This window comes from Salinicoccus jeotgali, from assembly GCF_055379195.1.
Genome location: NZ_AP043830.1, coordinates 573,202 through 629,744 on the forward strand (window position 1 = coordinate 573,202; position 56,543 = coordinate 629,744).

General features: G+C 45.9%; 63 protein-coding genes and 1 pseudogene (2 of these 64 only partly in view). 35 read left to right on the plus strand and 29 right to left on the minus strand.

From position 1 onward, the window contains the following. Positions 1-1,228, minus strand: partial view of an MFS transporter gene (locus tag ACZ43I_RS02900; RefSeq protein ID WP_344703470.1) — the 5' portion only. It extends 77 nt beyond the left edge of the window; 1,228 of the gene's 1,305 nt are visible here — the first part of the coding sequence; its start codon is at positions 1,226-1,228; its stop codon lies off the left edge, out of view. Positions 1,229-1,290: 62 nt separating this feature from the next. Between ACZ43I_RS02900 and ACZ43I_RS02905 the strand changes: the two genes are divergently transcribed. From ACZ43I_RS02905 to ACZ43I_RS02935, 7 genes are all read left to right on the plus strand, one after another. After that, complete coding sequence (locus tag ACZ43I_RS02905; protein WP_344703472.1) at positions 1,291-2,790, plus strand: UDP-N-acetylmuramoyl-L-alanyl-D-glutamate--2,6-diaminopimelate ligase; 1,500 nt, start codon at positions 1,291-1,293, stop codon at positions 2,788-2,790. Beyond that, complete coding sequence (locus ACZ43I_RS02910) at positions 2,765-3,004, plus strand: YueH family protein (protein WP_344703474.1); 240 nt, start codon at positions 2,765-2,767, stop codon at positions 3,002-3,004. The genes ACZ43I_RS02905 and ACZ43I_RS02910 overlap by 26 nt, the downstream gene beginning before the upstream one ends. A 10-nt stretch (positions 3,005-3,014) precedes the next feature. After that, the gene (locus ACZ43I_RS02915) at positions 3,015-4,571 is read left to right on the plus strand and encodes a peptide chain release factor 3 (RefSeq protein WP_344703476.1); all 1,557 of its coding nucleotides are present in this window, start codon (positions 3,015-3,017) and stop codon (positions 4,569-4,571) included. Positions 4,572-4,811: 240 nt separating this feature from the next. Next, a complete protein-coding gene (locus ACZ43I_RS02920) occupies positions 4,812-5,609 on the plus strand; it encodes a TerC family protein (protein ID WP_344703478.1) in 798 nt (265 codons plus the stop codon). A 42-nt stretch (positions 5,610-5,651) separates the two neighbouring features. Continuing rightward, positions 5,652-7,322: a S1C family serine protease gene (locus ACZ43I_RS02925; RefSeq protein WP_344703482.1), complete on the plus strand. Its 1,671-nt coding sequence runs from the start codon at positions 5,652-5,654 to the stop codon at positions 7,320-7,322. Positions 7,323-7,481: 159 nt separating this feature from the next. After that, positions 7,482-8,837 (plus strand): TrkH family potassium uptake protein, encoded by a 1,356-nt coding sequence (locus ACZ43I_RS02930; RefSeq protein ID WP_344703484.1) that lies wholly within the window; start codon positions 7,482-7,484, stop codon positions 8,835-8,837. 29 nt (positions 8,838-8,866) lie between these two features. After that, on the plus strand, positions 8,867-9,721 hold the full coding sequence (locus tag ACZ43I_RS02935) for a bifunctional UDP-sugar hydrolase/5'-nucleotidase (RefSeq protein WP_344703485.1): 855 nt from the start codon (positions 8,867-8,869) through the stop codon (positions 9,719-9,721). 318 nt (positions 9,722-10,039) lie between these two features. On the opposite strand, the gene ACZ43I_RS02940 is transcribed toward ACZ43I_RS02935, so the two are convergent. From ACZ43I_RS02940 to ACZ43I_RS02955, 4 genes are all read right to left on the minus strand, one after another. Then, positions 10,040-10,216: a YkvS family protein gene (locus tag ACZ43I_RS02940; RefSeq protein WP_344703521.1), complete on the minus strand. Its 177-nt coding sequence runs from the start codon at positions 10,214-10,216 to the stop codon at positions 10,040-10,042. A 102-nt stretch (positions 10,217-10,318) separates the two neighbouring features. Then, positions 10,319-10,750, minus strand: coding sequence for a spore coat protein (locus ACZ43I_RS02945; protein WP_344703487.1), 432 nt, complete (start codon positions 10,748-10,750; stop codon positions 10,319-10,321). A gap of 38 nt (positions 10,751-10,788) precedes the next feature. Next, positions 10,789-10,995 carry a spore coat protein gene (locus tag ACZ43I_RS02950; protein ID WP_344703489.1) on the minus strand — a complete coding sequence of 69 codons (207 nt, stop codon included), beginning with the start codon at positions 10,993-10,995 and terminating at the stop codon, positions 10,789-10,791. 82 nt (positions 10,996-11,077) lie between these two features. Next, positions 11,078-11,551 (minus strand): sigma-70 family RNA polymerase sigma factor, encoded by a 474-nt coding sequence (locus tag ACZ43I_RS02955; protein WP_344703491.1) that lies wholly within the window; start codon positions 11,549-11,551, stop codon positions 11,078-11,080. A 208-nt stretch (positions 11,552-11,759) separates the two neighbouring features. On the opposite strand from ACZ43I_RS02955, the gene ACZ43I_RS02960 reads away from it, so the two are divergent. The 3 genes from ACZ43I_RS02960 to ACZ43I_RS02970 all read left to right on the plus strand — a co-directional run bounded on the left by ACZ43I_RS02960 (position 11,760) and on the right by ACZ43I_RS02970 (position 14,510). Then, on the plus strand, positions 11,760-12,260 hold the full coding sequence (locus ACZ43I_RS02960; protein WP_344703494.1) for a competence protein ComK: 501 nt from the start codon (positions 11,760-11,762) through the stop codon (positions 12,258-12,260). A 33-nt stretch (positions 12,261-12,293) separates the two neighbouring features. Further along, a complete protein-coding gene (locus ACZ43I_RS02965; RefSeq protein ID WP_344703496.1) occupies positions 12,294-13,805 on the plus strand; it encodes a hypothetical protein in 1,512 nt (503 codons plus the stop codon). A 273-nt stretch (positions 13,806-14,078) separates the two neighbouring features. Then, positions 14,079-14,510 (plus strand): MarR family winged helix-turn-helix transcriptional regulator, encoded by a 432-nt coding sequence (locus ACZ43I_RS02970; protein WP_344703498.1) that lies wholly within the window; start codon positions 14,079-14,081, stop codon positions 14,508-14,510. A 90-nt stretch (positions 14,511-14,600) separates the two neighbouring features. Here ACZ43I_RS02970 and ACZ43I_RS02975 read toward each other — a convergent pair whose 3' ends face one another. The 3 genes from ACZ43I_RS02975 to ACZ43I_RS02985 are packed head-to-tail and all read right to left on the minus strand — an operon-like array spanning position 14,601 to position 16,884. Beyond that, a complete protein-coding gene (locus ACZ43I_RS02975; RefSeq protein WP_344703500.1) occupies positions 14,601-15,023 on the minus strand; it encodes a GNAT family N-acetyltransferase in 423 nt (140 codons plus the stop codon). Positions 15,024-15,034: 11 nt separating this feature from the next. Next, positions 15,035-15,508 carry a DUF2538 family protein gene (locus ACZ43I_RS02980; RefSeq protein WP_464761742.1) on the minus strand — a complete coding sequence of 158 codons (474 nt, stop codon included), beginning with the start codon at positions 15,506-15,508 and terminating at the stop codon, positions 15,035-15,037. A 5-nt stretch (positions 15,509-15,513) separates the two neighbouring features. Beyond that, positions 15,514-16,884 carry an LCP family protein gene (locus ACZ43I_RS02985; protein WP_344703504.1) on the minus strand — a complete coding sequence of 457 codons (1,371 nt, stop codon included), beginning with the start codon at positions 16,882-16,884 and terminating at the stop codon, positions 15,514-15,516. Positions 16,885-17,142: 258 nt separating this feature from the next. Between ACZ43I_RS02985 and ACZ43I_RS02990 the strand changes: the two genes are divergently transcribed. Then, positions 17,143-18,195: an acyltransferase family protein gene (locus tag ACZ43I_RS02990; RefSeq protein WP_344703506.1), complete on the plus strand. Its 1,053-nt coding sequence runs from the start codon at positions 17,143-17,145 to the stop codon at positions 18,193-18,195. A 246-nt stretch (positions 18,196-18,441) separates the two neighbouring features. On the opposite strand, the gene ACZ43I_RS02995 is transcribed toward ACZ43I_RS02990, so the two are convergent. Genes ACZ43I_RS02995 through ACZ43I_RS03015 form a run of 5 tightly spaced genes read right to left on the minus strand, consistent with a single transcriptional unit; the run spans position 18,442 to position 22,313 of the window. Next, on the minus strand, positions 18,442-19,206 hold the full coding sequence (locus tag ACZ43I_RS02995) for a WecB/TagA/CpsF family glycosyltransferase (protein WP_344703508.1): 765 nt from the start codon (positions 19,204-19,206) through the stop codon (positions 18,442-18,444). A gap of 8 nt (positions 19,207-19,214) precedes the next feature. Beyond that, complete coding sequence (gene tagH, locus ACZ43I_RS03000) at positions 19,215-20,549, minus strand: teichoic acids export ABC transporter ATP-binding subunit TagH (protein WP_344703510.1); 1,335 nt, start codon at positions 20,547-20,549, stop codon at positions 19,215-19,217. Positions 20,550-20,560: 11 nt separating this feature from the next. Continuing rightward, positions 20,561-21,382, minus strand: a complete 822-nt coding sequence (locus tag ACZ43I_RS03005) for an ABC transporter permease (protein WP_344703512.1) — start codon at positions 21,380-21,382, stop codon at positions 20,561-20,563. A gap of 45 nt (positions 21,383-21,427) precedes the next feature. Continuing rightward, positions 21,428-21,835, minus strand: a complete 408-nt coding sequence (locus tag ACZ43I_RS03010) for a CDP-glycerol glycerophosphotransferase family protein (RefSeq protein ID WP_464761743.1) — start codon at positions 21,833-21,835, stop codon at positions 21,428-21,430. Then, a complete protein-coding gene (locus ACZ43I_RS03015) occupies positions 21,801-22,313 on the minus strand; it encodes a CDP-glycerol glycerophosphotransferase family protein (protein WP_464761744.1) in 513 nt (170 codons plus the stop codon). The genes ACZ43I_RS03010 and ACZ43I_RS03015 overlap by 35 nt, the downstream gene beginning before the upstream one ends. 119 nt (positions 22,314-22,432) lie before the next feature. Between ACZ43I_RS03015 and ACZ43I_RS03020 the strand changes: the two genes are divergently transcribed. The 3 genes from ACZ43I_RS03020 (at position 22,433) to ACZ43I_RS03030 (ending at position 25,067) form a co-directional block, all read left to right on the plus strand. Then, positions 22,433-23,392, plus strand: a complete 960-nt coding sequence (locus tag ACZ43I_RS03020; protein ID WP_380710055.1) for an IS30 family transposase — start codon at positions 22,433-22,435, stop codon at positions 23,390-23,392. Positions 23,393-23,512: 120 nt separating this feature from the next. Beyond that, positions 23,513-23,908, plus strand: coding sequence for a glycerol-3-phosphate cytidylyltransferase (gene tagD, locus ACZ43I_RS03025; protein WP_344703516.1), 396 nt, complete (start codon positions 23,513-23,515; stop codon positions 23,906-23,908). Further along, positions 23,883-25,067 carry a CDP-glycerol glycerophosphotransferase family protein gene (locus tag ACZ43I_RS03030; RefSeq protein ID WP_344703518.1) on the plus strand — a complete coding sequence of 395 codons (1,185 nt, stop codon included), beginning with the start codon at positions 23,883-23,885 and terminating at the stop codon, positions 25,065-25,067. Before tagD ends, ACZ43I_RS03030 begins: the two co-directional genes overlap by 26 nt. Before the next feature lie 17 nt (positions 25,068-25,084). Here the strand turns inward: ACZ43I_RS03030 and ACZ43I_RS03035 are convergent, their stop codons facing one another. Both ACZ43I_RS03035 and ACZ43I_RS03040 read right to left on the minus strand, forming a co-directional pair. Then, positions 25,085-26,179, minus strand: coding sequence for an acyltransferase family protein (locus ACZ43I_RS03035; RefSeq protein WP_425568398.1), 1,095 nt, complete (start codon positions 26,177-26,179; stop codon positions 25,085-25,087). A gap of 114 nt (positions 26,180-26,293) precedes the next feature. After that, the gene (locus tag ACZ43I_RS03040) at positions 26,294-28,333 is read right to left on the minus strand and encodes a CDP-glycerol glycerophosphotransferase family protein (protein ID WP_344703520.1); all 2,040 of its coding nucleotides are present in this window, start codon (positions 28,331-28,333) and stop codon (positions 26,294-26,296) included. Between the two features lie 177 nt (positions 28,334-28,510). Here ACZ43I_RS03040 and ACZ43I_RS03045 point away from each other — a divergent pair, with 177 nt between their 5' ends. Further along, positions 28,511-29,470: an IS30 family transposase gene (locus ACZ43I_RS03045; protein WP_380710055.1), complete on the plus strand. Its 960-nt coding sequence runs from the start codon at positions 28,511-28,513 to the stop codon at positions 29,468-29,470. Here the strand turns inward: ACZ43I_RS03045 and ACZ43I_RS03050 are convergent. The 4 genes from ACZ43I_RS03050 to ACZ43I_RS03065 form a co-directional block, all read right to left on the minus strand. Beyond that, a complete protein-coding gene (locus ACZ43I_RS03050; protein ID WP_344703965.1) occupies positions 29,434-30,036 on the minus strand; it encodes a hypothetical protein in 603 nt (200 codons plus the stop codon). The two genes, ACZ43I_RS03045 and ACZ43I_RS03050, sit on opposite strands and share 37 nt — an antisense overlap. A gap of 126 nt (positions 30,037-30,162) precedes the next feature. Continuing rightward, positions 30,163-30,639, minus strand: coding sequence for a pyrimidine dimer DNA glycosylase/endonuclease V (locus ACZ43I_RS03055; RefSeq protein ID WP_344703963.1), 477 nt, complete (start codon positions 30,637-30,639; stop codon positions 30,163-30,165). Further along, complete coding sequence (locus ACZ43I_RS03060) at positions 30,639-31,079, minus strand: YtoQ family protein (RefSeq protein ID WP_344703962.1); 441 nt, start codon at positions 31,077-31,079, stop codon at positions 30,639-30,641. Before ACZ43I_RS03060 ends, ACZ43I_RS03055 begins: the two co-directional genes overlap by 1 nt. A gap of 66 nt (positions 31,080-31,145) precedes the next feature. Next, a complete protein-coding gene (locus tag ACZ43I_RS03065) occupies positions 31,146-31,769 on the minus strand; it encodes a flavodoxin family protein (RefSeq protein WP_344703960.1) in 624 nt (207 codons plus the stop codon). 162 nt (positions 31,770-31,931) lie between these two features. Between ACZ43I_RS03065 and ACZ43I_RS03070 the strand changes: the two genes are divergently transcribed. Further along, on the plus strand, positions 31,932-32,294 hold the full coding sequence (locus ACZ43I_RS03070; protein ID WP_344703958.1) for a type II toxin-antitoxin system RelE/ParE family toxin: 363 nt from the start codon (positions 31,932-31,934) through the stop codon (positions 32,292-32,294). A 1-nt stretch (position 32,295) separates the two neighbouring features. Next, a complete protein-coding gene (locus ACZ43I_RS03075) occupies positions 32,296-32,604 on the plus strand; it encodes a helix-turn-helix transcriptional regulator (RefSeq protein ID WP_344703957.1) in 309 nt (102 codons plus the stop codon). Positions 32,605-32,704: 100 nt separating this feature from the next. Here the strand turns inward: ACZ43I_RS03075 and ACZ43I_RS03080 are convergent, their stop codons facing one another. Further along, on the minus strand, positions 32,705-33,775 hold the full coding sequence (locus ACZ43I_RS03080; RefSeq protein WP_344703956.1) for a YkvI family membrane protein: 1,071 nt from the start codon (positions 33,773-33,775) through the stop codon (positions 32,705-32,707). 259 nt (positions 33,776-34,034) lie between these two features. On the opposite strand from ACZ43I_RS03080, the gene ACZ43I_RS03085 reads away from it, so the two are divergent. The 3 genes and pseudogenes from ACZ43I_RS03085 to ACZ43I_RS03095 all read left to right on the plus strand — a co-directional run. Beyond that, complete coding sequence (locus ACZ43I_RS03085; RefSeq protein ID WP_344703955.1) at positions 34,035-34,721, plus strand: YveK family protein; 687 nt, start codon at positions 34,035-34,037, stop codon at positions 34,719-34,721. A gap of 2 nt (positions 34,722-34,723) precedes the next feature. Continuing rightward, on the plus strand, positions 34,724-35,401 hold the full coding sequence (locus ACZ43I_RS03090) for a CpsD/CapB family tyrosine-protein kinase (RefSeq protein ID WP_344703954.1): 678 nt from the start codon (positions 34,724-34,726) through the stop codon (positions 35,399-35,401). Then, positions 35,284-36,120 (plus strand): annotated as a pseudogene (locus ACZ43I_RS03095) (aconitate hydratase); the annotation flags it as partial. The gene ACZ43I_RS03090 and the pseudogene ACZ43I_RS03095, both read left to right, overlap by 118 nt. Before the next feature lie 88 nt (positions 36,121-36,208). Here the strand turns inward: ACZ43I_RS03095 and ACZ43I_RS03100 are convergent. Beyond that, positions 36,209-37,522, minus strand: coding sequence for a S8 family peptidase (locus tag ACZ43I_RS03100; protein ID WP_344703952.1), 1,314 nt, complete (start codon positions 37,520-37,522; stop codon positions 36,209-36,211). Between the two features lie 211 nt (positions 37,523-37,733). Here ACZ43I_RS03100 and ACZ43I_RS03105 point away from each other — a divergent pair, with 211 nt between their 5' ends. Then, a complete protein-coding gene (locus ACZ43I_RS03105) occupies positions 37,734-38,159 on the plus strand; it encodes a CBS domain-containing protein (protein ID WP_344703950.1) in 426 nt (141 codons plus the stop codon). Positions 38,160-38,213: 54 nt separating this feature from the next. On the opposite strand, the gene ACZ43I_RS03110 is transcribed toward ACZ43I_RS03105, so the two are convergent. Beyond that, positions 38,214-38,723 carry a hypothetical protein gene (locus tag ACZ43I_RS03110; RefSeq protein WP_344703948.1) on the minus strand — a complete coding sequence of 170 codons (510 nt, stop codon included), beginning with the start codon at positions 38,721-38,723 and terminating at the stop codon, positions 38,214-38,216. Positions 38,724-38,842: 119 nt separating this feature from the next. On the opposite strand from ACZ43I_RS03110, the gene ACZ43I_RS03115 reads away from it, so the two are divergent. The 3 genes from ACZ43I_RS03115 (at position 38,843) to ACZ43I_RS03125 (ending at position 40,765) form a co-directional block, all read left to right on the plus strand. Beyond that, entirely contained in the window at positions 38,843-39,787 is a 945-nt protein-coding gene (locus ACZ43I_RS03115) for a nucleoside hydrolase (RefSeq protein WP_344703946.1), read from the plus strand. A 36-nt stretch (positions 39,788-39,823) separates the two neighbouring features. Beyond that, complete coding sequence (locus ACZ43I_RS03120; protein WP_344703944.1) at positions 39,824-40,087, plus strand: hypothetical protein; 264 nt, start codon at positions 39,824-39,826, stop codon at positions 40,085-40,087. A gap of 216 nt (positions 40,088-40,303) precedes the next feature. Beyond that, entirely contained in the window at positions 40,304-40,765 is a 462-nt protein-coding gene (locus tag ACZ43I_RS03125; RefSeq protein WP_344703942.1) for a hypothetical protein, read from the plus strand. Positions 40,766-40,794: 29 nt separating this feature from the next. Here ACZ43I_RS03125 and ACZ43I_RS03130 read toward each other — a convergent pair whose 3' ends face one another. Beyond that, positions 40,795-41,103: a monooxygenase gene (locus tag ACZ43I_RS03130; protein WP_344703940.1), complete on the minus strand. Its 309-nt coding sequence runs from the start codon at positions 41,101-41,103 to the stop codon at positions 40,795-40,797. A gap of 69 nt (positions 41,104-41,172) precedes the next feature. Continuing rightward, a complete protein-coding gene (locus ACZ43I_RS03135; RefSeq protein ID WP_344703938.1) occupies positions 41,173-41,424 on the minus strand; it encodes a hypothetical protein in 252 nt (83 codons plus the stop codon). Positions 41,425-41,647: 223 nt separating this feature from the next. Between ACZ43I_RS03135 and ACZ43I_RS03140 the strand changes: the two genes are divergently transcribed. From ACZ43I_RS03140 to ACZ43I_RS03165, 6 genes are all read left to right on the plus strand, one after another. Beyond that, positions 41,648-42,079: an RDD family protein gene (locus tag ACZ43I_RS03140; RefSeq protein WP_344703936.1), complete on the plus strand. Its 432-nt coding sequence runs from the start codon at positions 41,648-41,650 to the stop codon at positions 42,077-42,079. Positions 42,080-42,200: 121 nt separating this feature from the next. After that, complete coding sequence (locus ACZ43I_RS03145) at positions 42,201-43,079, plus strand: LysR family transcriptional regulator (protein ID WP_344703934.1); 879 nt, start codon at positions 42,201-42,203, stop codon at positions 43,077-43,079. Positions 43,080-43,197: 118 nt separating this feature from the next. After that, complete coding sequence (locus ACZ43I_RS03150) at positions 43,198-43,731, plus strand: acyl-CoA thioesterase (RefSeq protein ID WP_344703932.1); 534 nt, start codon at positions 43,198-43,200, stop codon at positions 43,729-43,731. Further along, positions 43,731-44,093, plus strand: a complete 363-nt coding sequence (locus ACZ43I_RS03155) for a hypothetical protein (RefSeq protein WP_344703930.1) — start codon at positions 43,731-43,733, stop codon at positions 44,091-44,093. Before ACZ43I_RS03150 ends, ACZ43I_RS03155 begins: the two co-directional genes overlap by 1 nt. A 188-nt stretch (positions 44,094-44,281) precedes the next feature. Further along, positions 44,282-44,794, plus strand: a complete 513-nt coding sequence (locus ACZ43I_RS03160; RefSeq protein WP_344703928.1) for a hypothetical protein — start codon at positions 44,282-44,284, stop codon at positions 44,792-44,794. An 86-nt stretch (positions 44,795-44,880) separates the two neighbouring features. Then, positions 44,881-45,399: a hypothetical protein gene (locus tag ACZ43I_RS03165; RefSeq protein ID WP_344703926.1), complete on the plus strand. Its 519-nt coding sequence runs from the start codon at positions 44,881-44,883 to the stop codon at positions 45,397-45,399. Positions 45,400-45,436: 37 nt separating this feature from the next. Here the strand turns inward: ACZ43I_RS03165 and ACZ43I_RS03170 are convergent, their stop codons facing one another. Then, on the minus strand, positions 45,437-46,306 hold the full coding sequence (locus ACZ43I_RS03170) for a YsnF/AvaK domain-containing protein (protein ID WP_344703924.1): 870 nt from the start codon (positions 46,304-46,306) through the stop codon (positions 45,437-45,439). Positions 46,307-46,471: 165 nt separating this feature from the next. Between ACZ43I_RS03170 and ACZ43I_RS03175 the strand changes: the two genes are divergently transcribed. From ACZ43I_RS03175 to ACZ43I_RS03195, 5 genes are all read left to right on the plus strand, one after another. Then, positions 46,472-48,091, plus strand: coding sequence for a glycosyltransferase (locus ACZ43I_RS03175; protein WP_344703922.1), 1,620 nt, complete (start codon positions 46,472-46,474; stop codon positions 48,089-48,091). Next, positions 48,078-50,213, plus strand: a complete 2,136-nt coding sequence (locus ACZ43I_RS03180) for a bifunctional glycosyltransferase/CDP-glycerol:glycerophosphate glycerophosphotransferase (protein WP_344703920.1) — start codon at positions 48,078-48,080, stop codon at positions 50,211-50,213. The genes ACZ43I_RS03175 and ACZ43I_RS03180 overlap by 14 nt, the downstream gene beginning before the upstream one ends. 234 nt (positions 50,214-50,447) lie before the next feature. Beyond that, positions 50,448-50,699: a GlsB/YeaQ/YmgE family stress response membrane protein gene (locus ACZ43I_RS03185; RefSeq protein WP_344703918.1), complete on the plus strand. Its 252-nt coding sequence runs from the start codon at positions 50,448-50,450 to the stop codon at positions 50,697-50,699. A 120-nt stretch (positions 50,700-50,819) separates the two neighbouring features. Next, positions 50,820-51,512: a copper homeostasis protein CutC gene (locus tag ACZ43I_RS03190; RefSeq protein WP_344703916.1), complete on the plus strand. Its 693-nt coding sequence runs from the start codon at positions 50,820-50,822 to the stop codon at positions 51,510-51,512. A 254-nt stretch (positions 51,513-51,766) separates the two neighbouring features. Continuing rightward, positions 51,767-53,647: a glycosyltransferase family 2 protein gene (locus tag ACZ43I_RS03195; protein WP_344703914.1), complete on the plus strand. Its 1,881-nt coding sequence runs from the start codon at positions 51,767-51,769 to the stop codon at positions 53,645-53,647. A gap of 93 nt (positions 53,648-53,740) precedes the next feature. Here the strand turns inward: ACZ43I_RS03195 and ACZ43I_RS03200 are convergent, their stop codons facing one another. From ACZ43I_RS03200 to ACZ43I_RS03215, 4 genes are all read right to left on the minus strand, one after another. Next, a complete protein-coding gene (locus ACZ43I_RS03200) occupies positions 53,741-54,913 on the minus strand; it encodes an NAD(P)/FAD-dependent oxidoreductase (protein WP_344703912.1) in 1,173 nt (390 codons plus the stop codon). After that, positions 54,906-55,238 carry a (2Fe-2S)-binding protein gene (locus ACZ43I_RS03205; protein WP_344703910.1) on the minus strand — a complete coding sequence of 111 codons (333 nt, stop codon included), beginning with the start codon at positions 55,236-55,238 and terminating at the stop codon, positions 54,906-54,908. The genes ACZ43I_RS03200 and ACZ43I_RS03205 overlap by 8 nt, the downstream gene beginning before the upstream one ends. Beyond that, entirely contained in the window at positions 55,235-55,501 is a 267-nt protein-coding gene (locus tag ACZ43I_RS03210) for a (2Fe-2S)-binding protein (protein WP_344703909.1), read from the minus strand. The genes ACZ43I_RS03205 and ACZ43I_RS03210 overlap by 4 nt, the downstream gene beginning before the upstream one ends. Positions 55,502-55,592: 91 nt before the next feature. Then, positions 55,593-56,543, minus strand: partial view of a sigma-54 interaction domain-containing protein gene (locus ACZ43I_RS03215; RefSeq protein ID WP_344703908.1) — the 3' portion only. Its footprint extends 414 nt past the window's final position; the window shows 951 of its 1,365 coding nt (coding positions 415-1,365); the start codon falls outside the window, past its right edge — the gene reads right to left on this strand; the stop codon is at positions 55,593-55,595.

Below are 56,543 nucleotides of genomic sequence, written 5' to 3' on the forward strand. Positions count from 1 at the left end.
TGGCCGTAAGTGTAGCAGTCACCGTGCCGAATATATCCGCAGTCAGGCCACCAAGGACCGGGCCGATCATTGCGCCGATTCCTTGGATGGAACTGATTACACCCCAGGACTCTTCCTTACTGCCTGCACCGATGCTGCCGGCGAGATACTTATTCCATGCAGGTAGCATGATGCCGTAGGAAAGCCCGATGAAGCTTGCGATGATGAAGATCAGCCACACCGTTTCAAGTGTGCTGAACCAGATGACGCCCGTTGCATAGATGAAGAAACCGCTGACGATGACCGTGCGGGTGAATCGCTCTGTATGGGCATCGAGTGCCCGGCTCAACACTGTCATTGAAAATCCGACGAGACCGAACACGATCAGGATAAAGAACGTGTATTCAAAATAGTTCAATTCAAGCAACGAGGTGATGTATGTCGGCAGAACCGGCAGCAGCATGCCGACACCGAGCCCCTGGAGCATGATGCCGGGCATGTTTTTCATATGGTGGCGCAGGATTTCCCACGTCTCACCAAGTGGCAGCCGGCGCTTGCGGCGGCTCGCGGTGGCCTCTCCATGAGTTTCCACTTTATAGTCGCCCGGCAGGATCAGGAAGATGATGAAGTTCAGGGCGAAGACGATTACCATCGCAACGACCGCAGCAGCATCGAATATGCCGATCAGGAAGTTCATGATGACCATGCCAGCACCGAGGCCAGAGAGCCAGGAAAAGAAGATGAGGCCCATTTCCCGGCCGCGATTTTCATCCTGCACATTCGACAATGCGATGATCCAGATCGGACAGACACTGATGCCGAGCAGACATGCTGCGATCAGGAGTGAATAGAAGCTTTGGTCGAACATGACGAGCGCCATGGCCCCGACGCCGACCATATAACTCAAAAACATCGTCCACCAGGCACCGATTTTACGCATGATAAAACCAAGCCAGATGTTGGTCACGGCATCGAATACATAATGCATCGTGATGACGATGGACGACAGGCTGAGTGAAATGATGCCGATCGTCGGCAGGGCCGGTAGGTAGCTGAGTATGAACATGCCCCGGACGACTTCCGTCAGGCACAGTATGAAAGCGAGTTTCCAGAATCGTTTCTTTTTAGTATTGGTTGTCATTACGTCACCTTTTATAACGCCGTCATCTCCTCTACGGGCATGAAGACGTTGTATTTTATGGTTGTCATCATTGTTCAGATGATACGGAACGGTTTGCCCTTCTGTCAATTCCCACTATTAAAGAGCATTCTTCTATTGTATAATATAAAAGTTGAAAGGTGGCAGGAAAAATGAATTCGAAGACATTGATTTCCCTACTGAAAATTAAAAAAATATACGGGGAATTTCCAGAAACGGTGGCGCACATCTCCATGGATTCCCGTGAAGTGGATGGAAATGCCATATTCGTAGCGGTGCGGGGCCATCAGGTCGATGGCTTCGATTTCATTCCGCAGGCTGTGGAATCAGGGTGCCGCTTCATCGTAACAGACCGTTATACCGATTTGCCAGAAAATGTCGGGCTCCTCGTCGTCAGAGATCCCGTCAAAGTGGCTTCCCTATTCTCGGAATACATCTACAGCTTCCCACATGAAACCCAGACGATGATAGGGGTGACGGGGACGAACGGTAAAACCACCGTGGCTACGATGATCCATAATCTAAGCCGTGCACTCGGCAAGAACAGCGCATACCTCGGGACCAACGGTTTCGTTGTGAACGATGACCGCTATGCCAGCACCAATACGACGCCTGAGACGACCCGGCTCCATAAAAGGATCAGGGAAGCAAGCGAGCGGGATTCCGAAGTCTTCACGATGGAAGTATCGTCGCATGCCCTGGGCCTCGGTCGGACGTTCGGCATCGACTACGACATCGCAATCTTCACCAACCTGACCCAAGATCACCTCGATTTTCATAATACAATGGATGAATACGGCTATACGAAGGGATTGCTGTTCTCCCAGATGGGCCAGAACGTCAGAGACCCGAAATACGCCATCCTCAATGAGGACGACCCCTGGTCGGCGCGCTACCGCGCGATGACGCCGCATGAGGTCATCACCTATGGAATGACCGACTCGGCAGACTTCTACCCGTCCGACATCGCGGGCACGCTTGAAGGTTTCACCTTTACATTGAATACCCCAGAAGGGCAGTATCATGTCGAATCGCCCTTCATCGGCCATTTCAATATACAAAACCTGATGTGTGCCATCATCAGCGAATGGCTGCAGGGCTATAAGCTGCCGCGCATCATCGGCGCAGTCAAGGATATGGCTCCTGTAGAAGGGCGGCTCGAGGTACTCGACCGCACGCTGCCGATCGACATCATCATCGATTTCGCCCACACGCCAGATGCTCTCAATAAAATCATCGATACAATCGAACCGTTCGTCACCGGCAGATTGATCTTCCTGGTCGGCATGACCGGCGAACGCGATCTGTCGAAAGCCAAAGAGATGGGCCATATATCGACGCGGGCGGACGTGGCGATATTCACACCCGACAATCCCGCCAACGATGACCCTGCCATGCTGGTCGCAGCACTCGCTGAAGGGGCGGAGCACGACAATTACCATACCTTCCTGGACCGAACTGAAGGCATCGAGTATGCAATAGCGCTTGCGGAACCCGGGGACACGGTGGTGCTTGCCTGTAAAGGCCGTGAGCCATACCAGATCATGGAAGATTACGTGAAGGTTCCCCACCGCGACGATCTGATCGCGCTGGACTGTGCCTACCGCAAATACAGGAGGGATGAGTATGTTTCAGACGACATCATCGATTGAGGGGCAAAGCATGCCTGTCTTCATCCAGGAGGCCCACTCGCGCGGAACATTCATCATCAGCCTCCCGGACATCCACTTCAGCATCGAATACCCGCAGTCATTGACTAGTGAAGAACAGATCGAAACACTTGTCCTGCATCTGTTCAGCATGATGGACGAAAATCAGGCTGAAGCAGTCGCCAGGGACATTGTACACGCAATTTCGCGAAAGTAAGGAGACAATTATGGATTTTACTCAAGAAATAGAAAAAAGGAAGACATTCGCCATCATCTCGCACCCGGATGCTGGTAAGACGACGCTCACCGAGAAGCTGCTCCTGTTTGGCGGTGCCATCCGCAGTGCAGGTACCGTCAAAGGTAAAAAAAGCGGCAAATTCGCCACCTCCGACTGGATGAAGGTCGAGCAGGAGCGGGGCATCAGTGTCACCAGTTCCGTCATGCAGTTCGACTTCGACGGCTATAAGATCAACATATTGGATACCCCAGGCCACGAAGATTTCTCGGAGGATACGTATCGTACACTGATGGCGGTCGACTCGGCCGTCATGGTCATCGATGCAGCGAAAGGCATCGAACCCCAGACATTGAAGCTGTTCAAAGTCTGTAAGATGCGCGGCATTCCGATCTTCACGTTCATCAACAAACTCGACCGAGTCGGCAAGGAGCCGTTTGAACTGCTTGAAGAGATCGAATCGACGCTCGACATCGAAACTTATCCGATGACGTGGCCGGTCGGCATGGGGCCGTCCTTCTTCGGCATCATCAACCGCAAAGACCGTTCGATCAACCCTTACCGGGAAGATGACAAGATCCAGCTGGATGAAGACTATGCACCGGTCGGCGGGCACGCCATCGAAGCAGATGAAGCGTTCCAGACGGCGATCGAGGAGTTTATGCTTGTTGAAGAAGCGGGCGATGACTTCGACGACGAAAAGATTGCCCGCGGTGATCTGACGCCGGTATTCTTCGGTTCCGCGCTGTCGACGTTCGGCATCGAGGAGTTCCTTGATACGTACGTCGACTATGCACCGATGCCGACGCCACGCCAGACTAAGGAAGAGTCGCTTGTATCACCGAAGAATGAAGACTTCAGCGGTTTCATCTTCAAGATTCAAGCCAATATGGACCCCCGCCACCGCGACCGCCTTGCATTCATGCGGGTCGTCTCAGGGAAATTCACGCGTGGCATGGAAGCTAAATTGGCACGGACCGGGCGCAAGGTGAAAGTCGCGCGCGCTACGATGTTCATGGCGGATGATACCGAAACGGTCAATGAAGCCTATCCGGGCGACATCATCGGCCTCTATGATACAGGGACGTTCCAGATCGGAGATACGCTATACGCCGGCCAGAAGGTCGATTTCGAAGACCTGCCACAGTTTACGCCTGAACTCTTCATGAAGGTATCGGCAAAGAACGTCATGAAGCAAAAGCACTTCTACAAAGGAATCGAGCAGCTTGTGCAGGAAGGTGCAATCCAGTACTACAAGACGATGCATACGAACCAGCCGATACTCGGCGCGGTCGGACAGCTGCAGTTCGAGGTGTTCGAGCACCGCATGAAAAATGAGTACAATACAGACGTCATCATGGAACCGATCGGCAAGAAGATTGCCAGATGGGTTGAAAATGAAGAAGACATCACCGATGCCATGCATTCATCCCGTTCGAACCTTGTGCTCGACCGCTATGATAACCAGGTGTTCCTGTTCGAGAACGAATTCGCCATGCGCTGGTTCAGCGATAAATTCCCGGAAATCAGACTCTATTCGCTGATGTAGGGTTTACGCTTTACATCAGGCACGGAATCGGCTATATTCAATAAGTAACTAAAAGAACATACCTTTCCAATCGGAAAAGGGGAGTAACGAATGGGGCGACCCATCGATGCATCGTCATGACGGAGAAATTCCCGGTGCATCGAGCAATACTTTGTATTGTATCGTGAGACCTTGGCCGCATCTCTACGGAGATCTGCAGCCAGGGTCTTTTTTCGTTCACTCGGAAAAGGAGGGAAACTAATGGATTTTGCAGTAATTTTAGAGTATTCATGGGTGCTGATCGTTCTCATCGTCCTTGAAGGGCTGCTCGCAGCTGATAATGCGGTAGTGCTCGCCGTCATGGTCAAGCACCTCGGATTCAAGGAACGCAAGAAGGCATTGTTCTATGGATTGCTCGGCGCCTTCATTTTCAGGATGGTCGCCATCCTGCTGCTCGTCTGGCTCGTCCAGTGGTGGTGGATGCAGGCGCTCGGTGCCATCTATCTGTTCTATGTGTCCATCTCACACCTCTATGCCATCTGGCGTGGGGGAGAGGACGAAGCAGCACATGAAGCGGCGGCTGAAGGCAAAAAACCGAAGAAGAAAGCAGGCTTCTGGCTGACGGTATTTAAGGTGGAAGTCGCTGACGTCGCCTTCGCCATAGACTCCATTTTGGCAGCAGCAGCAATCGCACTCGCGCTCCCAGAAGTGGGCGGTGACTTCTTTGGCGTCAATGCCGGACAATATACCGTAATGCTTGTCGGCGGCCTGATCGGTGTCATCATCATGCGGTTCTTCGCCAACTGGTTCGTCGAACTGCTCAACAAAAAGCCAGGACTTGAAATCGCAGCATTCATCATCGTCGGCTGGGTCGGCGTTAAACTATCGGTTCTGACGCTCGCACACGACGCGTTGGGCATCATACCAGAAGCCTTTCCACATTCAGTCACTTGGAAACTGATCTTCTGGAGCGTCATGGTGGTCGTCATCGCTGCAGGCTGGTTCCTCAGCGGCGATAGGGTTAATCAAGATGGTGAATCAGTGGAAACAAACAGATAAACGTTCTATAATTGAAGCAATACTCATGAGGAGGGGTCGCCTTTGGACAAGTCTAGGAAGCATATCATTCCGAAAGACCGGTATCGCCGTAAGCGCAGAACATTCAACGCCGGCGGTGGACGTGATGAAGAGAAGCAGACAGGACAAGCAGAGGGTCAGACAGAAGACCATAAAGACACAGTGGAATACAAAGGACCTAATCCGCACGATTATGGTAGTGACGGTAGCACAGAAGATATGCAGGGTCGCCGTGAGAATATGGGGGACACCATGCATATGGCACCTTCAGGCGGCTATGCGAAAACCAACAGTGCACGACAAGAACGAGGAGAAGACGCTGGGTCTGAAGAAGCATACACCGACCCTGATTCACGCGATCATGCGGCAGACGGCATAAGTGCCGATGCCAAGAATGGTCCGGAGAACATGGGTGACACCATGCATATGGCGCCTGAGCCTGGACCCGCCGGAAGCGCTGCGCCAGAAGAACGCCGGGGAGGCGGTGGAGGTGGCCGTAAAGGCAGACGGGGTGGCTGTTTGAGCACTATCCTCCTGCCGCTTATCGCCGGATTGATCGGTGCCTTGATTGCGCTTGCTCTATTCAGTGCATTCACTGACGACACGAACCAGGATGAAGCTGCTGAAGGCGTCTCGGGAAATGGTCAGGATGAGCAGGGAGAGGAAGGCGATCAACAAGGAGGAGACGATAGCGGTGACGCAGAGGTCTCAGGTACAACAGCCGCTATCCAGAAGGCGCGCAAGTCCGTGGTGTCGATAGTCAACCTCCAGAAGATCGATGAAATCCTACCCGGACTCGAGCAGCAGACTGACAGCGAACCCGAAGAGGCTGGGACTGGTTCCGGAGTCATCTATAAGCTGACGGAGGAAGATGCGTACGTCGTCACGAACAACCATGTGGTCGACGGCGCCCAAGAGCTCGAAGTGACGCTTGAGAACGGTACCCAGAAATCGGCTGAAATTGTCGGTACTGACCTGTGGACGGACCTCGCGGTATTACGTATGGACCGCGGTGAAATCGAAAATGCCATCGAGTTTGGCGACAGTTCAGACCTCCAGGTGGGTGAAACGGCAATCGCCATCGGTTCGCCCCTTGGCCAGGCATTTTCAGGTTCAGTGTCACAAGGTATCATCTCAGGCCTCGATCGCAGTGTGCCCGTCGATATAGACAACGACGGCAACTATGACTGGGAAGCGAACGTTTTGCAGACCGATGCGGCCATCAACCCAGGTAACTCGGGCGGCGCACTGGTCGACCAGTCAGGTAACTTGATCGGCATCAATTCGATGAAAATCAGCATGCCGACTGTAGAGGGAATCGGATTTGCGATCCCTGTCAACGAAGTGCAGGAGATTGCCACCCAGCTTGAAGAACAGGGTGAAATCTCCCGGCCGTTCCTCGGCGTCCTGCTGCAGGACCTCTATACGGTACCGGCTGAAGTGCTGGTCAATGAGATGAACCTGCCTGATGATGTCGAGTCGGGTGTAATCATCAGCAATGTCGAGGATGGCAGTCCGGCAGATGCGGGCGGCCTCAAGCAGTTCGATGTCATCGTATCGTTCGACGGCAATGAAATTGCGAACATGATAGAACTCAGGAAGTATCTGTATTACGAAAAGGAACAGGGAGAGGAAATGACGGTTGGCTATTACCGCAACGGTAATCTGCAGGAAACGACCGTCACCCTGGAATAGTGTGGGGCACCGGGTGACCGGTGCTTTTTTATATGAGTAGGAATGTTTCGGATAGGGTACTGTCAAGCAGTATGAAAGTCACCTTGACACAGCTTGATCCGGTACGTGATAATAAGATGTATTTATGAGAACCGCACGGTTTTGAAAGAAGGGATTGCAATGTTCAAATCGTTGGAGCGTTTCCTCGACTCGCTCACCCCCCAACGCGGGATTTTTCTGTACTATCTGATTGCGCTTTTTGTGGCAAGTTCTGTGCTGAGCCTGCCTTTCCTCTACCGCGGGGAGAAGGATACGGCGCTGATCGACACGATTTTCGTCGCAGCCTCCGCCTTGTCGGTGACGGGCCTGACGCCGATTACGATAGCCGAGACGTTCAATACGAGCGGCTACGTGGTCATCATGATCATCCTGAACCTTGGTGGGGTCGGCATCATGGCTATGGGTACCATGCTTTGGGTACTGTTCGGCCGTCATATCGGCCTGAAGGAGCGCATGCAGATTGCCGTTGACAACAACCAGTATAAATTCTCGGGGGCAGTCAAGCTTGTCATTGAGATACTGAAGACGCTGCTGATCATTGAAACGATCGGTGCGGTGATGTATTTCATCTATTTCATGGCGGAGTCCAATAATTTCTACTATTCCCTCATGAACGGCCTGTTCCTGTCGGTTTCAGCCACAACGAACGGCGGTATGGACCTGTTCGGCAACTCATTGATCAGCTATGAGGAGGATTACATACTGCAGGTGCCGGTGATGATACAGATTATGCTCGGTGCCATCGGTTACCCGGTATTGATAGAAGTCCGTCGTTTCCTCCGGTCGCGCAAACGGAATTTCCGTTTTACGTTGTTCGCCAAAATCACGACGTTCACTTATCTGGCGCTCTTCCTCGTGGGGACGTTCTTTATCTTCGTCATGGAATCATCGAACTACTTTTCGCAGGACTCATGGTTCAAAACGTTGATGAACAGCATGTTCGCCTCTGCGACTACACGAAGTGGTGGGCTGACGACCGTCGATCCGAGCCTGTTCAGCGATGCAACACAGCTTGTCATGAGCGCCCTGATGTTCATCGGTGCCTCCCCAAGTTCCGCCGGGGGTGGCATAAGGACGACCACATTCGCACTGCTTATCCTGTTCCTCATCTCATTCAGCCGGGGACGCAAGGATATCCGCATCTTCAACCGTGAAGTCGACGGTGAGGACCTGCGCCGTGCATTCGCCGTCATCATACTGGCAGTCTTCCTGGTATTCAGTGGCATCATTTCAGTAGTCCTGTTTGAGGGCGGGCGCTTCGACTTGATCGATATCATATTCGAAGTCACCAGTGCATTCGGTACGACCGGCTTATCGACCGGCATTACAGGAGGTCTGACCAACTGGAGTAAAGTGGTCGTCATGATCTTCATGTTCATCGGACGGATCGGTTTCATATCCTTCCTGTTCTCGATGGGCGGCAAACAGAAGGAATTGTCCTTCCATTATCCGAAAGAACGCATCTTGATCGGCTGATAAACTTCAAATGAGAGGAGTATCCAGACATGCAGGAATTTTTCAGTGTCAGCCTCATACTGACCCAGCATCTTGGGCGCAACCTCGGCAGTGCTCCGGGCGTGACGTTGTCGAAGGTGGCCAAGTATAAGAGGGGGCTGCTCTTTGAGCAGAACCACCACGTCATCCTTGCCGACCTCGGGGGCACGATCGGCATCGATCTGGATTACATCACCCCGCGCAACCCTGCCATCACGGCGATGAACTATATGGATTATGGCTTCGGCGTGTTGAACCATAAGGACATGGACAACATTTCACGGCTCAGGCGTTCTTTGAGCTTTTCGAAGTTCCCGTGGATGAGCTGCAACATCACCCATCCGGCCACAAAGGAACCGTTTTTTGGGGAGCCGTACGAAATCTACAGGACCAACGGCATGAAGCTCGCCATCCTGGGCGGCTATGCCGGCACCTACGATCCGTCCCGCAGTAACGGTGAGCAGGATCTCCACATCTCAAATCTCAGCAGCTCGATCAAACGCTGGCTCAGATACATCTATGACACCGAAAATCCCGACTACGTAATCGTATGCCTCGCCGATGCCGACGATACGATCAGCCGGGTCATCCACGATATGGAAGGCGTCGGCCTTCTGATTACCGGCAGCTGTGGCGCAGCATCATATGAGGAGAACCACCATGACTCTTATTCTGCGGAGGATGAACGGCATATCCCGAGATACCACCACCATCACACCGGCAAGGTGATGCATGTAGAGCTCAACTTCAAGACACGCACCACCACATATGAATATTTAAGCCATTCCGTCTCCCGCATCGACCGTGAAGTATCCCAGCTCCAGGAAGACCACCGTCTTCTTGATCTGGTCCACTATCACTTATAGAAAGACGGCACAGACGATAAAAGAGCAGCGCCCCCGCAGATTATGCAGGCCGCTGCTCTTTGTTTTGGCAAGGGATGTGCGGAGTCGGAAGTCTAACTCCCGTTCGTCTGGTCGACGAAGGGGAATTGGCCATCTAACTCTCGTTCGTCTGGGCAACGAAGGCGAATTGGGTGTCTAACTCTCGTTCGTCTGGTCAACGAAGGCGAATTAACCCTCTAACTCTCGCTCGTCCGCACAGCGAAGGGGAATTAACGACTTCCCATCCCACATCACGAAAAAACCCGCTACACTGCATCTCGCAGCATAACGGGTCGGGGATTATTCTTCGACGATTGTATACCTTTTATGGTTGACTACAGTCTTTTCAAACATTTCATGCTCGTCGAAATTTTTATCCATCGTAATATCGACGATGACAGAGTTGTCGTTGACTTTCTCAACTCTTCCTTTCATGCCTTGAAATTCTATGATATTCCCTACTTGTGCTGCTACCACTTCTGTTTCTTCATCCATGCGTCAAACCTCCACTACCAATGATGTAAGATATTATACTAGATATGCGGCAATATTGAAAGTGTTCGGGCATCCCATTATCTGTCAGGCGTCCGGTGTACCCTGCGCCTTATTATCCGGTACCGTGACCGCTTCAGGTTCCTGCTTAGAAACGGTGGCGTTCGACGCTTCTTGCGAGTCATCAGGCCGCCGCTTCTTCAGCTTGTTCTCTGGCTGTCTGCTCTTGGCTATGATCTTGCGCGTCTTCTTCACCTTCTTCTTATCCTGCTTGACCTGTTTCTTGAGGTCATACGGGTGATAGGCGCCGATTTCGACCATATAGTCCGCAATCCGGGAATGTTGGTTGATCGCCTGTGTAAGCTGTCGCCTCAGCACGTCGCGCACTTCCGGGGAAATCGTCTCCGTCAACGCGACCGAATAGGCCCGGACGGCCGATTTGGATGAGACGAGCATTTCATGTACGATGAGCTCATCCTTTTTATTGCCGGTATGTTCCATAATATCATCAAATTCCATTACTGCAGCCTCCCTAAAAGATAAAGGACATGGGCCCTCTATGGTAACAGTGCTTCTATTTCTTCAATGGCTTTCTCGGATATCTGCTTTTCCTTCCTGAGCAGCGATCTGAGCTTGGGATCATCCACCAGGGATTCCAATACGTGCGCCTTCATTAGAGATGCTTTTCTGAGCGTCACGATTTCGTGCAGTTCCAGCGTTTCATGCACGCCGAGTGGCACTTCGGTCTTGTCGCTTTTAGCCATGGTCAGCCTCCTGTTGGTATTTATGCATAAGGATAACATGCTTCTTGCCATTATACGATAATCTTGCCAGAAATCATAAAATTCAATCTTCAGGGCCGTATATCTTCCTCAACTTCACCCGTGCCGAAGCCCTCCAGTTTTTGACACTCGATGTACTGAAACCGGCAACAGAGGCGATTTCACGTACCGTAAAGCCTTTCAATGTATAGGTCAGCCACAGCATCTCCCGGTCATCGAGGACCCGGCGGGCGCTGTCGTAATGGAGGTCGGGCATGTCATCGTCAGCCCCGGTGTCCATCCCGGCATCACTGTCGGCACTGACATGTGAAGTATAGCGCGATACTTTGCGGATTTCATCGATCATCCGCTGCTGGATGCGCGTATAGACGAACTGGGATTCAGTCGCCCCTTTGCCTTTTACGGCATCGAAGGCAGTCAAGGCAGAGTAGACGGCAAGCCGGCCGACCTGCATATAATCATCTTTGTCATATTGGATGTTCAGTTTATTCATGATGCTGTGGATCATCGGTTCATACCGTTCTATTTGTTCATTCATATGAGTGTCCTATAACGCATCGATGCATCAGTTATTTCCGGATAAAACAATCATATGATGAAACGAATCAATCCGCCCGAGGCATAAACACGAATAGGTCGACTTAACTTCTCATTAAATTAACATTTTATTAAATATTGTTAATTATATGTTAAATAAAAGCCGTTTGGTGTATAATCTAAAGATCAACACATTGAAGAGGTGACCCATGATACCATCACTACTCAACCCGGGGATCTGCTGCATTGAACCAGTCGAACACCCCGAGTTTCTCTGCGAAGCGGTTTACCATGACCGCGTACTGCCCTCGGTCAAACCAAGTGAGGATCTGATTGATGAACTGCTGGTCTATTGCCACGGTACAAACTTAAAAGCGAGGCGGGCCCATCTGAAAGCCGCCCATGACATCCATCGGCTCGGTCCGATTGTCATAGACGAACGCATTGGTTTTACATTGTTCCCCGTAACGGTCTCACGCCGCCGCAACCCCTGCTGGGTGAACTTGCATCAGCTGCTTGAATTCAGGCCTGGGACAGAAGGGACGGAAATACGCTTCAACCATGGTATGATGAAATGGATAGATGCTGATTATAAATTGTGCGAAAAACAATATGCCAAAGCATTGAAAGTACTCGACCGCTCCACTAAAATACGGGAGCAGAGTGCGCTTTACACCACACGACAAGAGGGTGCGCGGCTCTTGCTGTAGAATGCAGGCACTCGGCGGAAAGGGGGGGAGGCTATGGAGATTCTCGCAGCAGGCGGCATCTATATGAAAGATGACTCGACCTTCACAGGTGGCCATGTCATCGCGATCTGCCTCGGCAGCCACTCGACCCATCGGGTCCGGCTGCACACTAACCTCAGCAGTGATTCCACGAAGACGCCCCCACTCTTGAAATACCTCCGCCAAAACGGGGTGGATCCAAGCTCAGCCGCACGCGTTTCGGCGCCATACGGCACCATCACCGGTGATGCTGTGACGCCATCAAGCAACGTCTTTGAAACGGTGCGCCGGGAGCGTATGCGAAAGCAGATGAACTATGACTGTCTCATCCTGTCCACCGATATATCGGAGCGCGACTTCAGATGGCTGACGACAGAAGCCAGCCACCGCAACATTCCGGTGCTCGTCTTTACATGCGGAGAGTACCCGGTCCATACTGGAGGGGACATCGAAACGATCCACCTCGATGATTCCGGCATCCCGGACTATGCCGGTCATATGAAAGAGATTACAGCCGTCCTCCTTGAGAAGGGATGGATTTCCGATCATCCCGTCACCAGAAGCCTCAGAGACCAAGTGCTACACCCGTCCATCGCAGTGCTACGCACCATCGGACAGCTTCTGCTGTTCGGTATAATGACCGGCGCAGTGCTACTTGGTATATTGTATCTGCTTGGACTGCCCGGCCAAGGTGATGGACATCAGGCGGAGATAGCACCAAAGCAATCTGTCGATCATCCTGACTGCAGTACAGTGGCGGCATGCACAACGCTTGGCGACCAACATCTGGACGCACTCGATGACTACATCGATATAGAAGATACAAAACATCTATTCGTCGAAAACCGGAGCCAGGTCGATTATCTGACATATCCCGTTGAAGATATGACGCTCGGGGCGCCGGAAGTGCACCAGTCGCTGCCGTTTGGAGATGAAGCGGCGTTTACAGAAATCTGGACGCGCTTCACTCATTTCTTTCCTGCCCGTGAGATCTCTGACGTCAATGCTTTCAAGCTGTTTTCGGATGGTGAAGGCAATACGCTTGCCTATGTAGACGTCAAGCCTTCTGGCACCACGCTGGCGATGGATATACGTGATAACCATGCGAAGCCGGGCGAATACCGGACGCTGATCCATGAGTTCGCCCACGTCTGGTCATTGCCGGTCGAAGACTTCAAGGACGACAGCACTGATGTGGCATCATTGAAGGAAGGGACTTTCATGAAAGCCTATACCGAACGATTCTGGTCCCAGTATGGTGAGGAATGGATTGACAACAAGTATAAATCGGATCCTGAACGGGAAGCGTTCTACAACAGCCATATCACTCATTTTCATGAGCCATATCAGGCGACAAATCCGAAAGAGGATTTTGCGGTGACATTCGTTAAATTCGTCACCGAACCGATGCCGGAGGGGCAGCAGCTGAAAGATGTTAAAATACGGGCGCTGTATGAACATCCGGAATTGGTCGCACTGCGGGCGACGATACTTGAGAACATGGTGGACTACGAAAAAAATAATTGATCGTTTTTTCAATAAATGAATGAATATGCATATATTAGGGTATTAAAAAGTGTCAGAAAAATCATTGGGAATAAAACTCGCTTGCACCATTTTATGACAAAATCATCAAACCATTTGCCGTTTGTCAATAAGGGTGAAACACAAAATAAACGTTTCTTGGGCGCAGTCACTGAGAATTAGAGCGACTTTTTCCTCTAATTATATTGTGCACAATATAGTTTTGTGTATAATGGTAAGTGTCTGAGTAAATGTTAGGAATGGCGGGCAGATAATATGAGCGAAACAACAAATGATGTAAACATACGGAATGTGTGCAGATACATTTTTATGCTGAATGCAAAAATCGATCATTTAGCTGAGTTCAAGACTGAATTGGGCACTTTATCCAGGGAACAGCTCTATATCGTTGAAATGATTTCAGAAGAGCCAGGACTTACACAAAAAACGATTATAGGCCGATTGAATAAAGAGCAGACTTCAGTCTCACGAGCCGTCCAGACTCTGGTGGACCAAGGTTATATAGCCAAACGGCGCAACGAGAATGATATGCGTGCGTCCCATCTCGAAATGACCGATGCAGGAAGCGAAGCATTGGCAGAATTGGAACCTTCGATCTGCGAACTTAGTGAAAATGTTGTGGAAGAGTTGAATGACGAAGAAAAACGCACATTGATGGATACCTTACGTAAAATTCAAGTTCAATAACCCTCTCCAACTTCTTGGAAAGGGTTTTTTTAATGCAGAAAAACGGGTCATAAAAAAATTCCAAGGGAGACTCCCTTGGATTTTTTATGTCTACAACGTGCGTTCCATATATATGTGCGGAATGCCCGCATCCTCGAATTCCTCTGAAGCTACTTCATAGCCGAGCTTCCTGTAGAAATCAGCGGCATGGACCTGCGCGCCGAGTCTCGCTTTGGCATAGCCCGCTTCCCGGGCATGCTTATGGACGAAAGCCATCAGCTCCCGGCCGTATTTCAATCCGCGTGCTTCAGGCAGCACCGCCATGCGTTCGATCTTGATCAATCCGTCGCCTGCCGGGCGATATCTGACGGTGCCGACGGGTGTATCTGCTGTCAGCAGGATATGCGTCGATGTATCTTCATATTCGTCTATTTCCCGGTCCATCGGCACATTCTGTTCTTCGACGAAGACGCGTTTACGGATTTCGAGGCACTGGTCGTACATCTTTTGGCTGTCTGCCACTTTTATTTCCATCAACATTCTCCTTACATCGCATTTTTTCTTCTGATGGCAGTGAACTGCCAAAATACCCGCATCTGTTCGAGGTTCCAGTATTCCAGTCCAAGGGAAAGCGCTGGAGGGGTATTGAACTTGAACCCGCTCGCCTCAGCGGCAGCCAATGCCAGATACTGGATGTGGGGACGCAGATTTTTGAAGGGTTGGGACAATCTGCCGTCCTCTCCGCGGATCCAGTCCATCGGGAAGGTGAGTTCGAATATGTTGATCTGCTTGTATATTTCAGGCAACGCGATGAGATAGCATGCCGCATCCACTTCAGCATTGGATTCAGACTCTGCAAAATAGCCCTTTATCGACAGATACATCTCCTTATGGTCATGGTTCTGATAAAAATACCTATCCTCCGGCTGTGCTTCTCCGCTGCGCTTGATCTGATCTTCCAGGTAATCGAACATCTCATTGATGTTCGTTTCCTTGTCGTAAGTCCTGCGCATCATCATCCCTCCTAGACCCCATCATATGAAGGGGTTTCCTGTGTGTTCTCCTCATAGTAAGGTTCCTGTGTTTCTTCTTCGTAATATGGAGCCGCATCTTCCTGATACGGTTCCTGCGTTTCTTCTTCGTAGTACGGTTCCTGTGTACTTTCTTCATATTGAGGCGCAGTGCTATCTTCTACGGATGGCTGTTCTGTAGTCGGCTCCTCATCGGTGAATTCTGGGTTCATATCCCTATCGGGCGCTTCAACTGACTCTTCATCCTGACCTTCTTCCGTATTGAAGCCATTGCCGAGCTGGCTATCATAACCTTCCCGCATGAAGTAGGGCGGTTCTGCCGCCTGGTAGTCTTCAAGCTCCGTGCCTTCTATAAATTGGTAGGGCACGATCATCTCCGACAGCCGGATGTTGATCAGGTCATATGGATCAGGCGCTTCAAGACCGAGCACTTCCCTAAGCGTTTCTGAAATGCGGTACAGATGCTCTTCGTTCGCCCAGTAGAAGTAGGCGCCGTTTTGCTGGAACCAGAAGTCGCTTCCTTTGATCTGTGTCGTGTTGAAGTTGATGTCGTTGAAGGAGTAGTAGGCAGCAAGGCTACGGATCGTCTTCGACTCCATATTGTGTTTTGTATTATCTGCGACGACTTCTATCAGTTCGTCAAGCTTTGACAGTGCGCCCGTCGATTTGGCCTTTGATAGGATCGCCTGGACCAGCTCCAATTGGCGTTGGCCACGGCCAAGATCACTGTCGACTTTACGATTCCTTACGACTGCTAATGCTTCTTCACCATTTAGAGTTTGTTTACCCTCTTTCAGCTCGATTTTTCCTTTATCTTTTGAATTTTGTTCGCTCATTTCAAATGGAACATCGAATTCTACTCCACCAAGTGCATCTACAATGTCCACTACAGCATCCATATTGGTCCGAATATAGAAATCGACTGGAACATTGAGGAGCGACTCAACGGCGCGCATAGACCCATCTGGGCCGCCTTCACGATGGGCATGAGTAATTTTATCGAAATAATTTTCTTCTGGGAAGTAGGTTAGCGTGTCGCGCGGGATGCTGACAAGTTTCACTTCCTCCTGATCTTTATCAAAAGTAGCTAGAATCATCGTATCCGTACGATAATCCCCCTTACCCATATCCTCACGTCTGTTGCGTGACTCACTTTCATCAATACCAAGGATTAAAATTGTAAAACTATCCATTTCTGGGTTGATATCTTCGATTCTCAATTCTGATCGGTCCCGATCAGTAGCTTCAAATGATTCCGAAACGCCTTTTTCGAAGGAATTAAAAAGGTTGTAGATGTAGGTACCGATTACTACAAGCGCTATAAGCAAGGCGATAAGAATACCGTAAAAAATTTTTCTTTTCATAATCAATTTGACTCATTTCTTTTAATTTTAGTCTGTAATCTCTGGTACTATCCAATAAGTATAATATGAAAGGGGAAGGAAAGGGAATTGGTATGTTTAAAGTAATTTTAACATAAAATTTTTTCCTATGAATTTTCTTTCGATAATTCAATAGATTTAAAACTGCTTTTGCTTTACACTAGATTAGTAATTTTAAATAAATTAATATCTGATAGACACCCAACTAGAAAAAGTATCGTAACAAGGAGTGCAAATAGATTGGCAAAGTTTAGCTACGTCGTATTTTGGCTACGTGCAATTTCATGTCTAAGTATAGTGATGATTCATTCTATAACTACAACTTTTTACAAATTTGATATTATGGATCATCCTTTTAGATTAAGAGTTTTTCAGCTTTTGTTAATGTTTAGCACCCCTACTTTTGTATTCATTTCAGAATTCTTATTAGCTAAAAGGCAAGGCATAAGTTTGAAAAAAGGTTTTTTTAAAAATAAACTGCTTTATTTAGGGTTACCTTACATCATAGTGAATTTCGGGCTTGCATTCATATATAGTAAACCAGGAGATGTACATAGTTACCTAGAAACATTATTCCAAATGATGTTCAGAGGAGGTACAGTGACTTATTTTATAGTTATTATCATCCAGTTCTATATCCTTCACTATTTATTTGCAAAATATTTGATAAGATTCAATCCATTCATCATTATCTTGTTATCATTAGCCATTTCAAGTGGTTATTGGGCGCTTCGTGATTTTATGATCCCATTGGATCTACCAGTATTACATATGATATGGGAGAGAGAAGGGTGGATGATATTTGTTGGATGGCTGATATATTTTTCTTTAGGATTCTATATAGGTAACTATTATGAGGCCTTCATAAGTAATATAAAAAAATTCACTATACCTATAATTCTATTGTTTACTTTTGCGACCATTTTCATGATTTATAATTACTATTCTGGAGCGATATCAATAGTAGAGTCTAAAAGGGCAGATATACCATTTTATTGCACGTCAATTATTTTATTGTTTTTTTTAGTCTCTAGTTATATAAACTATCTACCAAAATTTATATTGTTTATCAGTAACTATTCATTTTCAATTTATCTTACACATTACTTTTTTGTGCATAGACTAGGACAACTTAGTGATAGTCCTGAGACAAATATTATTTTCACATTTATTTTAACTGTTACACTTTCCTTACTTACAGCTCAAATATTTAATGCTTTTAGATGGGGGAAATTTATAGTTGGTGGAGTAGGTAAGTTAAAATATGAGGAGGTAGTCGGTAGAAATTATTAATAGAATAATTGGTTGAATTGAATAGATATCGATAGTATGGATTAATCTTTCATAAGTATGCTGGGTGGCACTATAATAAAAAGAATGAATTCTTAATCGTGTTTTAAAAATTGAACACCTAGACTCGATTTTGAGTCTAGGTGTTCATTTAACCTTTGTATTTTTATACCATTATATTGATAATAAGGATTGCCATTAAAAAGTATATTAGTATTATAGCGATTATGAGGCCTAGTATTTGGTTTTTTATTTATCTATTCTAGTTATTTTTATCATTTTACTGATGATTGGCACATGCAGAAGCATAAACTTTATTACTTTTAAGATTCTGAGAAAACGTTTCGGCTCTTGAATAAGCCGATACAGCCATTCAAGTTGAAGTGTAATCCAAATCTGAGGCGCCCGTTTTACATTGCCTGACATCACATCCAAAGTGCCCCCGACACCTATAAAAATTCCTTTGCTGAAATAATCGATATTATCATAAATCCATTTCTCTTGACGCTCCATGCCGAGAGCCACCAGAATGATATCGGGATTACTGTTAACCATTGAGGCTATAAATTCTTCGCTTGTGATATCGGCGTAACCATGCTCGTACCCCGCAATGATAAGCCCTGGAAACTTCTTGCGGGCGTTTTCTACAGCTTTTTGGTTTGAATCTTTTTTTGCGCCAAGGAAGAATACGCTATGACCTTTTTGGGCAGCATATTCTAGCATGGCATGAGTTACATCCACACCGCTTAGGCGCTCTTTTAGAGGCATCCCACTTATTTTGGCAGCGTTTATGATGCCTATACCGTCTGGTAGCACATAATCTGCAGATTCTACATGCTGCTTGAATTCAATAGATTCTCGTGTCCTTATGACAAACTCAGGATTTGCCGTAACAATGAAACATTTCCTTTCCTCTTCAAGAAATGGATAGATTGTTCGATTTAAAAAAGAGTCCATTGATGCATTGACGAAATCGATTCCCATTATCGGTGTGGTTACGTAATGATTATTCATAAAATGCCTCAATCCTCATTGATGAGTTGACTTTCGTGGACCCATACAAGATTTTTTTCTCCATCGATGACTCCTTTGTACCAAACATTATTGCCAATTAAATTAGTCTCATCAATATAAAATCTGTAATTTTTATATTTCTCAAGTGATTTATATATATATTGCTTTTTGCCTCCCCACGGTTCAGAACTTGCGGAACCTTTCCCTTGGACTTTCATTGTTTTATCGTCACTATCCACATATACATGAGAATGCATGGATAATTCGGTAGCCTTTACCCATCCGACCACTCCGTCTACGCCACTTGGACGTGTGCTAAGCAAGCAATATTTCTCGAATCGGTAGGTGGCTTCCCGCTTAATATAATAAACAGTATCTTTATATTTTTGAACTGGTATTTTATCATCGGCTATACTTGGTGCTTTATATATATAAGTACTTTTACTGGTAAAATGTGCAAGTTTGCTAGTCGGGACGACCGTATAATCATTGGAGACATCCAGTTCTTCTTCATCATCCATGACCAACAAATTTCCCAGTTGTCTATAAGTTGTATCGTTTCCGTTTTGTTCCATCATACGGGCGCGGTATGCGTCGCGTTCTTCTTTGGACATCTCCTGCCATTTATTAAGGAATGATTCGTAGAGAGGGATGACATCGTTCACTTCACCAAAAGCTTTGACGCGCCCAAACTCAAGCCATAATATTTTGTTGCAGAAGTTTTTGACTTGGTTGATGGAGTGACTGACAAAAATCATCGTTTTGCCCTGTTCTTTGAATTCATTCATTTTTTTAAGACTTTTTTCCGAAAATGCACGGTCACCGACTGATAGTGCCTCGTCTATGATCAGGATATCCGGATCAACGTTGACGCTGATGGCAAAACCGAGCCGGGACTTCATCCCGCTTGAATATGATTTGACCGGCTGGTCTATAAACCCTTCCAGCTCAGCGAAAGCAATGATGTCAGGTTCCAATTCACGGATTTCATCGCGCGAAAAACCGAGCATCAGACATTTCAACTCGATATTATCGCGTCCCGTCAAATCATTATTCAAACCGGCAGCAACTGCTATCAACGAAGTCTGTCCATTTACAGCAACTTCACCTTTGGATTGGGGTACAATGCCTGCAATGATGTTTGATAAAGTTGATTTGCCGGAACCATTTATGCCGATGAAACCTACGACGTCCCCTTCTTCTGCTTCGAAGTCGATGCCGCGCAAGGCATGAAAAACCTCCCCGTGGGATCTGGGTGAGATCAGATCCAATATGCGTTCCTTCTGGTTGTCGTATAACTTATAATGCTTTTCTAGGTTTTTGGTTATGATAGTTTTTGTCATATATATCCCTCTTATAGATAATCAATGAAATTACGTCTGAATTTGACATGCAGGATTGAACCGATGGCTAATATGACGAAAATAAGGCTCCAGAAATACAATGTCAGTTCCCAATGCGTGACCAGATACCACTCGGTGCCGAAAAACACTGAACGGTAGCCTTCGATGAGGTAGACGAGAGGGTTCAGTCTCATCAACTGCATCAAAAGCGGAAAGTCCGACAGGAGTGACAAGGGCCATAAGACTCCTGATAAGTATAAGCCCATGCGTAACAGGGAGCTCAGTAACATATGTACATCCCGGACAAGCGTGGATAGCGTAGAGGTGATCAATGAAAACGAAAATACGAGCGCATATGTACCAAATATGAAGTAGGGCAGCTGCAGATAATAGATGTTGATGTAATAACCCGCTAACTGAAAAACGATAAAGACAATGCCGAGCATGATAATATGTGTATAGAACTTTGAGAATATCGCAATGTTGGGTATTAGACTCAACGGGAAATTCATTTTTGAGAGCAATTTCAAACGGGTGTAGATGGATTTGGATGCTTGGACAGTGCCCTGGAAAAAGAACGTCCATAATATGAATCCGACAAATAACCAGAAGAAGAACGGAACTTCTTCTCCTCCCATTTCTATCGGTTCTCGCTTCCGCAATGTAGAGAAGACGAACCAGTATATTAGTATACTGATTAAGGGGGTAAGTATTTCCCATACTGTCCCCAGATAGTTATTCTGATTTTTACTTTTGACGTCGTACATGGACAGCCGTCTTACAAGATAAAAATGATTCAGCTGTTCCCTCAATACTATCAATATTGATTTCATCTCTTTTTCACAACCATTTCCTTCATCGTTGTTGAATTATACAATTTAAGATTCCAAATGACAAATAATCCTGTCGCTGACACGTTTTGCAGCTTCTCCATCTTCAAGAGCACAGAAACGTGCACGAAACGCAGCAGTGGAATAGATCTCGTTGAAATCCGTCGTTTCGGTCATCTTTATTGTCTCGATCAAGTGCTCGGTCGTCTCGACTAGCGGACCGGGTGCCATTGTTTCAAAATCGAAGTAGAAGCCCCGGACATTTTCCCTGTAATGCTCAATATCATACGTATAGAAGATCATCGGCCGCTTGAGATTCGCATAGTCAAAGAACACCGAGGAATAATCTGTGATGAGTAAGTCAGAGACTATATACAGATCTCTTACATCTTCGTAGGCAGAAACATCATAAAAGAAGTCTTTATACGACGAAAGATCTAGGTTCTCTGCAACCAAGTAATGAAGCCTCAACAGGACTTGATTCGGCTGTAAAGTTCCGTTTATATTTGTCTGTATCAGTTCCGGGCATGAGGACACTGTTGATATCAGTGCCGAGTTTCTTCAATGGCGTCCCATGCCATGTCTGTAGGTATAGGGTGTCGTCGGGCTTTGGGATCCACAGCGGCAGACGGCTGTTCGTCACCCACAAAGCTGCTTTGTTCATATAAATCATCCAACTAGGTGTAAAACGCGTTACGTAAGGAATGTCCAATGTTTTAAATACTTTCCTATGGCGACGATCAGCACTCCAGAGTAACCGGTAATCTGGATAGTGGGCGGTCATATATTCATAAATTGCCCGTGGGTTATCGCTGTACTGTTTGCCAAGGAAACTTTCGAATATGATTAGCCTGTAATCTTTATGGAAAGACTTTCCGAGCAACCAAAACAATATTTTGTAGAACTTCAACAGAATCACTTTTAATGTTTTCATAGTCACCACACCGTTAATAATCGCCGATTGTAAAATTAAGCTAGACACCTAAAAAGGGTCACGCGTGATACACTCAAAATGAGTTTTCCGACCAAAGAAAATCATAGGAGTGATCACGCATGACCTACACCCATATTACCACGGACGAGCTAGTAATCATAGAAGCCTATTTCCATCAAGAGACCCCGACTTCACAGATTGCGAAACGGATTGGGCGTGCCCGTCAGACGGTCCATAATGTCATCGCATATCTCAAGGACGGGCACACTGCGCTGGAGTATTATCGGCGCTATAAGGAAAACAAAAGCCGGTGTGGTAGAAAACGGATTGTTCTACCGACCGATCAGCAGAAACATGTTGAAAAGCAGGTGGCGCAAGGCTGGACACCGGATGTGATTGTCGGTCGGCAGGAGATGCCAATTGACTGCTCGGGCCGTACACTGTATCGAATGTTCAAACGAAAAACCTTTGATGTAGCCACACTGCCGATGCAAGGCAAGCGAAAACCAAATGGCCATCAGGAACGCCGGGGCAGACAGGCCTTCAGGCGAAACATCTCTGAAAGAACAACTGACTACCCGGCGTTCAATGAAGAATTCGGCCATCTCGAGGGAGATACCATCGTCGGTGTCCGCCACAAGAGTGCCGTCATCACGCTGGTTGAACGCCTGTCTAAGGTCATTATCACCTTGAAGCCTGAAGGCCGGACGGCACAGGCAATCGAGTCTGCCATCAATACGTGGTGTCAAGAGATGCCCAGAAACCTGTTCAAGTCCATCACTTTCGACTGTGGTAAGGAATTCTCCAACTGGCAATCGATGAGCAACCAGAACGATCTGTCCATCTACTTTGCCGACCCAGGGACACCGTCTCAACGGGGATTGAATGAACATTCCAATGGCCTGCTCAGAAAGGATGGACTGCCCAAAGACATGGATTTCAACACGGTCGATCAGATATTTGTCTCGTCTGTCGCTTCAAGAAGAAACCACATACCGAGAAAATCATTGAACTACCGGACACCATTGGAAGTCTTTTTGAGTTACATGGGTGAAAAGGAACTGTCTAGCTTATTTTGACAAACGAAAAATAGTATTATGTATATGATATAATTTGTTATGATATACTTTTTACATCGCCATCATATTAGCATATCAAAAATATTATACCATTATCATGGTATAGTAGGGAGGCACACTATGAAAAAAGTAATTACTTATGGCACATTTGATTTACTTCATACCGGCCACATCAATATTCTGAGACGTGCAAAAGAACTCGGTGACTATCTCATCGTGGCAATCTCAACCGATGAATTCAACATGCTTAAGCATAAGCAAGCATACTATCCTTTTGAACAGCGGAAGCAGATTCTAGAAGCTATACGCTACGTGGATGAAGTCATCCCAGAAAATGACTGGGACCAGAAGATCCAGGATGTCAAGGCACATGAGGTCGACATCTTCGTCATGGGACATGACTGGGAGAGCGAATTCGACTTTTTGAAGGACTATTGCGAGGTCATCTATTTACCACGTACCGAAGGGGTTTCGACGACAAAAATCAAACATGATCTGTCTCATCGAAATGATTAAGGAAGCGGCACTCGCCATCTATCTGACGGCCGTCCGCACCGTCTTCCGCTTGTGCCGTCTCGCGCCGCTCCAGCACAAGACGGTCATGCTTGCTTCGTTCGGTGACAATATCCAGGTGGTGGCAAGTGAAGTGTCAGCACAGACGGATTCACGAGTCGTCATTCTAAAGGAACCCGGGTGTCGGCAGAAGTTCGACAGCATAGCGAGTCGAAATATCATCCGTTTTTCACCAGCCCGACCCAGCAACTGGCTAAAAGGCCTATACCACCTCGCCACGGCGGAGGTGGTTTTCGTCGACAACTATCATTTGATTCTAGCCGCATGCGACTTCCGGCAAGAAGCGGTGTGCGTCCAATTGTGGCATGCCAACGGGGCAGTCAAAATGTTCGGTTTGTATGATAAGACAGCATCGGACAGACCAAAATCGGCTATCCGGCGCTTCAGGCAAGTATACAGTCGTTTCCATAAAGTGGTCGTGAGTTCAGATGAGATGGCTGGTATTTTCAAACGAGCCTTCGGCCTTGATGAAGCTAACATTCTCAAAACCGGGGTGCCTCGAACAGATTTCTACCGCTCGACACAACGCGTGAAGAAGGCTCGGGAGGAGATGGAGATGTCACTACCGCAGCTCCGTGATAAAAAGGTGTTGCTCTATGCACCGACATTCCGAGATTCAGACTTCACCATTGATAGCCTGCCGCTCGACCTCGAAAAAATGAAGGATGCGCTCGGCACGGATCATCATCTACTTATCCAGTTGCATCGCACGGTGCAACTTGTGGATACATATAACTCCGATTTTGTCACCCACACTTCCGGAAAATATGACATTGCGTCACTGCTGAGCGTCGCGGATCTCCTCATTACGGATTATTCGTCGATTCCATTCGAGTTCTCTATGCTCGGCAGGCCGATGCTTTTCTTTGCCTATGACCTCGAGCAATACAAGGTGACACGAGGTATTTGGTTTGAATATACCGCCATGATGCCGGGGCCGGTCGCTCGTACCACAGATGATGTAATACGGCACATTAAAGAGAATCATTTTGATTATTTAGAGGTCGCAAGCTTTGATGCTATCTGGAATAAATATGCAACTGGAAATGCTTCAAAGAACCTTGTGGAAGTACTATATAAGAAGACGCCAGAAGAAATTTAGTTTCTTCTGGCGTCTTCTTAATTACTTTTTAATGTAGATGGAGAAACACTTTCTTTTTTAACGGACTCAATAGAACTAATAGAAGGAACTCTAAAGTTGGGTACATTACCAACAATGAATTTTCCTAGAGAAAATCGATTAATTATATATGCAAAACAAATTGAGAGAGTTATTCCAAGTATACTTTTGTAAAGAATATCGTAAAAGACAATCTCATGTAACATTCCCATTCTATTCATGAACGCGAGATGTAGCAAATAGATACTGAACGAATAGTTGCTTATGAAAACTATAAATCTAGGAATATTTACTATATAAGATTGTATTAAGAAGAACAATAATAACACGGCAGTGGTATAAATAGGTGTATCCAACCTCTTTGATCCAATGGCGCTGTTAAGGCCTGTAGTGTGGGTATAAAATACAATGAGAATGCTCATGAGAAATAGCGTGATAATAGGGAAAGTATAATTTTTGATGGTCGATGTGAACTTCTCATAGTAGATTCCAATATAATATCCAAGAACAAAATACGTTAACCATCCAAAAAATATCGTCTGTCCCTCTTTCCCCCACAGAATGCCACCAACAAAATTCTCAGGAGATGGATAAATCAATCTTATTCCCCAATAAATGGAGGTCAATATGATTGAAATTATGATAATAGGAATAGGTGGTAGTTTTCTCAGATACTTTGAAAATAGATAATGCAAGATATAAAATTGAAAGATTATAACGATAAAGTAGGTCACTGAATAACCTCGTATTGATACAAGCAGAAAAGCATCTATGAATTCCATAAGTGTCTGTGGGGAATGGCTACTAAAAGTCCAGTATATATTAAGGAACACATATGGTAGCCCTAAATACAATAGACGCTTTTTGAAGAATCCTCTTTTAAGTTTATCTCCATACATATGTGCAATAAGGAATTCTGAAATAAATACAAAAGCAGGCGTACAGAACATAAGGTAGATTTGGAGATAGGTTGGCCACTCATTTTTGACGAGTTGAGGATTGTTTGAGAGTGTCAAAGAAACACTATGTATAATGACAATACCGATACACGCAATAGAACGAAGCCAAAATATCTCCGGTAATATTTTTTTCATTTATTTACTCCTTTGCATCATAATGGTTAATGATTATCAACGTGCCATAGAAATTACAGTTTGTGTCATCGTATTCATTTATAGAGCTCCCGAATAAGGGAGCTCTATAAATATTCAAAAACTCTTTTGGTTTATTATATCAACAACAGCATCATATATCCTCTTACGGTTATTATGGTCACGGTACTTAAATACACCTGACAAATCAAAGTCTTTGGGGGCGAAATTGCTCTCAATATAATATTCTATGGTATCTATGAGTTTATCTTCTGTTTTTGCTACGTCACCTATAAAAGTTTGATGTAGTGGACGAAGCATACCTTGTCTAAAGAATTTTTGTGCATCAAAATGATAGTAAATGACAGGCTTATCCATGAGTTTAAAATCAAAGCTTACACTCGAATAGTCTGTGATGAGAAGAGCATGTTCTTTTAACATGCTTTGAACACTCTTTTCCCCTAAACGCATGAAATGAATATTACTTCCTAAGTCCAAGTGTTCAGAATTGAAATAAGTTTGAGAACGATAATGAGGATAAAAGTTAAGTTGAACATTGTTATCTTTAAGTATTCGATTTAATCGTTCATTATGAATCAGATTATAATATTTTTGATAATACTCGCTGCTTATGAATTTCTCATCACTATTAATCCAATCTCGCCATGTTGGCATTAGAAGAATATCTCGACTTTGATTCTTGTAAGGAAGTAGGTCAAAACGAGCTAGTCCAGTAACTGCAATTTCTTCATCGCTGTAGCCCATTTTATTTTTAACAACATCTTCTTTTTCAGGTTCACTGCTTACAATAAATAAATCAAAAGGTATATCATAGTATTTTTTGTTATACTCTACTGGTTTTCTTCCTAGTACTCCATGTTGAAGAAATACTTTAATGGTATCTTCGTAGTGGAAAAATCCTCGTGCGGTTTTATACGGCAGAAGATTCTCCAAGTCATGAGTTCCCAATAAAACACCAGCTTTAAAAGATACATAATAATGTAATTCTGAACCGAAAGCCAAAACATTTTTCTCATTTTTAATTTTTTGGTAATCCTGTGCAGTATCTTCAATAACATAATATGGCTCAATATCCGTGTTTTCTTTTAGCCACTTAAATAAAGCGTAACCATTGTCTTGAGCAGTATCATATCTTTCTCCTAGGAGCCACACGTTCATATCCTTTCTCTCTGTGGAGAGGGGGATTTTTACGTTTGCCGGGACTTTAAAGGACTCTAGCTTTAAATTGTCAAAAGGGGTCGTCGTAACCAAGTGATAATGAAGGTTACCTTCACTATCCTGAACATTATGGCTGGCATAATAGTTATCTTTTTTATACTTGGAGAATTTGTACTTAATTTTTACTTTTCTCAGCACCTTGCCTGAGTTATGGATTATCTCAACATACACATCGAGAACTGTTTTATCTTTACTCTTAACATCGACGAAATCAACATTTTTTAAATCAATATCGAAATTATTATCGATTTTAATACGTGTAACATCTTGGGAGTACCTATCTGAAAATGATAGATAAGCCTGACTCTCAATGAATGATTCTGAACCTTCTATAAACCCTTTAAACCGAAAATTTTCTATATCGGTCACTAATCTTTTCAGACGTTTTTGTGATACTTTAAAGCCTAATAGGTTGTCACGCCTACAATAAAACCATATGTTTAATTTTTCATAATTATAAATGGTCTGAATCGAGCCATTGAATCCAAAGTTTTTTAATTTTTTTATGTCGGGTTGAAGTCTTAAAGGTTCTGGGTGATCAGTTTCTAGCATAAATCTTTTGCGTGTGATGTTATCAAGAAGCAATGAAATAGGAACATCAATTATTATTTCTGAACTAGGGCCTGAAGATGTTACTGGAACGCGAGATAATTGATTAGTGGAAGCGTCTATAATCAAAAGGGAGGCGACATCCAATTGAACTTTAAAAGAAAACTTCATTTGAAGATGCTGTTCTCTCAACTTCGCTTTGAAATCTAAGACAGGTACATTATGACTGTCAATTTCAACTTTGAAGTCTCCTCTAATTGTAGAGAAGGTTATCTTGTGTTTAGCAGTATTCATTGCGTGATCAGTACCAACATATTTCAATGGTCTCAGCTCAGCACCACTGAGCAAATATATTTCAGGTTTCCCCATATTGAGATTATCGAAGTCATTGAATTTAAGTATAGAGGGGTCCTCTGAAATATTCTCTAAAACTGTTATTTTATTATTACGCCGATTGTAAAATTAAGCTAGACACCTAAAAAGGGTCACGCGTGATACACTCAAAATGAGTTTTCCGACCAAAGAAAATCATAGGAGTGATCACGCATGACCTACACCCATATTACCACGGACGAGCTAGTAATCATAGAAGCCTATTTCCATCAAGAGACCCCGACTTCACAGATTGCGAAACGGATTGGGCGTGCCCGTCAGACGGTCCATAATGTCATCGCATATCTCAAGGACGGGCACACTGCGCTGGAGTATTATCGGCGCTATAAGGAAAACAAAAGCCGGTGTGGTAGAAAACGGATTGTTCTACCGACCGATCAGCAGAAACATGTTGAAAAGCAGGTGGCGCAAGGCTGGACACCGGATGTGATTGTCGGTCGGCAGGAGATGCCAATTGACTGCTCGGGCCGTACACTGTATCGAATGTTCAAACGAAAAACCTTTGATGTAGCCACACTGCCGATGCAAGGCAAGCGAAAACCAAATGGCCATCAGGAACGCCGGGGCAGACAGGCCTTCAGGCGAAACATCTCTGAAAGAACAACTGACTACCCGGCGTTCAATGAAGAATTCGGCCATCTCGAGGGAGATACCATCGTCGGTGTCCGCCACAAGAGTGCCGTCATCACGCTGGTTGAACGCCTGTCTAAGGTCATTATCACCTTGAAGCCTGAAGGCCGGACGGCACAGGCAATCGAGTCTGCCATCAATACGTGGTGTCAAGAGATGCCCAGAAACCTGTTCAAGTCCATCACTTTCGACTGTGGTAAGGAATTCTCCAACTGGCAATCGATGAGCAACCAGAACGATCTGTCCATCTACTTTGCCGACCCAGGGACACCGTCTCAACGGGGATTGAATGAACATTCCAATGGCCTGCTCAGAAAGGATGGACTGCCCAAAGACATGGATTTCAACACGGTCGATCAGATATTTGTCTCGTCTGTCGCTTCAAGAAGAAACCACATACCGAGAAAATCATTGAACTACCGGACACCATTGGAAGTCTTTTTGAGTTACATGGGTGAAAAGGAACTGTCTAGCTTATTTTGACAAACGAAATTATATAAAAAAGCTAAATTATATATAGAGGAGTTATTGTTATTTTCCCCAACTACAAAAGAAAGATAATTATATCTTGTATGTATATCATTGATATCAACAGGCTGCTCGCTATTATATTCAGGCAATATATTTGAAATCATAAGATTGCCATGAGCTGTAATATTAAAGAAACGCTTGTTTGAGAAGAAAGCGTTTTTTTGCATTTGTGAATACTCTTCATCATAACTTTGGATATTCAATGATTTCCCTTCAAAAATAATTTCTATGAGGCAATAGTCTTTAATCATTTTGAGAATATTATGATCCAATTCAATTTGAAGACCATTTTTTTTAAAACGGAAAGGAAGTTCATAGATTATTTGATCATCAGAAAGTACAACCTTTAATTTGCTTTTTGAATTATTTTTATAAAAATTCTGTAACTTTAAGTCAATTAATACATCTTCCTTATTACACTCAACGGCATCAAAAATAACTTGTTTGATTAGTTTTTTCTGGATATCTTTAGGCAATACATACTTTAAGAAATCTCTAAATTTTTTGTCAATACTCACTCTGCATCCTCCTATATTGCTTTACACTAATTAATAATCATAACTTATTAATTAACAAAAAGAAAGAAAGTATAATGCTTTGAAATGAAAAATACTGGGTTTCTTTAACCCAGTACAACAGAGTAGTTATTTAATGTGCATACCACACCGTGGCGCAATCGTATCCGCCAGCCATTTGGCATTCAATAGCTCGATGTACGCCCGATAAGCTGCCACTCCTTCGATGCGGACGTCCCCGTAGACATAGTGGGGCGGCAATGGATCATCGTGCCACAGCCCGTCCCCGGCATGGTGCTCGATAAGGCGCTTCAAAGCATCCAAGTCTTCCCGGAATGCGGGGCTGCGCTTACCACCGCGGCGCTGATGCTCCTTGTCGCACGCGTCTAGCAAACGGAAGGTATCCGTAATGTACGGACGCCCTTCATTATAGATGTGCTTGACGATGGGGTGGTGCCGGTACCGCGTGTTGGTATCAAGCACGCCGATCAGGCTGAGGTTGACGCGCAGTATTTGATACAGTTCGAGCACCTGCTTCGATAGCCGGCGGTTATCCAAATACCGGGCGCTGATGTCATGATCGGGGCTCACTCTGAACACCTGCATTATTCGTAGATGTAGGCGAGCACATCCAACGCCTGTTCGATGGTTTCAACCGTGACGTTGGCTTTGTTGGAGAGTTCCTTGAGTGGATGGATCAATTCTTCCGGGCGCACGATGATGAGCGGTTTGCCGAGCGTGACCGCTGCACTCGCATCCATCGCCGTATTCCACTGCTTGTATTTCTCGCCGAACAACGCGATGACGACGTCTGACTTTTTCATGAGCACTTCGGTCCTTAGATTGTTGATGGCAGAAGCGGCATCATCCTTGAAGTAGCCGCTCGGCTGTTCACCCAAGATTGCTTCGCCCACATTGTCCGAGCGGTCATGTACCGTCTGCGGTCCGACGAAGTGGAGTGGCAAGTCCTTCTCTTTAGCCAGACGTTTAACATCTTCGCGCCAATCATCGTGGATCTGTCCTGCAAGATAAACTGTCAATTCCATTGTGTCATCCTCCTAAGTGGTATTACTTTAATCATAGCCAATCGGGCGCAGAGTTTCCAAGGATTGTCACTCGAGCGCGTTGCCTTGTGTCGGAATCGGCGTCTCTTTGAACATGCGCGCCAGATGCATGGTGTTGTAGGCGAGCATCTCCACATGCTTTTTAGTGAAGTCGTTGTCCTGACCGGCTTCGATGTAGGATGGGCCTGGGCCGGCTTCGCCGACCCAGTAGGCATCGACGTTCGGCGGAATGGTGAAGCCGATGTGGGATAGGCCGTACAGTACTGAAGCGGCCGCATGCTTAGCACCATCCTCGTTGCCTGTGACGATGACGCCGCCCACTTTGTTGTAGAAAATCGACTGGCCATTCTCATCCGTAAACGAGCTACTGCCATACAGGCGCTCGATCGCAAGTGTTGCGATGCTGCTCTTCTCACCGAGCCACAGTGGTGTGCCAATCAGGACGATATCAGCCGCTTTGACCTTTTCAAAAACTTGAGGCCATTCATCGCCTTCACCCGCGTCATCCGTGATGCCGTATTTTATGTTGTAGTCGTTCAGGCGCACGATTTCAGCTTCGACCTCTTTTTGCTTATAGATATCCATGACTTCGCGTGCCAACCCTTCGGTATTCGATTGTTCATCTCCATACTTCAGTGTCGTATTGAGTATTAATGCCTTCAATTTCATCATATACCCCCCAATTGCATAATACTTATCTCTACCACCAATTCTCTTCTCTTAATCTTGACGCAAATTCAGTATTATAAAGCAATGGTAGTGGATGAACTGTGGACACGACACCATTTTCGGCTTATAATGATTATAATATGACTTATGAGGTATATTAACTATATGGATAATCTTGAGTGGGACACGGAAGATTACAAGACAGAAAATGACCATTCACCTTTGGAAGCTTTTCTCGATGCTTTGCCAGCCAAAGCATCCGATAAGATTTTACGGGATATTGAAATGTTAGAAAGATTTGGTCCAAGGTGGGGACATCCTCATGTAGATTACTTTAGAAATGAAGATATCTACGAGTTGCGCGTAAAACATAGCAGCAATATCTATAGAATTTTCTTCTTCAGATGGAAGGGTACATTGTTGTTGCTGACACATGGGTTTGTTAAAAAGAGTAAAAAGACCCCAAAAGGAGAACTTAATCATGCGATTAGACTGCGCGATGATTGGGTGAGTAGAAAGGGTGAGTAGTGTGGGTTTTGCGAAACGTTATGCAGAAAAAAGAGTTGAAAAGGATCCGGAATTCAAAAATGTTAGGGAAGATTTGGTGAAAATCCGCAATCACGAGTTGAGGGCACAACTGATTGAATTGAGACTAAGTCTCGGATTAACACAAAAAGAATTTGCTGATCGGGTAGGTGTTCAGCAGTCTGTGATCTCCCGTCTGGAGAATGGCAATCAAAACATTACAATCGATAGACTGCAAAGTATTTTGGCAAAGACAGGGACAGGCGCTAGATTGAAGATAGAAACAGAGGAAAAAGAATTGATAAAGCATTAAAGAAGAGCCTTTCTAAGGCTCTTTTTTAGTGTGTAATCAACTATTATCAATTTTTTCAGCTTTCACACAAAAGCTGACAGAACATCCTGCTGGCTCGGATTTATACCAGCTGCTTCTTCGAAAACTTATTGGCCACCCAGCGGATGGTCAAGCCCGCTCCAATGAACAGACCAATATAACCGAATATTGGATAAAAAATATTGACCAAGTCGACAAAGCCGACGAAACTCAAGGCATAGCCAAACAATAAGCCAATGATCAGCATAATCGTATACTTTTTGGAATAGGCTACTGTAAAACGTGTCAGGAACGGATACATCAGACCAACTGCCGTATTGTAGATCACCAGCAGCATGACGACCGACAACCCGGTTCCGATTACAGGATGCACCGCGTCTGCAAGCAATAGGGTTGGTAGTGCCGCATGATTCGCCGCATCCAAGTTCGCTAGCATACCCCCGTTGATCAGTACCATCAGCAGCAGAATGATCATGCCGCCGACCAGTGCCCCACGGCGCGCCGCCTTATGCTTCGTTGCCTCCGAGCCCATGATGGACAGGAAACTGAAAGCCGTCGCAAGCGTCAGACCGCTGTATGTCAACGCATCCCATAGCCAACTTCCGGACGGCGTGCGGTCCGCCTGCGCATATTGATTCACTTCACTAAACGTAACGGTGGGATTAAAGATGTTCACAGCCGCCACAATTAATATGAAAGCGACCAAAAAGGGTGTCACTGCACCAAGCACCACGACAATCTTATTGAAGTCGAGCAGCAGTGTGATAAACACCGCAATCATCATGATCAGCGAACCGAGCCACGGTGACACTCCGAAACTTTCATAGAAAGCTGAGCCTGCACCAGCCAGCATGATGACCGAGATGCCATATAGGAAAAAGACAAGTATGTAGTCGATTGTCTTTCCAATCATATCTCCAAACATCGTGTTGATCGGTTCCTCATGGGAATCCGCCTTCAATCGGTAGCCAAGTTTAGCCGCTTGCCGGCCGACAAACATGATGATCAGTGCCGAAAGTATGATTGCAGCATAGCTCCATGTCCCATAGTTCGTGAAGAACTGGAGTATTTCCTGGCCTGTGGAAAATCCGGCCCCTACAATGACCCCCGTGTAGGCAAATCCGATCATCATTGATTCTCGTCGATAACTCAAAAAATCTCCTCCGTATTTGGTTTTTGACTTTAGTTATATAGACGTTATATTAAAATATAAACAATATTCTGCGAATTATTCAACAAAATAGTGAAATATTTTACATAATTATGAAGGAGACATCATTAGACAGAACATTTCGATAAAATCGCTTTCATTGATAAATTCCCGAAATACTGTGCAAAAATCCACCTTAATCTGATATAGTAATAAACTGTAAACATATATAATATTTCTACATATAAATATGGAGGCCAACATGGAAGAAACATTGAATTTGGAAGACATTCTTGAAGTGATCAAGAAGAACCTGGCGATGATCATCGCCCTTGTACTGCTCTTTGGTGCAGCCGCTGCATTCGCCACCGCATTTTTCATGACCCCGCAATATGAAGCCAACACACAAATCCTCGTCAGTCAATCCCAGGAATCAGAAGCCGTCAACAATCAGGACATACAGGCCAGCCTTCAGCTGATCAATACATATAGGGACATCATCAAAAGTCCGACAGTGCTCGATGATGTTGTAAGTAATCTTAATCTGGAACAGAATACAGGCGCACTCGCCAGCCAGATCACCGTTAACAACCAGGACCAGTCACAGGTCGTGACCGTCACGGTCACTGATCCAAACCCTGAAAATGCTGAAACCATCGCGAATGAAATTGCTGAGGTGTTCCAAGAGCGTGTGATGGACGTAATGAATGTCGACAACGTCTCCATTCTTGCGCCGGCAGATGTTGGTGACGAACCGTCACCAGTATCTCCACATCCGCTCATCAACATCGCCATCGGTATGATTCTCGGTGGACTGCTTGGACTCGGTATCGCATTCCTCAGGGCATTTCTTGACAAGCGTATTACTACAGATGAAGAAATCCAGAAACACCTTGAGCTGCCGGTACTTGGTACGATTGCGAAATTCGATAGTCAGAAAGGAAACTGATCATGTTTGGTAAAAACAAATCCCGCAACTATGTATCCGGCCCGAGGGAACTCATCGTGGAAAGACAGCCTAAATCCCCAGTCAGTGAACAATTCCGGACTGTCCGGACGAACATCATGTATTCGAATATCGATACTGAAATAAAAACTGTTCTCGTCACTTCAGCCACACCAGGTGCAGGCAAGTCTACTACCGCAGCCAATCTCGCTGTCGCCTATGCTCAGTCCGGTAAGCGCACTGTTCTGATCGATGCAGACCTGCGCCGCCCGACAACGCACTATACGTTTGAAGTCACCAATCAGCGTGGTATGTCCACAGCAATCGTCCAGGATGTACCTGTGGAGAACATCGTCAAGGAGACCGAAGTGGAAAACCTGGATATCATTACTTCCGGCCCCATTCCTCCGAATCCTTCAGAACTGCTATCATCCAACAAGATGATACATATGCTGAAGACGTTCTCCATGCATTACGACATGGTCATCATCGATTCGCCGCCACTGCTTGCGGTGCCCGGATGCACCAGGCGGGCTGTAACGGCTGTATCGGTATGGGACAGGCGCCAGCTACCGGGCAGAACAGTCTGCGGACGACGCCACGGAACTTCCCGGGCCGTTCCGGAACAAAAGAAGACAGTGTCTTCCTATGTAGTCCCGAAACTGCCGCCGCTTCAATCCTAAGTGGTGTCATCACCGATCCGAGGACGCTTGATATGGAGTATCCTAAAATCCCGGAAGCGGCTGCGGTCAAAAAAGGTGTCATGCTGGAAGCACCGCCTAAAGATAAGGAAAATATTGAAATAGAAAAAGGACCGAACGTGTCGTCCATTCCTGATTTCGATCCGATAGAAGATAATTTCGAACTGCCGATAGTGCTCAAGATGGCAGATAACATCTCTACGGATGAAATCCTAGCGGGTGGTTCAAGAGTATTGCCATTCCGCAGTAATATTCCAAAAATCAGCTCCTTCGTCTTCGAGGGAGTGGATGAGGGCTATATCGAGCGGGCCGAAAAACAGAAGGACGCAGGCGGCCATATGGTCGTTGCCGGCAACAACTACGGGCAAGGGTCAAGCCGTGAGCATGCAGCACTTGCGCCGCGGTACCTCGGCTTACGTGTTGTGCTGGTCAAGGACTTTGCAAGGATTCACCTGCAGAACCTCATCAACTTCGGCATATTGCCGTTGACATTCGATGATCCAAGCGATCATCAGAAGCTCTCCCAAGGAGATGTGCTGGAATTCCGCAACATCCATCAGACCATCCGGGACACGGATACGTTCACCATTCGACTGAAAGACGCGGATGAAGAAATCACCGTCCACCACAGTCTGACTGGACGCGATCTTGATATCCTGCTCGCCGGTGGCATCATCAACTGGGCGAAGCAGCGCCAATAGAAGCATATAAGATAACTTATTTGTAGATACGACAAAGCCGGTTGAGAGTACCCTCAACCGGCTTTATTTTAATATCATAATATGCGCTTTAGGCTGGACCAGTATCCGGCACTGGTGCCTTCATATCCTTCTGATAGCGTATGGCCGCATCGACCGTCCTTTGGGCATTGATGTAGCCCCACTGGTGATTGAAGACAGGTTCACCGATGACTTGCAGGATGCTTTTGACATCATTCGGGCTCAAGTTCGGGTTTGCTTCCAGCATCAAGGCGATGACGCCTGCACAGATCGGCGTCGCCATGGAGGTGCCGGACATCTGGACATAATGTTCGCCGATGATCTGATCGGCGAGTTCCGTCTCGGTGGTCGACCCGGGCGCGAGAAGCGAGATGATGTTGGTGCCCGGCGCGTAGATATCCGGTTTGATGAATTGGTCGATTGTTGGGCCACGGCTAGAATACTCCGCAATTTCATCGTCGGTCCGCTCTAGGGTGTCCTGGTCATCTGCTGCACCGACGGTGATGACGAAGGGGTTGATGGCCGGGGTGCCGATGGTTGATGGGGTCGGGCCACTGTTGCCGGCGGCAGCGCAGACGATGAGGCCTGAGTGCCACGCTTCCTGCACCGCGAGCGACAATGGATCCAGCCGGAAGGATTCTTGGGCAGGCGCCCCTAAAGAGAGGGACAGTATATCGATGCCATGGATGTCTTTGTAGTCGACACACCACTCGATGCCCTGGATGATGCTTGAGAGGCTACCCCCTCCACCCTCGTCAAGCACTTTGACACCAACCAGGGATGCTTCCGGGGCTGGCCCGATGTACTTGCCGTTCGACATCGCCCCATTGCCTGCAGCATCTCCGGCACAATGCGTGCCGTGTCCATTGTCGTCATACGGTTCAGTCTCGCCGTTGATGACATCGTGGAATGCAATGATGCGGTTACTTGGCGTCGTCAGATCCTCATGGGGATGGATGCCCGTGTCGAGCACAGCGATGGTCACCCCGGCACCGCTGATCTGAAGTCTTTCCCTGATGGCGGCAGTACCAATTTGTTCATTGGTGATGTCGAGGTAGGCGGAGACGGGCCGGTCGTAATAGATGCGTTCAACGGCTGTATGATCTTTGATTTCCTTTATCTTCTTCGGAGTAAGCTGACCTTTTACACTGTTGATGAGGCGCATTTCCTGATCGAGATGGCTATGGACATCTTCACCGCATTGTTTGAGCAGCTGATCCATCTCCTCATTGGCGGTGTCCTGTCTGCAACGGATGATGATCGGAATCTTTTCGGTGCGTGCCGTGCGGTACGTCTTCCTTTCGCTTTGGCGCAGCTGTTCAATGAGTGCGGGATCCAGCCGACTGTCATTTTCTTCGAACCAGACTCTTTTACGTTCACTCATGTCATTGGCCTCCTTTAATCATATTGATGGGGCGTTGCTGTCACTCTTTTGGCGCTTGAAGGTGCTCTTACTATACTAAATTTCCTTTAAGGTTTTATTTAAACATTTAGAATATTGTGGATATTAATGTAATGATTAAGGTCTGCTTCTTGCGGGTACTAGATATATGTAAGATGAATGTAATATTAAGATTGAATAGGAGGCATTATTGATGCAAGTCAAAGAAATCATGACGACTGAAATCGAAACATGCGGACCTGAAACGACAGTACAGCAAGTGGCATCCAAAATGATGGAACTCGATGTCGGGAGCATCCCTGTCACTGAAGACGGCAATCTGCGCGGCATCATCACAGACCGTGACTTGGTCATCCGCGGCATTGCGTCCCAATTTTCATTGGAGACGCCGATCAACCGTATCCTGTCTTCAAGCTTCGTCACCGGCACACCGGATATGGACGTTGAAGAAGCAGCCAACATCATGGCCCAGGAACAGGTACGCCGCCTGCCGATTATAGAGGACAACAAAGTAGTCGGCATCGTCGCATTAGGGGATGTTGCGGTGGATGAAGAAGATCCAGAGGATTCCGAAGAAGCACTTGAAGAAATCTCCAAACCGGCAGAGCCGGACAAATAGAAGAAGTAAAAAAGTTCCGGAGCATTCAGCTCCGGAACTTTTTTATGCGCACCATTAGAAATCGAATGATTCAAAGTGAATATCAGCACCCCTATTGCGGTTGTCGTATTGGCCAAGCAGATCGTCATCCGGCGATATGAACTTGACCATCGGCAAGTTCTTGGCGGAACTGTCGAAGAGGATGCCACTTGTACCTTCACGGACCGATTCACCGACGCCCTGAAGTTTTCCTTCGGCCGCGGATCTATCGAGTTCATTGATTTTATCGCTGACCACTATATGAATGAGTGTATAATCCTCGTCTTGTGGCTCGATTGATTCGACGAACGGGTTATGGGCGATGCCGTCAAACTTTTCCTCCAGTGCTTTTTTCTGCTCGTCAGTTACCGTCACTTTTGGTTCTTCAGCGGATGAATCCTTTTCAGTTGTTTCCGAAGATCCACTGGCTTCAACAGATTCCGAAGTTTCATTCTGATCCTTGGATCCTGAAGATTCACTGTCCTCACCACATGCCGAGAGAACTGCCATGGAGAAGATCAGTGCCGTAATGAATAAGCGTTTCATAACTTTCAGATGCTCCTTTTATAATAGATATATCAGCTTTATTTTAGCATATTCCAGACGTTCCAGGCTCGTCTGACCCCTACCGCTTCTGCTATAATGGCGTAAAAAGGAGGGCTTTCATGAAGAAGGTGATTATGGATGTCGATACGGGAATTGATGACGCGCTGGCCATCATGTACGGCTTGGAAAGTGATGCGCTAGAATTTTTGGGCATCACAACAGTGGACGGAAATGTGCCACTTGATATGGTCAACCGCAATACTTTGAAGGTGCTGAGCATGTTGGGGCGGGAAGATGTGCCGGTCTTCTCCGGTGCCGCGGGTCCTTTGATGAAACCGTCCCGGCATGTGCATCATATACATGGGGAGGATGGCCTTGGTGGCGCGCTCATAGACTATCCGTACGAAAATATGTGCGAGGCGCAATTTGCACCTGACTTCATCGTGGAGGCAGCCAGGCATCATCCGGGGGAAGTGACGCTGATTGCGGTGGGGCCGCTGACGAATGTTGCACTGGCATTCAAACAGGAACCGCTGCTTGGCGAGCTATTGAAGGAAGTCGTCATCATGGGTGGCATCGTATCGAGAGCCGGTCAGGGCAACAGTGGACCGAACTCGGAGTTCAATATATTCACGGATGCCGAAGCGGCGCGCATCGTCATCCATGGTGGCGCGAATGTTACGCTCGTTGGTTTGGATGTCACAAAACAAGCTGTGCTGACAGCCCGCGACATTGAGACGCTTAAGGGCAGTAAGTATTACGACTTCATCAAGCAGTCGACTGAAATCTACCGCACCTTCAGCATGGATAAGTTCGGACTCGATGGCTGCGCGCTGCACGATCCATTGGCGGTCGGTTTCGCTTTGAACCGTGGATTCCTTAGGACCGAGCACCACTATGTCGATGTCGATACCGTCAGTCCATTGAATTACGGCCAGACCGTCTGCGACTTCGGTGGTTTATGGGGCGAGGAACCGAATGTCAATGTCAGCCTTGAAGTTGACAGTGCTAGATTTGTCGAGGACTTTTTGAATGTGATGAAAAATGCGTCAGGTAAAATATGACGCAAGAATTGATGTCAGATAGGGGGAGGGAATATCATGGCATATATCATTCCTCTGCTGCTGGGAATCATTGTTTATCTGTTGTATACGAATTCAAAATTGAATGGTGAGGTCAGGCGGCTTAAGAGTGGACAGGAGAAATTCATTACGGCAGATGGCGAAGGCCACCCTGTCGATCATGAACTGCGCCGGATGGTCAGGGAAGGCGAGGAGATCAAAGCCATCAAGAAAGCCCGGCAGACACTCGGCTTATCGTTGGTTGAAGGTAAACAATATGTCGATCGGCTGAAGCGGGAGTAACATGACTATGCACTTCTCATGATGTTTTATGGGCTGGATGAGAAAGCGCGTCTGTGACGACAAACAGAATAATACATCAGGCTAAACCGACGCTAGAGGAGCAATTTATTTTCTCCTAATAGGATTAGATATACAAAATATGGGTAATATGATGTATATTACATATATTGTGTTTTTTCTATGAACATACGAGTACGGAAGCAAAGGGGTGCATCCATGAAGATGAACTGGGGGAAGGTACGGTCGAATGCACAGCGGGTGGCAGTCAGGATGGATAAAGTCAGGAAGTATAATGCCGGGCAGGTAAAGTGGCTTGCAGGCGGCACTTTCTCGGCTGTCAAAAAAGCGGCTTCCCGGATCTATAGAGGGGGTCAGCATAAGATAGCGGTGGCGCGGGCACGCGAGGAGGCCCGTTGCGTATATTACCGACAGTTCCCGAGCGACAGGCTGGTGAAGATGTATCTGCTGAGTGAACACATGCTCCATATGGGGACCATCAAACGCGTGATGGAAGAGCGTGGATACAAGTATGACTCGCGGCATGATCGGTTTGTCCCGCATGAGCCTGTCAAGGTGCGGGAGCAGATGGCGCTTGATATGAAAAGGCGGGGAGAAATGGATACATATGAAGCCGTCGAAGCGGCAGTGTTTGAGCAGCGCGGGCTTAAAAAACCATAAAAAAAGAAGACCGGTATGGTCTTCTTTTTTTATGGTGCAAGCGGTCCGCCGTTGATGGTAGTGAGCGGTTCATTGACATTGAAGATTTTGCCGTTGACCGAGTCGATGCCGAATGAACGGAGCCGTTCGGTATGCATCTTCAGATAGGCCTCTGCCGCCTCTTGCGTGTCGAAGAGGTAGATGCCGCCAGCTTCCTTCTCTTTTGCGTTCTCCGTCCAGATCTTCCAGAGGAACCCAGGTTCCTCATTGATGCTCTCGGCAAGATCTCTGAACCCTTCGGCCATATCTTCGCCGAAAGGGCCGTCCATTTCGAAATCAACCTGCAGTATGACTGCCATTTCATCACGCCTCCCTTTATCTATATCTATCTCTTTCCACTATAATGGATATAGAGGGGTGTTGTCCGCTTACATGCCTATAGTCGTGCGCGCGGTGGCGAGCTTGCCGCTGAGGGACGGGCGGACCGTCTCCAGCATGAAACTGACTTCATCTTTTATCTCGTCGACATCTTTTGGTTCAGGGGGTTCACCGAGTATCAGCGTGGCGATCAGATAGGCGATGCCTGAGAGGATGATTGCCACTCCAATGAGTCCGAGGCAGCCAAGGAGTAGGGCGGACCTGCTGCCTTCATGATTTTGTCGATTGTTTTTCTCAGCCATACGTTTCCTCCATTCTTATAAAGGCAGATGCTGCCCGGCAGCTCCATATACATATAGAGTATTTTAACACATGCGACGGTGGCACGTTAACCCACCGGTGGGGGGCTACTGACCATTCAACCTTATTTAATGTGGCGAAAATCAGGAGAATGCACAGTCAGACATGCATTACATTACCGGGCAGTGCTACAATAGGGAAAGAAAAATATTTTGAGGTGAAAAAATGTCCAATCCAGCAGGATTTTGGGTGCGGCTCGGGGCACGGGTGCTTGACGCGCTGCTTGTCGGCATGGTGGTCGGCACAATCCTATTTGTTTTCCAAGTCGATACATCAAGCGCGAGTGCCCAGACGGGTGAAAGCATCGCAGGGTTAGCGTATTTCATTCTGCTGCCTGTCTATTTCTACGGGTACACAATCGCTAAACGCGTGCTGAATATACGGGTCGTCAAAGTGGACGGTTCAAAAGCCGGGCTGTTGCCGATGATCATACGCGAAGTGCTCGGGTTCTTCATCTACAGCGTGACGTTCGGTCTCGCAGCCATTGCGTCAGCCATTATGGTCAGTGTGCGTAAGGACAAGCGGTCGATCCATGATCTGCTTGCCGGCACTTATGTCACTTTTGACGAACCGGAAGCATTCAAACAAATGTCATAGAATGCGTTGAAGTCTGCCGCTGTTGCGGTAGGCTTTTTTATGTATCTGGCTATTTGTCTTTCACATTTGAACGAAACCGCTGTATAATTGTGCCAATGAAACCCTAGGGGAGGAAAAATCCATGGACATCAAGCATATGCGCTATTTCACGGCCATCGTCAAGCATGGCAGCATGACTGAGGCAGCACATCAACTCTACATATCCCAGCCGACGATCAGCAAGGCGATCAATGATGTTGAAGCGGAACTCGGTGTGCGGCTGTTCAATCGGAACCGCAAGCAGTTTGAACTGACGGATGCCGGCCAGATGTTCTATGACCAGTCTGAAGAGATACTCCGCATGCATGAAGCACTGGCATATGACCTGAAAAACATGGTCGGTGTACAGCACGGGCACATCCGTATCGGCCTGCCGCCGATCATGGATGTCAGCCCGTTGATGGCGATCATGAAGACGTTCCACGACAAATATCCGAAGATCACCTACCAGCTGATTGAAAGCGGCAGTGGCACAATCGAACAGCGCCTCAGGCAATATGATATCGACATCGGCATTACCGTACTGCCGACTGAAGGTGCTGATTTTGATGCCTTCACTTTCCTGTCTGAAACATTGTGCCTGGTCGTCCATCCGAACCATCCATTGGCTGAGTGTAGCAACGTCGGGCTTGACTCACTCAAAGATTCGGATTTCATCATGTTCAACGAAGACTTCTATCTGAATGAAATCATAACTTCGGCATGCAAAAATGCAGGCTTTACCCCGAAGGTGATCGCAAAGACTTCACAATGGCATTTCATCGAAGAGATGATCCAGTCGGAGCTTGGGGTGTGCATATTACCTCAGAGCGTGGCGCAGCTGCTAGGCGCGCCGTCGGTGGCGGTCGAGATAACAGAACCTGTCATGCGTTGGCGCCTTGGCATCATCTGGAACCGGGACCGCTACATGAACTTCATCACAAAAGAGTGGCTGAAGCACTTCCAGGAGACGTTTGCCTGATTAAAGGGACCGCTTTCATCGTTTTAGGCTATATGCGACATTTAATAAAACTATTGTTCAGAAAGGGTTTTCAGGTTCTACAATGGAATCATCAGTAAGACGAAAGGTGATTTCTTAAATGGTTGAATATAAAAATCCGAAAGACAGCAAAGTCATCAGCATCGATCAGGTATTTGCGAATGACTTGAACAACTACGATACACTGTTCGGCGGCGTGCTGATGAAGCGCATCGACAACGTCGCCTCACTTGCCGCAAGGCGCCACGCGCGGGTAAGGGAATGCGTGACGGCATCCATCGACTCAATCGACTTTCTGCGCCCGATCACGCAATCTGAATCGGTATGCATAGAAGCATTCGTGTCATCGACCGGCAACCGCAGCATGGAAATCTTCTGTAAAGTGATCACGGAAGATCTGGTGACAGAAGAACGCAACGTCGCAGCAACAGCTTTTCTGACATTCGTGGCACTCGATGAGGAGACGAAACGGCCCATTCCGGTACCTGGCATCATACCGGAGACGGACGAGGAGAAGTACTTGTACGAGTCCAACAAGAAGCGGACGGCCATGCGCAAGGACCGTCGCATACACAGCAAGGAACTGACGACGAAGATCAGTGTCGACAAACCATGGGATGAGGTGAACCGATAATGTACGCGAGCAGAAAAACAATACGTGAGATCGAAAGAGACCTGGCGCACTTAAGCGAAAATCATCCGATCCTATACCATAGGCTTGAACACGTCACGAGCTTTGCCCGTCAGCTGCAGGTCAAATACAAGTATCTGGCCGATATGATGACAGGGGAGGCACATGAGCCAACACCGAAATTCATCAAGTCCTCTGTGCTTGATATATTGGCTGAAGAAGTGGAGAAGCTCAGGCGCGTCGAAGGATTCGAACTGTTCCTCGATATACTGAAGCAAAACCGCCATATCGATTCCCCGGAAATATTCCTGATGATACTCGGTGCGAAACCTGAAAAAGTGGTCAATAATGCCATCATAAGTTAAATGATTAAAAAGAGCGGTCCTGATCAAGGATCGCTCTTTTTTGTGGGCTTATGCTCTTACTATAAATTTACATGAGGATGATATATAATTACTTTAATATGTTGTATAATCAAAGTGAAATGCCTACCCATCATGAGCAGTACACTGAACTGCACCCGTCTCACTACAAAACCAAGGGGGGAATTGATATGATCCGGTATCATGTTGTAAATGCTTTTTTGGAAGAGCAGATCGACTGCAGGAACATCAATGAACTGATGGCTCTTGAAAACAAGCTCCCTGGGGAGGAAGGCTGCTTCATCGACAGTGTACTCTCTTTTCTCGCGACCCCTACAGATCGCCGTCTGGAATGGGACCTGACTGCCCATTGTTTTGGCAGCTGTGTCATCAATATGTCCAAAGTAGGCATCTATGCGTTACTGGATGATGGGATAACCGCCATACATACGCCGCTCCTAAAGCAGTTCGGCAGCATCGCCGAGTGGCAGATGGTAAGCTACTCATTTGATGATATACAGACGCTCGATATGGAAAAGCTCGACCGTGATGATCTGGCGGACAAGGAGTCAGGCGTGCTGTTCATGAAAGTGACTAATGAAAAGCGCCAGATCCGCAACTATACATTGCGTAACTTGAACCCTGCCCACCTCGAGCAATTCCAGCGTCTGCAGATGATACGCCAAGCCAGTCGCATGAACTAGTTGGCAGCGGAACTATTAATACATTTTAAAATATGTCTAAACATGGTATATTTCTGATATGAAATAAGAGAGGTAGGAACCGCAACATGATCCATTATAATCTTGTCAATGAATATTTTAATGATATAGAATTGCCAAAATCCATGACAGAAGTCGTCGGTGCTTCATATGAATTGGAAGGAAAGGAACTGGATTTCATCACTGAAGCCAACAATTTCCTGGAACATGAGCCGGTCTTTGGTTCATACCAGAAGAAGGACGCCCATTGCCTGGGCACCTGTCTGATCAATTTGACACGTACCGGGCTCTACTTCCTGCTTGAGGATGAAATAATGGTGGTTCATCGTTCCATCTTAAAGGAAGGAAAAGGAGAAGCCGATTGGGAGATCAGTCATTTCCATTTTACTGAAATCCAGGAACTGGACCACGAAGTGATGGATGGTTTGGCTGAATCCAAATACGAATCCGGAGCATTATTCTTAAGGGTTCTAAATGAAAAAGGTGCAGTCCGCAACCATACGTTTCGCAATATGAATCCTAGTCACTTCCAATGCTTCGAGGATTTCCACGTAGCCATCAAAAACAACAGGACGATATCAAAATGATAACTGAAAACCCAGGCCTAAAAGCCTGGGTTTTTTTCTATCTTCTGTAGTCCCCATCGGTTTTTGGAAGGTTTTTGGTAACATCAGCCTCTTCGTAGCGCGCGGGTTCCCGGATGTGTGCCACATCTTCGACAGTCTGTTTGCGGATGACGATCTCTTCAGTCACGACACGCTCCTTGATGACCCGAACGCGTTCTTCGGTGATGGGGATGCGTTCGACGCCAGCTTCTTTCGCCACTTCATAGGTCTCAGCTAATGGGCTGCCCTCCACTGGAATGCGTTCGACCGTGACCTCCTCGCGATTGACGGGTACATCGAACTCCTCCATCCGTATGTTCGTAGACTTATTGACCTCGACTTCGCCTGTTTGGACCGTTTCCTTGTTAATATCCACACGTTCTTCTCGCAGCTCAATGGTCTCCTCATCGTGATCTGGAGAAGTAGTGCGTGCTTCTGCCTGTCGATCTTTGGCGAAGCGCGCCTCCCTTTTACGTTTGTCATTTCCATTGCTTGTCCAATAGCTGTATTCACTGTCTGATGGATCGATGTAATCGGCTTTGTCCGCATCATGGAAGAAACCGCCCTTGACGGGATCCGGCTCATCTATATGGAGGAGCAGCTTGCCGTCCATCAGTGCCTGCCGGTATTCTGCCTGCTGGGCTTCACTCAAGCGGAGGCTGTTCATCGCCTGGGTCTCCGGGTCTTCATCCGCAAACCATGAAACGATACGGTCCCACGTGTCCACCTCCGTACTCCGCTGTTTGACGCCGAGGTGATCAAATGCCCGCTCACCGGGATCATCCTTGGTGATGACCGTCATGCGTGCCTCATCGACACCCTTTAGTTTCAGGTGTTCTATGCGTCCGAGCAGATCCCGCTCATTCGAAAAAGATTCTATAATCGCCATCTGTAATTCCCCCCGTTCCTGATCATTTGGGCAGTGATGCCCCAGTCAGTAGACTAATACCCATGGCACACGCCGCTAAACGGTGGAAGGCATGGGCACGAATAATGTATAATAGATTAAGCATCGTAGATACATTTATCATGGACTAGAATAGGAATGATAAAGATGAAACCTAAAATTATTTTTTTACTTAACTCTGTAGATCTCAATCGAGGGGGGTTGACCCATGCTTCCTTAAGGCAGGCGAGCACTTTTGCGGATGCGGGATACGACACAGATATATTGACTTTCAGGTACGAACCTCGTTTTCCGGAAATAGTCCGTAAGTTAAAAGAGAAAAATAAAGTGAGTAGGAATGTGCGTATACGTAGCTTGTTTGATGAACGGGCGGGCTATCAAGATGAAAAAATAAAAACAGATGGTATAAAGGTGAATATATCCGACTATGAAAAAGAGTTTAGAGTCTCCAAACGCAACTCCCGTAATGCATATCGTCTATATAGAGAAGGCAAGTATGAGAAATACATTTCTTTGAGGAGCGATGACACACTCGATTTTATAGATTATTTCAACAGCGAAGGCAATCGTACACACAGGGAACATTATAACTATTATGGAGATATGACCCGGGTAAAGTATTACAGCCTCGAAGAGAATAAAATGAAGAAAGATGTCTTCTTGGATAAAGATGGTAACAGCTTTTTGATTATGTGGTGGAACCCTGAAACAGAGGAGAGGGTAGATGTCATAAGCCTTGCGAAAAATCATATGATCTTATCTGAGACTGACGGTGATACTAATCAACATAAGACAGAGTGGTTGAAAGAGGTGGTAGAGGAAACGAAAATTCCACCAGTTCTGATCTCAGATACGCGTTCTACCGATGAATTACTTATACGGTTAGGGAATACTGAAACGAAGCGTGTCATCCGTCCTCACTCGAATCATCTCAAAAATCCTGATGATCCTGAATCGGAACTGAATATCCGGAACAGATCTGCTATAAAAAATATAGATAAAGTGGATGCACTTGTCGTGTTGACTGAGAAGCAGAAGATGGATATTGCCAAACGTTTTGGCCATGAAGAAAAGATTCATGTCATTCCAAATTACTATGAAGCACGTCATGGTGAAAAAACAATAAAAACATTAATTAGTGCAACCATCAGAGAGGCTAAAAATGTCCTTCGAGGCAGGCGGCTTTCCTTGAAGCGTGACATGATGAAAGTAGTGATCATTTCTAGATTTTCAAGTATTAAAAATATTGATCATATAATCAGAGCATTCAAAAATGTTGTGGAAGTTTTACCAAAAGCTCAACTTGAGATTTGGGGTGGAGGCAATAAAAAGAAGGATTACCTTCATTTAGTCGATGACCTCGAACTCAAAGAAAATGTTTCCATTAAAGGATATACTCAAAATCCCGAAAAAGTCTACCAGTCTGGTGCGCTTTCTGCCGTCACATCTAAAGCTGAAGGTTTTTCCCTCTCAGTAATGGAAAGTATGGTCAATGAAACGCCTGTCATCAGTTACGATATCCGTTATGGACCCTCGGACATGATTGATGATGGAAAAAACGGTTATCTAATTGAAAAGGGAGATATTGTCACATTATCCGAACGAATGATATCAATGCTTAAAAATCCTGAGAAAACGAGGCAGATGGGTAGGGAAGCAAGAAATAAAATGGATGAAAAATTCGATATTAATAGTTACCGGGAAAAATGGTTTACTTTAGTAGATGAGTTAATGAAACAGGACGAAAGTCGAGGTGCTAGAAAATAAAATGATTTCAATCATCACGCCAGCAGAAAATAATGAAAATTATATTAATGAAACTCTTGAATCGATTCATAAGCAAACATATACAGATTATGAGGTGCTGATCCTTCATTCAGATATAGATGCCCTTAAAAGGGCAACTGGAGAAAAATATACAGAAGATGAGCGTTTTAAATTCGTAGAGGTCAAACATGATCTTAAAGTAGGTAGAGCACGTAATATAGGAATTGATATGGCTCGGGGAGATTATATTTATTTCTTGGATAGCGACGATTATATTTCAGAGAATATGCTGCAGCTACTGTCAGAAAATATAGGACAACATCCCATTATCAGAGCGAGAATGAAAAGAACCGACTTCGGTTCAAGTTTTGCCATCATCATGCCCGGTACCAATAAAGTGAGAATGTTCGGGGCTAGAAAATATAATTTGATAAGAAATCATTCCTCATTGAACTTTATGGTTTCTAAGGAATATATCAATTCATTGGGTATTAGATTTAACGAGGAAGTCATGACTTTTTCAGACCTTACATTTATGGTGCCCTTACTGGAGTCTATCGCAGTAGTACCTTACGTTAGTGAAGCAATCTACTTCAGAAGGAGAAGAAATGATCCAATCAACCATCCTTCCTTAAGACAATTGCCGGTAGAGCAGCGTATGCCTGACCTGTTTATGGTCTATAATGGTCTTAAAGAAATGGAACTGAGTGCTCAGGCAGAAAGATTTTTAGATAACACACTGCTCAACTTCTACCGTAAACACCTCGTCGTGAAGTTTAAGGATGACTCATTCATTGATGAATATTTCGATGATCTTGCTGCCAGCATCAATAAGATCAGCCCTGAATCATTGCAGAATAAAGATAGGGTTCTGTTGAATGACATTAGGGCGATACGCACTAATAAGGTCGGTATATTTAAGAGCTTGAGTAACTTCCACCATCTGCTTAGGGATATCCAAAAAGGGATCAGAACCAAAAAAGGCCGTAAAGAACTAATCTATAAACGCATATTCAACAAAATGGATATGATAGATAATCTCGTGGTGTTTGAAAGCTTTCAGGGGAAGGCCTATTCCGACAGCCCTAAATATATATATGAGTATATGCTTAAGAACAGGAAGGGCCATAAACTCGTCTGGGTCATCAACAAAGATCAGAAAATCCCCGGTAGACCTGCTACAGTGAAGCGCTTTTCACTGAAATACTATTACTATATCGCCCGGGCCAAACACATCGTGAGCAATGTACGCATGCCGAACAGCTATATAAAAAGGAAAGGCCAGATATATCTGCAGACTTGGCACGGCACGCCGCTGAAACGTCTGGCAGGCGACATGGAGGCCGTGCACATGCCGGGGACCAATGCTGTGCGCTATAAGAGGAACTTCAACAATGAAACGGATAAATGGGATTATCTCATTGCCCCGAACGCCTATTCATCAGCCATCTTCAAAAGGGCCTTCTGGTTCAACAATACAATGCTTGAAACCGGCTATCCGCGGAACGATGTGCTGACCAACGACAATAATCCGGTCATCATCCGGAGCATCAAGGAGAAGCTCGATCTGCCGAGGGATAAGAAAGTCATACTCTATGCCCCGACATGGCGGGACGATGAATATTATAAGGTGGGAAAATACAGGTTTACGCTTCAGCTCGACCTTGAACGGCTGAAGGCGCGGTTCGGCGATGAGTACATCATACTGCTCAGGATGCACTACGTCGTCGCGTCCAAGATGGACCTGACTGGCCTGGAAGGATTCGCGTATGATGTTTCTGGATATGATGATGTCAGTGAACTGTATCTCATTTCCGATATGCTCATCACCGACTACTCATCCGTCTTCTTCGATTATGCGAATTTGAAGCGGCCGATACTTTTCTTCACCTATGATTTGGAGAAATATAAGGATCAGCTGCGTGGCTTCTATATTGATATGGAAACGGAACTGCCCGGCCCGCTTCTTAAGGACAACGATGAACTTTTTGAAGCGGTGGAGAACATCGATCAGATAGTCGCCGACTATGAAGAACGGTACGAAGCATTCTATGATCGGTTCTGCAGCTGGGATGACGGCAGGGCAGCCGAGAAGGTCGTGGACATCGTGTTTGATAAGTGAGGGTGAAATCGTCAGCAGGGCATACCATCTTGGTATGCCTTTCTTTAATGTATGGAGAAGGGACCTGGCCCCGGTGATTATAAAATGCCATATTTCTAGAATATGATATATAACAGAAATGTTACTGACTGATAACAAAAATAAATTTTAGGAAATATAAGTTTGAAATTTCACCGAAGTGGTATCTAATATTTGTAATCAGTTATGATATAAAAATATTTGGAGGTTTTGATAATGGGTTGGATTATTACATTAATCGTAGGGGGCATCATCGGTTGGCTCGCTGGAGTCATCCTCGGTAAAGATGTGCCATTCGGCATCATCGGAAACATCATTGCAGGATTAGTCGGTGCCGCGATTGCGAATTCAATCGGACTGAGCTTCGGCCCAACACTTGGTGGGGTCAGCATCATCGGCGGATTGCTTGGTGCAATCATCCTTATCCTGATCGTGTCATTCGTCATGAAGGCACTGAGAAAAGCGTAGAGACGCACACAAAACCATCCCTCCGCGGGATGGTTTTTTTATACATACTACATTAAGTGAATGGTTTGAGGAGCCACAAAGCGCTCTTATTGGTATGATGATATCAACGATGATAATGAGGTGGAAAATTTGATTATAGAAGGCATCGCGGTAAATGTGCAGGATGTACAAGATTTGAATGATTTCGGGGCAGACCGCATAGAATTGTGTGCAGATATGGAGAAGGATGGCCTGACGCCAAGCACGGAACTGATCCAAGAAGCTGTAGCGCACTCCGATATCCCGGTGAATGTCATGATCCGGCCCCACGGCGACTCCTTCCATTACACGAGTGAAGATGTAGAAGAGATGCGGGCATCCATCAGAACAGTCCAAGAATGTGGCGCGGCCGGCATCGTCCTCGGATGCCTGAGGGAATCAGGCGTAATCGATGAAAGGACATTGGAAATGCTGCTAGCAGAAAGCGGCGATCTGGATGTGACGTTCCATAAGGCGTTCGATGCGGTGGACGATCAGCCGGCGGCGCTTGAAGTCATCATGCGGCATCCCAAAATCAAGACCATATTGACTTCAGGTGGACAAGGTCCTTCAGTAAAAAATATGGGAACATTGAAGGAATTGATGGCAAAAACCAGAAATGGCTTGCCTATGATCATGCCCGGGGGTGGATTGAACACGGAAAATGTTTCTCAGGTAATGGATGCACTCACTCCGGCTGCACTCCATTTCGGCACCGGCATCAGAGAAGGGCAGTCCTATGAAGGGCGCATTTCAGAAAAAAAATTACTGATGGTTAAAGATCGAGATAAATAGGGGAATGTCATAAAATTTATATATAGCCGATAAGAATGCGAATTCTGGAGTAGTTTTGTAAATTTTGATACCCTACTATCCTAGTAAATCGATAATGATTTTTTCTTTTAAATTTTTTCTTTTAAAAAAGAGATATAAGAAAAATGTTTTATGTCGGACGCGAGACTGGTAACAGATGGTGTCGAAAATAAACTTTTCAGGTATAATAAATAATAATTGCTGAGTATATACAATATCATGTGGGGTGTTATGACTTGGAAAAACTAATAAGTATCGTAGTTCCAGTATATAATAAGGCGAAATACCTTCATCAATGTCTTGATTCTTTAATAAATCTTGATATAGACAAAGAAATGATAGAAGTAATATGTGTAGATGACCTATCAAGTGATGGATCACTTGAAATAATGAATAATTATTCTAGGGAGCATGAATTTATAAAAATAATCCCATTAGAAGAAAATTCTGGGAGTCCTTCCTATCCGAGAAATATAGGATTTGAGAAAGCTAAAGGAAAATACTTGGCACTTTTAGATGCAGACGACTGGTTGGATAGTAAAGGATTTCCTAAACTTCTGTTTCAAATGGAAGAAAATGGGGCGGATATCGGCTTTGGTCAAAGTTATAAACATACTAACAAAGGTATTACTAAATTGGCTACTTTCACATCCTATAAAAATGAGAACCAATTAGTTCCATATGAGATAGATAAAATATTTAGGGCAGTAGGCCCGCCCGGGAAAATCTTTAAACGTTCTGTAGTAATAGATAATGATATAAAATTCGAACACATGTTGTTTGGCGAAGATAAGTTGTTTTTCACAGAGCTTATATCGAAGTGTAGGAATGCTTCCATGACGGACGAGTCAGTATATCACGTCAATCGTCACGCAGAAAATGTGTCTTTGGTCAGAGGTACAAGCATTCTTGAAAAAGCAGTAATTAATTTAACCTTGCTGAGAAAAATAATGAAGCTTGATATACCTAAATCAGCCAAAAACTCAATACTTTCCCGAATTGTCGAAGTTGATTTTATACGTCGTTTCTTCCACACTAAAACTTTTCTCGTCAGCTTAGAAAAAGACAAATATTATAAGATTTTTGAAGAAGTTATTCAAACCTTTTCGGAAAATGGCCTCAATATCGAAGATTATATTGAGATAAATAGATTTAAAAATATTTATCATCTATTTAACACTAATAAAACAAATCTGGAAGAGTATCTTGAACATTTGATTATAGAAGGACGGAAAAGTTTTTATATTGATAATGGTGTGATTCATCAGAGATTTCCATCTAAGTTTTCTGGACTTAAAGATGTTACGTCGGAATGCTTCGCCGTTTATGGAGGCAGCCATTATCTTAATAACGATTTTTACGAAATAATCCATATCTATAAAGAACCGCAGGTTGATATCAATGAAGTGTCCATGTCAAAAATATCCGATGAATCGACGCAGCAAGGTATAGAATATAAAATAGAGGATAACAAAATCTATATACGAACCAATGATTTAAAATTCGATGGAAATCCAGAAATCAACTTGCGGATTAAATACGATGGTTTTAAGTCGATATTGGTAAACTCCTCGCTTCCAAACGCGAGTGAGGATTACCAGCAAAAGAGACAAAATTTTAAAGTTGAATTTAAACAAAGATCCGAAAAATCTTTGAGACCAGCTGACAATTATATTACTGTGCTACCTCAGTATATAGTTGTAGTAAAAGATATAAATACTTATCTTGATGAAGATTTCAAAAATATATCGCCAAAAAGATTGAAAGTGGGGACACGTATTTCAATTGCCGATACTGTCAAATCTCAACGTGGTACACCGAGGCTTAAAACTAAGGAAGGGTACATCATTTCAGCTAATAAGAAACTTGTGAAAGAGCTAACTGATGACTTGGTCGATGGCTATGTCTTCGAAGTTCCGAAAGAAGTAAGAGTAATTAAAAAATGCAAACTATACGAATCAGTTTCTTTTAAAACCGACCCCTTGAAGACGTTGGAACCAGGAGAAACAATGAAGGTCAATAATATAGTATACACAAGAAAACTGACTCCAAGATTAGAAGTGGGAGAGAACGTTTATATGACAGCGAATTTAGATTATGTAGAAGTGATATATTAATACTAATTTAATCAGATCATCGCTTGTACTTTGCGAGAGAGTAGCCTCATCATTGAAAGAGCGGGCAGGCCTGAATCGGCCTGCCCGCTCTTTTTATTTCACATATTCAAGCCACAGGCTCTCCAGCTGTTCTTTGCCGCGGGTGAGTTCAGGATGGAACTTCACTTTAGCGTAATGGCGCTCATGATTGATCTTTTCAAGGATTGTGCGGCTGTTTGCCTCGTTCCCAAGTATTTGTGAAGCGGCCAATTCACCTTGCAGCATGGCGACTTTCGCATTTTCTATCCCTGTAATGTTGCCTGCCACATACAAATTTTCTATTTCGGTACGCATTCTGCTGTCGTGGAGAGGGACGTAGCCGCCGAGTGATTCAATGTAGACATGCTTCATATTCATTAGGGAACAAATTTCACTCAGCGGTGCGAGACCGTCGGAAATGCATACGAAATCGCACGGTATCGTCCGGCTTTTTTTCGATAAGATACGGCCCTTCGAATCGACCTCATGGACGGTGACGGATTCGACTTGTTCCTGGCCATTGATGCGTGTGACTTTCTCGCGTATGGAAATCGGCAACCCCATGGCATTTACACCGCTTTTTGGGAATAATTTGACCGCAGTCCTATGGGATGCAGGAATTTTGGCACCGAGCCGGCTGGCTGAGGCGATGAACTTCGAGGGCGCAAGTCCACCCAGTGACAACAATGTTTCAAATGCGTCCATCGGGGATTGTTCATTTAATGGGTTGTCTGGCGGCAGGCAGACTTTAGCGACCTCTATATCGGCATAGCCGAGTTCGAGGGCGATTACTAGAGACAGCGGGTTCATGCCGATGATCACCCCTCGCTCGCCCGGTGCGACCCTCTGGAAGTTGGTCAGGACTTGTGCCGCTCCGACCGTCATGACACCCGGCAGATCCCAGCCCGGCAGGGGGAATGATTTCTCACGGGCCCCTGTGGCGACGATGACGTTATATGATTCGAATGTGCCCCTAGTCGTATGGATGGTGAAATGATCTTTCTTTTCTATATTGATGACGGACGTGGATGGTTTGAAGGTCACCGAATCTTTGACGCCGTCAAAGAGCGAATCGGCGATTTCCTGGCCGTTCCACCATACATCTCGCTTTTCTTCGTAGAGCTGGCCGAGCAGCCTGCCGCCTGGATGATAATACTCGTCGATGATGAGGACGTTCTGCTCATCCTTCAATATATTTGCGGCACTCAATCCGGCAGGGCCGCTGCCGATGATTATCGTATCAAACATCGCGTTTCCCTCCCTCTGTGAGGTGCGGAAGCATGCCTTGTGACTCTACAGCCATATTTTCTTCAAGTGGTGTCATGCACGCCCGCTGATTCCAGTGGCCGTCCACCGTCACCCGGCATTCGGAACAGTGGCCGATGTTGCAGTAGAGACCGCGTGGCTTTCCGTCCTTTTCATGGCGCCTCAGCATGCGAACATCATTTGCGAGCAGGGCGGATGTCAGGCTGTCGCGACGACTGCCATACAATATCTGGCCGTTCCAACTGAACGGAATCTTGTCATCATCGATCGACCCTAGAATGGCATGGTGGGTAATCCGTCTCGTCATTCCGCTCCCCCCTCCATCAGTTCTGAAAATGAAAGCGTCCGTATCGGGGGCTGCGATTTGAGATTGATGAAGGTCGGTTCCGCACTATGGTCCCCGGTCAACTTTTCGATGAACGGACCGCATGTCCGGGAGGTGCAGAAGCCCATTCCGGCACGGGATTTCAACTTCAACTCCCGCGCGTTGGTCGCCCCTTCATCGATGATGCTCTGTAATTCCGACATGTAGATGTTCTCACATCTGCAGACGATGAAATCTTCAGTCATTTGTGATCCTCCTATCGTTTCTGTGCTTCTATACATATCAATAAGAAATAGTTGTGCCAGTCGGATTATAAAATTGGCGAAGTAACGGGTTCTATAGATTATATTTCTTTATTTTCGAGTAGAGTGTCGGCCGGCTGATGGACAGGGCTTTTGCGGTCTGCTCGATGTTGGAGCCGAACTTGTCGAGCATATGACTTAAATATTCCGACTCAGCCTGCTCGATGAATCCTTTCAATGCGGTATCGCCGTCCAGGTTCGGATAGGTGTGCGGACGCGCTTCATCCACCTCATCCAAGTACTTGAGGAAAATGTCTGGATCGAGGTGGGAGCCGCCTGAGAAGATGACGAGGCGTTCGACGATATTGATGAGTTCCCTGACATTACCCGGCCAATGGTACTCCTTCAGCAAGTTGACGAGTTGACGATCCGCGTACCGCATCTCAATGTCATATTTCTGCGAAATCTGTAGCAGATAATAGAAGAATAGGGATTCGACATCGTCGGGACGCTCTCTGAGTGGTGGAATATGTATATTGATGACATTGATGCGGTACAGCAAGTCTGACCTGAAATCATCACCCGCAAGCAGATCGGCAATCTTTCTGTTCGTTGCGGAAACCAATCTGAAGTCTGCTGCTTCTTCGACTGTGCTGCCGAGTTTGAAGTAATGCTTCTCCTGCAGGACCCTCAAGAATTTGACTTGCATATCGATGGGCATCTCACCGATTTCGTCAAGCAGCAGCGTGCCGCCCCTGGCCGCTTCTATCTTGCCTTTATTGCCTTGCTTATTCGCACCGGTAAAGGCCCCTTTTGCGTACCCGAACAGTTCGGACTCGAATAGATGTGAAGGGATCGCCCCACAGTTGATTGGGATGAACGGTTTATCTTTGAATGCAAGGTCGTGTACAGCCCGGGCGAACAATTCTTTGCCGACACCAGTTTCGCCGGTGATCAGTATGTTGGCTTTTGTTTTTGCCGCTTGGCGTATTTGATTTTTGACACCTTCGATTTGTGCACTTTTATAGACGATGCTTTTAAACGG

Bases quoted from the DNA above. Each gene is read 5' to 3' on its own strand.
- ACZ43I_RS02905 (WP_344703472.1), top strand. From the start codon at position 1,291: ATGAATTCGAAGACATTGATTTCCCTACTGAAAATTAAAAAAATATAC.
- ACZ43I_RS02910 (WP_344703474.1), top strand. From the start codon at position 2,765: ATGTTTCAGACGACATCATCGATTGAGGGGCAAAGCATGCCTGTCTTC.
- ACZ43I_RS02915 (WP_344703476.1), top strand. From the start codon at position 3,015: ATGGATTTTACTCAAGAAATAGAAAAAAGGAAGACATTCGCCATCATC.
- ACZ43I_RS02920 (WP_344703478.1), top strand. From the start codon at position 4,812: ATGGATTTTGCAGTAATTTTAGAGTATTCATGGGTGCTGATCGTTCTC.
- ACZ43I_RS02930 (WP_344703484.1), top strand. From the start codon at position 7,482: ATGTTCAAATCGTTGGAGCGTTTCCTCGACTCGCTCACCCCCCAACGC.
- ACZ43I_RS02935 (WP_344703485.1), top strand. From the start codon at position 8,867: ATGCAGGAATTTTTCAGTGTCAGCCTCATACTGACCCAGCATCTTGGG.
- ACZ43I_RS02945 (WP_344703487.1), bottom strand. From the start codon at position 10,750: ATGGAATTTGATGATATTATGGAACATACCGGCAATAAAAAGGATGAG.
- ACZ43I_RS02950 (WP_344703489.1), bottom strand. From the start codon at position 10,995: ATGGCTAAAAGCGACAAGACCGAAGTGCCACTCGGCGTGCATGAAACG.
- ACZ43I_RS02955 (WP_344703491.1), bottom strand. From the start codon at position 11,551: ATGAATGAACAAATAGAACGGTATGAACCGATGATCCACAGCATCATG.
- ACZ43I_RS02960 (WP_344703494.1), top strand. From the start codon at position 11,760: ATGATACCATCACTACTCAACCCGGGGATCTGCTGCATTGAACCAGTC.
- ACZ43I_RS02965 (WP_344703496.1), top strand. From the start codon at position 12,294: ATGGAGATTCTCGCAGCAGGCGGCATCTATATGAAAGATGACTCGACC.
- ACZ43I_RS02970 (WP_344703498.1), top strand. From the start codon at position 14,079: ATGAGCGAAACAACAAATGATGTAAACATACGGAATGTGTGCAGATAC.
- ACZ43I_RS02975 (WP_344703500.1), bottom strand. From the start codon at position 15,023: ATGGAAATAAAAGTGGCAGACAGCCAAAAGATGTACGACCAGTGCCTC.
- ACZ43I_RS02980 (WP_464761742.1), bottom strand. From the start codon at position 15,508: ATGATGATGCGCAGGACTTACGACAAGGAAACGAACATCAATGAGATG.
- ACZ43I_RS02985 (WP_344703504.1), bottom strand. From the start codon at position 16,884: ATGAAAAGAAAAATTTTTTACGGTATTCTTATCGCCTTGCTTATAGCG.
- ACZ43I_RS02995 (WP_344703508.1), bottom strand. From the start codon at position 19,206: ATGAATAATCATTACGTAACCACACCGATAATGGGAATCGATTTCGTC.
- tagH (WP_344703510.1), bottom strand. From the start codon at position 20,549: ATGACAAAAACTATCATAACCAAAAACCTAGAAAAGCATTATAAGTTA.
- ACZ43I_RS03005 (WP_344703512.1), bottom strand. From the start codon at position 21,382: ATGAAATCAATATTGATAGTATTGAGGGAACAGCTGAATCATTTTTAT.
- ACZ43I_RS03015 (WP_464761744.1), bottom strand. From the start codon at position 22,313: ATGAAAACATTAAAAGTGATTCTGTTGAAGTTCTACAAAATATTGTTT.
- ACZ43I_RS03020 (WP_380710055.1), top strand. From the start codon at position 22,433: ATGACCTACACCCATATTACCACGGACGAGCTAGTAATCATAGAAGCC.
- tagD (WP_344703516.1), top strand. From the start codon at position 23,513: ATGAAAAAAGTAATTACTTATGGCACATTTGATTTACTTCATACCGGC.
- ACZ43I_RS03030 (WP_344703518.1), top strand. From the start codon at position 23,883: ATGATCTGTCTCATCGAAATGATTAAGGAAGCGGCACTCGCCATCTAT.
- ACZ43I_RS03035 (WP_425568398.1), bottom strand. From the start codon at position 26,179: ATGAAAAAAATATTACCGGAGATATTTTGGCTTCGTTCTATTGCGTGT.
- ACZ43I_RS03040 (WP_344703520.1), bottom strand. From the start codon at position 28,333: ATGGGGAAACCTGAAATATATTTGCTCAGTGGTGCTGAGCTGAGACCA.
- ACZ43I_RS03045 (WP_380710055.1), top strand. From the start codon at position 28,511: ATGACCTACACCCATATTACCACGGACGAGCTAGTAATCATAGAAGCC.
- ACZ43I_RS03055 (WP_344703963.1), bottom strand. From the start codon at position 30,639: ATGCAGGTGTTCAGAGTGAGCCCCGATCATGACATCAGCGCCCGGTAT.
- ACZ43I_RS03060 (WP_344703962.1), bottom strand. From the start codon at position 31,079: ATGGAATTGACAGTTTATCTTGCAGGACAGATCCACGATGATTGGCGC.
- ACZ43I_RS03065 (WP_344703960.1), bottom strand. From the start codon at position 31,769: ATGATGAAATTGAAGGCATTAATACTCAATACGACACTGAAGTATGGA.
- ACZ43I_RS03070 (WP_344703958.1), top strand. From the start codon at position 31,932: ATGGATAATCTTGAGTGGGACACGGAAGATTACAAGACAGAAAATGAC.
- ACZ43I_RS03085 (WP_344703955.1), top strand. From the start codon at position 34,035: ATGGAAGAAACATTGAATTTGGAAGACATTCTTGAAGTGATCAAGAAG.
- ACZ43I_RS03090 (WP_344703954.1), top strand. From the start codon at position 34,724: ATGTTTGGTAAAAACAAATCCCGCAACTATGTATCCGGCCCGAGGGAA.
- ACZ43I_RS03100 (WP_344703952.1), bottom strand. From the start codon at position 37,522: ATGAGTGAACGTAAAAGAGTCTGGTTCGAAGAAAATGACAGTCGGCTG.
- ACZ43I_RS03105 (WP_344703950.1), top strand. From the start codon at position 37,734: ATGCAAGTCAAAGAAATCATGACGACTGAAATCGAAACATGCGGACCT.
- ACZ43I_RS03110 (WP_344703948.1), bottom strand. From the start codon at position 38,723: ATGAAACGCTTATTCATTACGGCACTGATCTTCTCCATGGCAGTTCTC.
- ACZ43I_RS03115 (WP_344703946.1), top strand. From the start codon at position 38,843: ATGAAGAAGGTGATTATGGATGTCGATACGGGAATTGATGACGCGCTG.
- ACZ43I_RS03120 (WP_344703944.1), top strand. From the start codon at position 39,824: ATGGCATATATCATTCCTCTGCTGCTGGGAATCATTGTTTATCTGTTG.
- ACZ43I_RS03125 (WP_344703942.1), top strand. From the start codon at position 40,304: ATGAAGATGAACTGGGGGAAGGTACGGTCGAATGCACAGCGGGTGGCA.
- ACZ43I_RS03130 (WP_344703940.1), bottom strand. From the start codon at position 41,103: ATGGCAGTCATACTGCAGGTTGATTTCGAAATGGACGGCCCTTTCGGC.
- ACZ43I_RS03135 (WP_344703938.1), bottom strand. From the start codon at position 41,424: ATGGCTGAGAAAAACAATCGACAAAATCATGAAGGCAGCAGGTCCGCC.
- ACZ43I_RS03140 (WP_344703936.1), top strand. From the start codon at position 41,648: ATGTCCAATCCAGCAGGATTTTGGGTGCGGCTCGGGGCACGGGTGCTT.
- ACZ43I_RS03145 (WP_344703934.1), top strand. From the start codon at position 42,201: ATGGACATCAAGCATATGCGCTATTTCACGGCCATCGTCAAGCATGGC.
- ACZ43I_RS03150 (WP_344703932.1), top strand. From the start codon at position 43,198: ATGGTTGAATATAAAAATCCGAAAGACAGCAAAGTCATCAGCATCGAT.
- ACZ43I_RS03155 (WP_344703930.1), top strand. From the start codon at position 43,731: ATGTACGCGAGCAGAAAAACAATACGTGAGATCGAAAGAGACCTGGCG.
- ACZ43I_RS03160 (WP_344703928.1), top strand. From the start codon at position 44,282: ATGATCCGGTATCATGTTGTAAATGCTTTTTTGGAAGAGCAGATCGAC.
- ACZ43I_RS03165 (WP_344703926.1), top strand. From the start codon at position 44,881: ATGATCCATTATAATCTTGTCAATGAATATTTTAATGATATAGAATTG.
- ACZ43I_RS03170 (WP_344703924.1), bottom strand. From the start codon at position 46,306: ATGGCGATTATAGAATCTTTTTCGAATGAGCGGGATCTGCTCGGACGC.
- ACZ43I_RS03175 (WP_344703922.1), top strand. From the start codon at position 46,472: ATGAAACCTAAAATTATTTTTTTACTTAACTCTGTAGATCTCAATCGA.
- ACZ43I_RS03185 (WP_344703918.1), top strand. From the start codon at position 50,448: ATGGGTTGGATTATTACATTAATCGTAGGGGGCATCATCGGTTGGCTC.
- ACZ43I_RS03200 (WP_344703912.1), bottom strand. From the start codon at position 54,913: ATGTTTGATACGATAATCATCGGCAGCGGCCCTGCCGGATTGAGTGCC.
- ACZ43I_RS03205 (WP_344703910.1), bottom strand. From the start codon at position 55,238: ATGACGAGACGGATTACCCACCATGCCATTCTAGGGTCGATCGATGAT.
- ACZ43I_RS03210 (WP_344703909.1), bottom strand. From the start codon at position 55,501: ATGACTGAAGATTTCATCGTCTGCAGATGTGAGAACATCTACATGTCG.